The organism is Clostridium sp. CMCC3677, from assembly GCF_023845585.1.
In the GTDB taxonomy this organism is placed as follows: domain Bacteria; phylum Bacillota; class Clostridia; order Clostridiales; family Clostridiaceae; genus Clostridium; species Clostridium aquiflavi.
On the sequence record NZ_JAMQHS010000005.1, the window covers coordinates 1 to 57671 of the forward strand.

Genomic DNA, 57671 nt, shown 5'->3' on the forward strand with positions numbered 1-57671 from the left:
GAGTGCCTTGTGTTTAATAATAGAAATTATTTTTTATAAATAATGTTTTTATAAGTGGACTTATATTTTAGGGAGCAAAACAGCACTTTAGATAGTGAGTTTATAGAAGTTAAAAACTATCTTATATAAGTTTTTTTGGAAATATTATATATGAAAATCCTCATGTACAAGCCTTGAATTTATACATAGGAATTCTTTATGAGGGAACGTAAAATTGTTTTAATAATGGTAAAATTAACATATATGATATAATAAGATCTAAAATATAAAATAAAAGTTATGTTATAAATAATGTCTATAATGGGAAGTTAAGAAGTAAACTAGAAAATTAGTTTGTTTGAAGAAGTATATAAGAGATATTTATTCTAGGATAACATTATGATAGTACTTAAAGTAATAACTATATTATGAATAAACCTAAAGATATAATGAATCACACCGTAAATGATAAAATATTTATTTGATTAGATGTTTAAGGAGATAAAATTAATGTATAACAATAATAGTAATTGGAAGTATACTTCTTATGAGTATAAAACGATAATATTGGAAATGAACACTATTGATAGAATTGCAATAAATAAAAATTATATCGCAATTTATTTTTCTAGTGGATTTGATGTAAGAAAAGAAAATAAAAATAATTCGTATAATGTAAGTATGCATACAGGTGAGGCAGTATTATATTTGTATTATGCAAAAGTGAATTTTGATTCAAATAATGTATTTAAAAATATATGTATAAAGACTGTTACACCAGATATTAAACTTAATGAGCATAATACATATAAAGTGTATGATATTGTATATAATCTTGATATTAATATCATTACAATCTTAGGGATCTATGGAGAAGAATTAATAGATAGTCAATTAAGTTTTAAATGCTCTGGAATAGAGTTTTGTTGGAATGAATTTAAATGTAAATCTTGGTTTGAAAATAAAAATAATATGCTAATTAATGAAAGAGTACTTCTGAATGGTAATATACATGAAAAGGTACAAATAATGCTTAGTATGGCGGGATTATATGAAGGAAGAAACGTTGATATATCAAAGATAGAAAAATTTTATAAAAAAATGGCACTGAATTATTTCTGGCAGCAAGAGAATTCTATGAAAAATACTATGGATTAGCTACTAAATGGTATTTAGATGTTGAAGATGGAATAAAGTATCCATATTATTCAGCAGATTTTGAGTTTAAAATATATCCACATTTTTTTAGAAAAGATGAATTAAAAGTAAAAAAAGTTGCTAATGAAAATATATTATTAGTGGGCACTGTTGGATACTATTATCCTTTAGAAATTTATATAGGCAGAAGTGGTAAACTTTATACTGGAAATGGATATAAGACATTAATATATTCATCATTAGAAGAAATGATTGAGGATAATTTATCACGAAAAAAGTTAGAATCAGTTATGATAATGCTGTAATATAATTTAATTTCAAATATAGTTCTTTAAAGGTCGCACTTGATAAAATACGTTAAATTTATAGCACTAAATTTAACGTATTTTAACCAGTGCTATCATGTATTAATATACTACCCCAACGGTCACCTCTAAATTATCTTTTCTTTTATCATTTTCTCTGTCTACTTGACAGGGTGCAGTTCAGAATTGAAAGTGTGATATTTTTTCTTATGTAATTCTAAAAAATAGGAATAAAATCATTGTTCTTAAAGACCTAAATCTTTTTTTGCCTTTGATAAGTTTACGCAACTTACAACATTCTAAGTTGTTCATTGAAAACTAAATAATGTGGCATTTAAGGAATATGTTATAATTAAAGTAATGTAGTTTATAATAAGAGGATAGAAAAATAAAAACCAATAATTTGATTTAAGACATTTTTAAGTAAAATTACATCATGTTTTATTTGGTATGAGAATCTAGTTTATAGAACATATCAATAAATATAAGGAGTATCTATTATGAAAAATAAATATAATAATGTTTTAAGTATTATAAGTAGAATTTTTTTTATGATATTAGGTTCAATTTTAGTATCGATAGGTCTTGAGATATTTTTAATACCTAACAATATAATTGATGGTGGTATGACAGGAATATCCATTATGGCAAGTCATTTAACAAAAGCTGAACTAGGAATATTTATATTTGTATTTAATTTGCCATTTGTTATTGTAGGTTATAAGCAAATTGGAAAGACATTTGCTCTTTCAACTATATTTTCAGTAATATGTTTATCAACTGGAGTAACACTACTTCATCCTGTTCCTGGCATAACACAGGATATACTTTTGGCAACCATATTTGGCGGAATTATAATGGGAGTAGGAGTAGGGCTAATAATAAGAAATGGTGGATCATTAGATGGGACTGAAATTGTTGCGATAATAATAGAAAAAAGAAGTATATTTTCTATTGGTGAAATAGTTATGTTCTTTAATTTTTTTATATTGGGAAGCTCTGGTTTTATATTTGGATGGGATAGAGCAATGTATTCTTTAATAGCTTATTTTATTGCTTTTAAAACAATAGATATTACTGTTGAAGGACTTAATGAGTCAAAGGCAGTAATTATTGTATCTGAAAAAAATAAGGAAATTTCTGATGCGATAATAGCAAGACTTGGAAGGGGAATTACATTTTTAGATGGAAAAGGTGCTTATAGTGGTAATAAGACAGATGTTATATATGTAGTTTTATCAAGGCTTGAGGTAGCAAAATTAAAAAAAATTGTACATGGATTTGATGAAGAAGCATTAATTACAATTTCAAGTGTTGAAGGAACTGGAAAAAGCTATAAAAAGAAAGCTATACACTAGCCTTAGAATTTTATATTCTAAAAGGGACAATAAAAATAACCATGTTTATTTTTATTGTCCCTTTTATACAACATTATTAGAATTACTACTTATCTTTTACTCTTGTAAGCATCAACGCAATAGCGCCATCCCCAGTTACATTACAAGCTGTTCCAAAACTATCTTGAAGCGCAAATATAGTTAATATAAGAGCTGTTCCAGCTTCAGTAAATCCAAGTACACCTGTAATAAGGCCTAATGAAGCCATAACAGTTCCTCCAGGAACACCAGGCGCTCCAATTGCAAATATTCCAAGTAACACTATAAATAAAATCATAGTTGAAAGATTAGGTAATTTTCCATATAAAAGTTGTGAAACTGTCATTATAAAGAATACTTCTGTTAAAACTGATCCACATAAATGTATGTTTGCACATAAAGGTATAGCAAAATCTGCGATATCTTTTCTTAAAACTTTAGATTTTTTAGCACATTTTAATGCAACAGGTAATGTTGCAGCACTTGACATCGTACCAACTGCAGTAAGATAAGCTGGACCATAATTTTTAACAACTTCCCAAGGGTTCTCTTTTGACACTATTCCAGCAATTGAATATAGAACAGTAAGCCAAATAAAGTGTCCGATAATTACTATAATTATAACTTTAAAGAAAATAGGTAATTGCTTGCTTATACCACCTTCATAAGCTAAACATGCAAAATTTGTGGCAATGAATAAAGGAAGTATAGGAATTATAATTCTTTCAACAATACTTAATATTATATTTTGAAATTGTTCCAATAATTTCTCAACTAAATCAGATTTAGTCCATGCTGTTGCAAGTCCTAAGAATAATGCTAGGACTAATGCACTCATAACACTCATGATTGGTGGTATATCAAGTTTGAAAAGCAAGTCTGGCAATTCTTTTGTTACAGTATTATTAGAAATTATTGATAATTTAGGTATTATATTATATCCTGCAAACATAGAAAAAAGTGCTGCAAATACAGATGATGAATATGCTATTAGTACTGCATAACTTAGTAATTTACTAGCATTTCCTTTAAGTTTTGCAATGGATGGTGCAATAAAACCTATTATAATTAATGGTATTGAAAAGAATATTATTTGCCCAAGCACGTACTTAATAGTAGATATAATTTGAATAAAATTATTACTAGAATAAGTTCCTATTAAAATACCTATTATTACAGCTATAATTAATTTGAAAATAAAGTTGTTAAAAAGTTTTTTCATTGTAAAATCCCCCTTTTAATAATTATGTATATAAAAAAATCGCCAAAGCGACTTTGGAGCTGTCGATTTTTTTTAGCCATACACCCTTTCAAAACGTAGTGTAGGAATAATGGTGCAGCATAGTATTATTTTTTATCTTTAGGATTAATTTCTTAACCTTTAATTACATTAATATTTCAGTTATCTGAAAGTTTTTTTAAAAAAATATAATTTTCTAAAGAATAAAAAAACTCCTACCTCTTAATTACAGAGGCAGAAGTTATATACTCCGCGGTCCCACTCTGTTTATATGTATATTAAAATACATACAACTCGTTTTAAATAGATACAAACATATCTTAACACTATAACGGGTGTTTAACCGATTTTCTCTACTTAGCTCTAGCTTTTGGAGAAAATAGCTCATAGATGCACTCATTGATAAGTTACTTTAAAGTCTCTTCCAGCAAATAAGACTCTCTCTGTATAAAGTATAAATATCTACTTTTCTAATCATTGCTTTTAATTCGTATCATTATACTATGATATATAGTATAAACAATTTTATTTTATTCGTCAATACTATTATCCATATTTGTAATTAATAAGTATGTGTACTTTAAATTAATAGAATATTATTCAAAAATGAAAATGATTTATAAATTGTAATAGTTTAGACATATTTAATTAAAATGTACATAAAATTAACAGGATAAACTAAAAATAACCATAAAGTAAAGGATTGTTAACTTTACTTTATGGTCAAATTAAAATATTTATTTGTTAGTATCACTAGGTGTCCAAGTTTTTAAATATGATTTTCTTACTTTATCTTTTTCAGCAGGACTTAGCTTAAAATAATCCTTATCTAGTGCACTTTCCCAATGTCCATATACTGGATTTGGTAAAATTATAAAGTGAGCTCCGAAGTTGTTTTTATTTACATCAACTAATTGATTTCTATCTTTTACATCCTTACCATATGAATTAATAGGGAAATCTCCAGCATCATCTCCCATGTAGATTATTACATTATAATCTTTAACTATTTCATCCATTCTAGGTTGTTTGTTACTACTATCAGTTTTTAAACGCATATGCTTTTGATCTACACAGGGATATCCTAATTTTTGAAGATTTTTCATTGTTCCATCAAGTTCAGTTTTTTCCTTTCTACCTGTTACATAGAATATTTCGACACCTTTATTATTTGCATAATTTAAAAATTCTTTTGCACCAGGCATAGCCTTAGCGTCAGCATGATTTACCCATTGCCCCCAAGTTTCATCACTAAAAGCCCTATTTTCTCCTATTAATCCAGCTTCATATTCATTGTTATCAATAACAGCTTCATCGCAATCTGTAATTATAGCTAGAGGTTTATCTCCTTGTTTAAATTTTGAAGATTCTTGATCTACAATGATTTGACCAGTATTATAAGCCTGATAACATAATGCTCTATATTCAGCTGATGATTGCATCCAAGCTACCCCCATAACTAATTGTTCATTTAAATCTTTTAAATTATCACAGTACTCTGTAGTAATTTGTTGATTAGCATTTTTATCTTGTTCGGTGGTTGTAGCAGCTAAAGCTGGTACAGATGAAGACATAAGTACAAAACTTAGCACCATAGACATTAAGAATTTCTTTTTGTTTTTTAACATATAAAAGCCTCCTTATTTCCAATAAATTCCATATATAATATATCTATTCTATTTTTTTGTTTTTTTTCCTCTATTTAATATTTAATTATTTTATATAAAGACTATTTTGGGGTAGAGTGTTTATATATACATAAGTAAAGTTGACTGAGTATTTGAACTTAGGAATACTAAAATGAGTATAGTTAAGTTCAAATACCGTTTTGCTCATTGCATATATGAACACCTATTTAAAACATAACATCCAAATTAAATAGTCGCTTAATGAATACTATGCTTTTAATAGGCAATGTGAAAAAATTTCCCATTAATGTTATAATTATATATAAAGTGTGTAGAATTAAACTATTAAGTATTATTAAACTTACTATTTTGATTTATACATATACAAAAAAATTACACATTAGGGGTAAGAAAAGACAAGGGGAGATATTATAATGAAAAGAAATATGCATGCAAAGACTATGGCAATAGTTCTTGCAGCTATAACTGGAATGCAAGCAGGAGGAATTGTACCAAATTTTTCAGGTATTAATGTTAAAGCTTATGCTAGTGAGATTAATAATGAAGAGAAGGAAGCTAATCAATCTATAGAAACAACTAAAAATAAAGATGCTTATAAGGCTATGGGAATAGATGTAGATACGACAACATCAGGTGCTGTGACAATTACTTTACCTAATAAGTTTACTAAGACTTTAGATGAATTAAAGGGAAGCAGTGATTTGACTGCTAATACCGCTTATATTGGATTGAAATTTACTACTCCAGCAGGTATTCAAGTTAAACCTTCAAAAATAAGAGATTTATCTTTGAATAAAGAATATGTATTATCATCTGATTCAAATGAGATAAAGGATGGAAGATATATTAAATATATACCAATAGCAACTAAGAGTGGTGATGTTTGGACACCTAAAGAGAAGAATATTAACACATATAAATATGATTGGCTTGATGAAAAAGGGCAAACTGTTGCTAAGACTTCATTAAATGTAGTAGTTCAAAGACAAATAGAAATACCGAAAGTGGTGAAAGAAGCAAAAGTATCAATTTCAGGTACTGAAAAGGTAGGTAAGACTTTAGAAGCTAATGTAACAGCTTATGAGAATGGTAAAATTGTTCCAGTAACTAGTGTAGAGTATCAATGGTATAGATCTAAACACAGAGATAAAGATTTTAATAGTATATCTGGTGAGCATAGTAAGGATTACAAATTGGCTAATAGAGATGAAGATAAGTATATAAAAGTAATAGCAAGGGTTAATATAAAGGGTGAAATAATAGAAGTTGATGATAGAACAAGTAGTATTGATGAAAAAAAATCTTCAAGATCTCATCACAGTTCATCAAGTAAAGGATCTGGAAGCACTGCTGATACTGATAGAATAAGTGATAAAATTGAGGATTCACGAGCTGATAGTGTATCTTATGATGTTTCGGATTATCCTAAGGTAGAAAAAGATGTTTTTAAATGTTTAAAAGATAATGATGACAAGACTTTAGTTCTTGAAGGCGACGATTATACTTGGACTTTTGATGGAGAGGATATTAAGAATGTTTCAGATATGGATAGTAAATTAGATACAACTATTGAAACAACATCTCCTAATGAATCAGAAATCAAAAAAATTTTAAATGGCGCAAATGTAGTTAATTTATATTTTAATTATGATGGTAAGTTACCTGGTAAAGCAAAAATTGAAGCTAAAATAGGTTCAAAATATGATGGAAAAAATATGTATGTCTATTATTATAATAAGGATACCAAATCATTAGAATTAGTATCATCAAATGTTAAAGTAAAAGATGATAGAGTAACATTTACGATAACTCATTGTTCAGATTATGTTTTAAGTGAAACACAACTTTTAACTACAACATCTTTTAATGAAGGATGGAGCATGATTAACAATGGAAATTGGCAATATGTTTTAGGTGGAAACAAAGTTACTGGATGGAACATCATTAATGGAAGATGGTACTTTATGGACTATACTGGAATGATGCAAAGAGGATGGATTAATCCAAATGGTTCATGGTATTACTTAAACTATAATGGTGATATGGCAACAGGATGGCAAAATATAAAGGGTTCATGGTATTACTTAAGAGATGACGGAAAAATGTTAACTGGATGGGTAGATGATAGAGGTACATGGTATTATCTAGATTATTCAGGCGCAATGGTTAGTAATACAACTGTTAATGGATATAGACTAGGTTCTAATGGAGCTTGGATAAGATAAATTAAATAATAAGAACAAACTAACAAGAAAATTAATACTATATTTTATAAATACAAATAAAAAGCCCAAAGGATAAAATGAATTTTAAATAAATTTTATCTTTTGAGCTTTTTTAAATTAAAAATAATATAAACCAAATTCTAAAGTGTAGATTACAATTTGCTTAAAGAGTTGAAAAACCATATTAAAAGAAAATGTATAATCCTAAAAATTATGAAAGAAGGGTTTTAATGATAAAAGATATGACTAAGGGGAACCCTGGAAAGATAGTGTTTTTATTTGCCATTCCTATGGTTATTGGAAATGTATTTCAGCAATTTTATAATATTATAGATTCAGTAGTTGTAGGAAACTTTATAGGAGCTAATGCATTAGCAGCTGTAGGAGCTTCTTATCCTATTATATTTTTGTTTATAGCAGTTGCAACTGGAGCTAGCATTGGATGTTCTGTTGTAATATCACAGATGTTTGGAGCAAAGCAAATAGGGAATATGAAGACAGCAATATATACATCAATTATTTCGATAATAATATTTAGTACAATACTAATGATAATAGGAGTAATTACAAGTAATTCTGTATTAAGAATTTTAAAAACACCATTGAACATATTAACAGATGCTGATAGCTATATGAAAGTATATATGATGGGAGTAGTTTTTTTATTTGTTTATAATATTAATACTGGAGCATTTAATGCTTTAGGTAATTCTAAAATACCATTATATTTTTTAATCTTTTCATCTATTTTAAATGTAGGGTTAGACTTATTATTTGTAGTAAAGTTTAATATGGGAGTAGTAGGTGCAGCATATGCAACTTTAATTTCTCAAGGGGTTTCTGCAATATTATCATTAATATATCTTTTGATAAAGGTTAAAAGAATAGAAGTACATGAAGAATATAAAATATTTGATATTAAGATATTGAAAAAAACATGTAAAATAGCTATCCCATCAATAATACAACAGACAATAGTATCAATAGGAAATTTGTTTGTTCAAGCCTTAGTTAATACTTATGGAGTTGTAACTATTGCTGCATATACGTCAGCTACCAGAATAGATTCTATAATTATTATGCCAATGGTTAATATAAGTAGTGCAGTATCGACATTTACAGCTCAAAATATTGGTGCTGATTTAATAGATCGTGTAAAAGATGGATACAAAGCTGCAATAAAGATGATAGGGATATTTTGTTTTATAATTGCAATCTTGTTGCATGTATATGCAGAAAATATAATAGGAATGTTTGTTGATTCAAGTCTTAATAAAGAAGCTATTAGTATAGGGGTGGAGTACATTACAGTAGTTTCAATTTTTTATGTACTTATGGGACTTATGGTAACAACAAATGGAGTACTTAGAGGAGCAGGAGATATTAAAGTATTTATGATAAGTACATTATGCAATTTATCATTAAGGGTAATAGCAGCATATACTTTATCATATTTTATTGGCCAAAAAGCAATATGGTGGGCAATACCTTTAGGATGGATATTAGCATCAACAATATCGGTATTTAGATATAAGAGTGAAAAGTGGAAAAATGCTAAAATAGTGTAATTTTTATTACATTAAATTTATGTTAAATATAGAAATGAAGATTGAAAGCTTGAAGCTGGATGCTATATAATCATATGTAATAAAATAATAATTAAATTACAGAAATAAGGAGTACAATATGGAAAACGTAAGTCAAATAGTAGATGTATTTATACATATGAATAAATATATTGGAATGATAATTAATAATTATGGAATGCAAACTTATTTAATTTTGTTTATTGTAATATTTTGTGAAACAGGGTTGGTTGTAACCCCATTTTTACCTGGGGACTCATTAATATTTGCAGCAGCAACTTTTGCAGCAATGGGAGCTTTAAATATTTATGTTTTAGTAATATTATTAATATTTGCAGCGATATTAGGTGATACAGTGAATTATGAGATTGGAAGGCTATTTGGAAATAAGTTAATAAAAAGCAACATAGTTAAAAGAGCTCACATAGAAAAGACTAATAAATTTTATGAAAAGCATGGCGTGAAAACTATAATGTTTGCAAGATTTATTCCTATAGTACGTACCATTGCTCCTTTTGTAGCTGGAATTGGAAAAATGAATTATAAAGATTTTATTTTATTCAATGTTGTTGGTGGAAATTTATGGGTATTGATATTGTCTATATGTGGATATTTCTTTGGAAATATTAGATTTGTCAGAAATAACTTATCACTTATTTTAATAGGAATGATAATTATATCTGTTTTACCAGCATTAATTGTATTTATAAATGAAAAACGAAAAAACTCATTAGTTAAAAAAGTATAAAATAGTGGCTATCTTAAAATATTAAGATAGCCACTATTTTATACTTTAGATTTAATTTTATTTTTAATATTTAAATACCAATATGTAATTAAGCATAAAATTACAATTAAAAGTAATTCTGATACGATAATTTGTAATGGTGTATCAATTTTAAATAACCTAAACTTCACCATTAATTGTATTATAGCGGCATGCGATAGATATAGATATAATGAATTTTTACCAATCCAAGATATTGAAGTCTTCTTTGATGTACATATACTAAAAATAACTCCTAAAATTGAAAAAGCTCCTATATAATGAAGGACTCTTATAAACAGGGGATATGTAGAAGTATCATAATAAAAAGTGTAGTTTGTATATTCAAATAACAGTTCCACAGAAGTTTCATCTTTAAGTACATATAAAATTCCTAATGATAATAAACTTATCAAAATAAATTCCCACAAATATTTTTTTACAATTCCTAGATGTTTTTTTTCAAAACCTAATCCTGCTATAAAAAATGGTAAGAAAAATATAATTCTGGAAGCACTAGCTTGTGCAGTAAAACTTACGTCAAGCCCAAGAATTAAAGAAATTACTATGCTAATAGGCAAAGCAGTTCTACAATTTTTTATATAATCTGAGATTACATAAAAAGCTGTTAATGCAAATAAGTACCATAAAGTCCAATTAGGACGCAAATATTCAATTCTTAAACCATAATTTTGAAATACAATGATACTAAGTAAATAATAAAAAGTCTGCGCATAAAAATATATTTTGAATGTATCAAGTACTTTTTGTTGTGTTGTTCTTTTGCTTTTTTTACAAAAATATCCTGATATAAAAGTTAACGCTGGCATATGAAACATATAAAGAAAAAGGATAAAGTAATGAGGATCTATACATGTAGGACTTACATATTCAAGTGAGTTACCAATTATAACACAAATTAAAAAGAAGCCTCTTAAATTATCAAAATAACTGTCCCTATTTTTAACTTCCAATAATTCTCTCCCTTCAGTAACTAATCATAGGATATTATAAGATATAAAGAAATATAATGCAATATTTTGTAATACTATAAGTACTACAATAAATACATATATTCATTTTATAATTTAGTTTTTAAATAAAAATTCAGCATATTTGTTCTTGATTTAAAATAAAAGTAGAGTTAAATTAGTATAATCAATATATATAATTAAATTTAGGAGAGTTGTAATGAATATACAAATATTTGGAACTAAAAAATGTTTTGATACAAAGAAGGCAGAAAGATATTTTAAAGAAAGAAGAATTAATTTTCAATTTATTGACTTAAATGAGAAGGGAATAAGTAAGGGTGAACTTAATAGTGTTTTAAATTCAGTATCTGTTAATGATTTAATAAATTCAAAATCTAAAGATTATAATAAATTGAATTTGAATAATATAAGAAGTGCTGAAATAAAAAAAGAAATTGTTTTAAAAAATCCTAAAGTGATGAATACTCCAATTGTAAGAAATGGTAAATGTGCTACAGTAGGATATACACCTGATATATGGAATGCATGGGAATAAATAATAGTAGTTGTTTATTTAAGTGAGATGCTGTGATATATGCATAAGAAAAGCTAGATAGCACATAAACAATAAAGCTTATATGATTTTATTCTTATCATATAAGCTTTATTTATAAGTATTATTTAGATTTTTTTCTTGCCTTTTTTTTAGTATTTTTCTTCATAACAGAATATCCAAATGAGCCTAAAGGATTTGAATTGACTTCAAAATATTCTCCATGATTATAACAAATTAAGTTCGCTTTATTAAAGCCAATTTTACCATTTTCGTCTAATAAGTTCTCATCTACTTTAACATTAAGTACTTCTAGTAAGAATAAATCATGAGTACCTAATGGTGTGATAGATTTTAACTTACATTCTAATGCAAATGGAGCATCTTCTAATGAAGGTGTATTTACTTTTACTCCTTCATTTAATTTTAAATTAAGATTTTTAATCTTATCTTCTTTTTTACCCGATCTAACACCACAATAATCTACTATTTTTACCATTTGCTTATTAGGTAAATTAATAACACATTCCTCAGATTCTTTTATATAATCATAAGATAATCGTTCAGGTCTTACCCCCATTGCAAGTATAGGTTCTTTTGTACATACTGTACTTATCCAACCAACAGTAAATACATTTACTTTACCTTCTTTATTTTTAGAGGTAACAAGAACTACAGGCGTGGGATTTAACATCACACTACCTTTAAAATTTAATTTATTCATTTTTTTCACCTTTTATATAAATAAAATTTTTAAAACAATGTTTGTAATAAAGAATTATTATTAATATCTTCTTTTGTAACGTCTTTTTCTATTATTTTTAGCCATATTTTTTATAAGAACTATTAATGTGATTATTATTATAGCAATTACCAAAACTGTTGAATACAATAATATATTATCTTTTAATATTTTTCCTAAAGATATATTTATAATACCTTGAACTTCTTCAGTATGATTTCTAGTTGAATAAGTTAAGTTTGTATTTTTATTAAATGCTAACTTCCAAGCGCTAGTATTTGAAGCATTATAAGTTATTAAAGATTCAGCATCATTAATATCATTCTTATAATACATAACATCCTGACTTAAAACTATTGGTACAGTAATTGTTTTTGTAGGTCCAAAGAAACCAAAAGATTTATATTGTAAATCAGTAGTTCCAACTTCTTCATCTGATTTTTTATAAACTTCTTTATTAGCAGAATAACTATAATCAATAATAGAATCCATATCATTGAATTTAGTCATATCAACATTATCGAGTTGTCTACTTTTTAAAACAACACCTATTATTTTTCTGCCATCTTTTTCATATACAGCAGCTAAACAACCACCAGCAGCATTAGTTAATCCAGTTTTACCAGCAATGTTTCCATTTTTACCTAATCCTAAATTTCTATTTTCTAATATAATTCTAGAACCATTTATATCTATAGGAGCTTCTTTTAAAGTCATAGTTTCTCTTTCCCATGGATTTTCAAAAGCTGCTTTAGTTATTAAAGATAAATCATAAGAGGTTGTATAATGATTTGGATCATGAAGTCCGTTAGCAGTAATAAAATTACTATTATTAGCTCCAAGTTCCTTTGCTTTTTTATTCATTAATTCTGAAAATGCTTCTGAACTACCAGCAACATTATCTGCAATCATATATGCAGTATCATTTCCAGAGAAAAGCAATAATCCTTTCATGACATCATCAGCAAGCATTTTATCTCCAACTTGCATTCTGTTACCCATATAATTTATGTTTAATGAATATTCAGGTTGTTCTTTAGCTGATTTAGTAAATGAAAGTTCAGAATTTTTTTCGAACTTTTCAGCTAATAATAAACCTGTTAATAATTTAGTAGTACTTGCAGGATACCTTTTACTATCAGCATCTTTAGTATAAATTATTTCACCTGTTTCATAATCCATAGTTAAAGCTGATTCAGCTTGAATACTAGGTGAAGTTTGTTTAGTATTTTCAGTTGCATAACTTTTTACTGAAAAAGGAGCAAATAGTGAAATAGTAATAGTTAATGCAAGTGTTTTTAAGATTAAATTTCTTTTCAAGTAAAATCTCCCCATCTCTATTTAGTAATATTTAAACCAACATAAGTATATCATTTATGATATTTAATAACAATAAAATACAAGACATAATATAAGAATTTTTATAAATAAATCCATGAAAAATGCTTATTTCAACATAGTATTTTAATATTTACCTATAACTTACACCTATAAATTTTGTTTTTTAGAACAAACTATATATATGTTAAGAAAGGGGTGGAAGATATGAAAAAATATTTTAAATTTCTAATATTATCTATTATTATAATTTTTTCGGTTTTTAATACGTATAGGGTTAATGCATTAGATCAAACTTCAAGAAAAATAGTCTATTTAACATTTGATGATGGTCCATCTCCTAATAATACTGAAAATATATTACAAATATTAAATGAAAACAATGTAAGAGCTACTTTTTGTGTAGTTGGTTCTAATGCTTTAAGATATAAGGAGATTTTAAAACAATTAAACGAATATAATATGGGAATTATACCTCATTGTAATAATCATCAGTATAAAGAGTTATATTCATCAACTGAGTATTATATAAATGATCTTAATGAATGTACCAGAATTATAAATGACGTTACTGGTGGAAATAGAAGTTTCAGGTTTGTAAGAATGCCAGGTGGTTCAGATAATACTGTGAGCAATTATCAAACTTTGCAAAATATAAAAAGTGAATTAAGAAAAAGAGGAATGGATTATATAGATTGGAGTATAGATTCAGGGGATACTTGTGCAGCTATGGTACCTGAAGAACAAATAACAAGTAATATTGAAAATCAAGCTGGTATTAATAATATAGAAGTTATTTTAATGCATGATTTAGAAAATAAGGTAACAACCACTAGTGCACTTCAAGATATTATAATTAAATATAAAAGTTTAGGATATGAATTTAAAACCTTTGATGAAATGGAAGAATGGGAAGTTCAATATTTAATAGGCAAACATGTAATAGATAAGTGATTTAAATGTATAATTAAAAACGAGCTAATATCAGTATACATTTTGATATTAGCTCATCTTTAATAAAGTAATTAAGAATTTGTATTTAGTTTTTTCTGAATTGATTTTTTGGCGTTTATTTCAAAATCGTCGTCTAAAATATCTAAGGCAATTTCATTTCCATACTTATTTCTTAATGCTAGAGTTAAAAGTTTATCAGCAAATTCTGGATTTTTAGATAAGAATGATCCATGAAAGTATGAACAAAAAGTGTTTTTATATATACAACCTTCATATCCATCTTCACCATTATTGCCATATCCATGAACGCATTTGCCAAGTGGAGTATGATCATTTATATAAGTTCTACCAGAATGATTTTCAAAACCAACATAAGTTTGATTAAATACTTCATTATATATTTCAGTATTGCCTATAAATCTTGTATCTCCACCTTCAGTATGAATATTTAGTATTCCCAATCCATTGATCTTTTCACCATTTGGAGCAGTGTAATATTTACCTAATAATTGATAACCGCCACATATTGCTAATAGGACTTTTTCTTCTTCAATATAAGAAGTTAAAGAATCTTTTTTTATAGTATTTAAATCTTCAGATACTATTGATTGTTCATAATCTTGACCGCCACCAAAGAATATAATATCTATTTCATCTTTGTTTAGAGTATCATTTATAGAAGAATTAATAATGTTTACTTTTATTCCTCTTTCTTCTGCTCTGTGTTTTAAAATTAGCACATTACCTACATCCCCATATACATTTAATAAATCAGGATATAAGTGACAAATATTTAATTCCAAAGTATTACCTCCTTTAAATTACCATAGTTTTTTAATGTAACCTTTTGAATGAAGGTATTTTCGATAATTTATCATAGCAGTATAAGTTGCTAGAATATATACCTTGTTAGAAGATGAATCATTTTGTATAGATTCAGTTAGTTTTTCATAATCTTCTTCTAATATAAAGTTATCTTTATTAAGACCAGCAATTTTTAATCTTACCGCCATATCATACATTCTTGTTCCTGAAATAAAAATATTTTTTATTGGAAGAGTAGATATTTTTTCAAAATTAACATCCCATATCCAAGAAATATCTCTTCCATCAGCATAATTATCATTTAATAAAAATGTAGCTGAAAAGTCATTTTTATTAAGACATAAAGTATCGAGTGCTTGATTGTAACCAGCTGGATTCTTAACTAATATTATTTCAACCTGTTTACTACCAATAGCAATTTGCTCTTGTCTACCAAAACTTGAATTTTGATTTTGTAGAGAGTTCACTATTACATCATCGTTAATTCCTAGCTCTTTTGATATTGCGTAGGCACATAATGCATTGTAAATATTATAAGCTCCTGATTGACTTATTAAGATATCAGTATCATTAATAAGAACAGACGAATTTTCTGGGTTTAAATCAAATATTTTATTAACAGCATAACTTAGCGTTGGTCTTTTATATCCGCATTCGGTACAATAAAAGTCTCCTAGATGATTATAAGTTACAAAATTATAAGAGTATCTTGTCTTACAAACTTTACAGAATTTTGAGTCTGCATTTATATCAATAGAATGATTTTCATTTATAGGAGTATTAAAACCATAATAAATCATTGGATTCTTTAGGTTTAATTTGCCAAGTAAAGATTCATCACCATTTAAAATTAATTTTGAGTCAGGAACTTTAACTATACCTTCTAAAATTTTGTTAAGTGTTGTGTAAACTTCACCATATCTATCTAATTGATCTCTAAATAAGTTTGTTACTGTTATTATTTCAGGAGAAATATGCTCAGTTATAAATTTAACATTAGCTTCATCAACTTCAATTACAGCATATCTATTTTTAGGTTTATTAAAAAACTTATAATTCGATATAAAACAAGCTGTAATACCAGGATATAAATTAGCACCTGTATTATTAGTTATGACATCAAATCCATTTTCTTTTAGTATATTTGTTATCATACTTGTAGTCGTAGTTTTTCCATTAGTACCAGTTACAAGTATTATCTTATAGCCATCACTAACTTTTTTTAAAATATTTTTATCGATTTTCAGTGCTATTTTACCAGGGAAAGTACTCCCACCTTTTATTAGATGTTTTGAAAGAAATGCTATGCATTTAGCTGAAATTATACTTAAAATAGACTTAATATTTATTGTAGTCACCACCTAATTATTTTATTTAATAATATAAGATTTTATCATAAATTACTAAAAACAAATATAAGTATAGCACAAAAATTTTATATGCCAAATAATTTTACATTTTTGAATATATCAATAAATGTAGATTTTTGTACAAAGGTTTGTTAAAATATAAAGAAAGTGTAAACGTACTAGAAATATGTAAGGAGTGTACATATGGAAAACACAAATAAAAATTCTTTTCTACAAAAGATATTTTGTACATATAAAAAGATTTCTGAGTCTAATAAATACTTTACTTCTATAATTACAATGATTTTAACATTAGTAACTGCATTTAGTATTGTAGTTGCAGTAAAAAGTTTAATGCCAAGTGAAGAAAAGGTGTCAATAGCAACTAATCCAGCAGAAGAAGCTTTCTTTAATGGAAATTATAATTTAGCTATTGAAGAATATTCAAAGTTGCAAGCTGATATGCCTTGGCCAGAGTATAATATGAAAATTGCGGAAATTTACTCTATAAAGGGTGATTATGTAAAATCAAATGAATTAATTAGTAAAGTGTATGAATCAAGAAACAAAACTATAGATACAAATAATAGAGAAGAATTAAAAGAAAAAGATAAGAAAATTACTAATGAAATAGTGTTAACAAGTTTTATGAATGGTGAAAATAAAAAAGCTTTAGAATATGGGGAATTATTCTTAAAAGATAATCCTACATATAAAGAGTTGGCAAATACGATGTTTACAGTTTATATTAGTAATAACAATACGGAAAAAGCAAAAGGAATTTTACAAAATTATGATAATTCAGATAGTGTAAAAGATCTTATAGTTACTTCAAGAATGAATGTTTTAATTGGAAATTGGGAAAATGGGTTAAAACTATTAAAAGATGCATGTGATAAAAATGAAGATGCATTGACGATTTTTAATGGAATAAAACAATTATCACTATATGATAAGGGCAAATTAATAAGTGAAGTTTCTAAATTACAAAGCAAATACAAAAATGATAATATCTATAAAATATGGCTTGCAGAAATATATTCATTAGATATGAATACTGCTTCAAAGAGTATAGACATAATTAATAAGATTAAAAATGAAAAGCTTAGTGAAACAGAAATGTTTAATATTAACTTTATAGAATATACAGCATATAAAAATATGGATGATAGTAAAATGGCTGTTAATTGTTTAAAAGAAATGACAAATGGTAATGAAGAGTCATATATTGATTGGTACATATTATCTTTATATAATTATGAAGCAGGAAGATATACAGAAGCATTTGAAAATGCTAAAAAATCTATATTATTAAATAGAGACTATCCTAATATATATGGAGTATTGATTCCTAATATTATAGTAAAAGAATATAAAGTAGAAGATGGAAAATTTGAAAGTATCATGTCTTACTTTAGAACTGCTTTAGAAATAGATTTATTTAATCCAGAAGTTTTGATAAACACAGCAAAATATTATCAAGATATAGTTAAGGATTCAAATAAAGCTTTAGAATACTATGAAATTGCGTCTAAAATAGATCCGAAAAATGCAGAAATATATTATAATTCAGCTTTAATTAAAATAAGCAATCAGAGAGAAGATGAAGGTATAAAGCTTTTAAATAAGAGTATTGAATTAGATACTAGTAATGCAAAGTATTATAGAACTTTAGGTAGTGTTTATTTAAATAAAGGTAAAAATGAAAAAGCTATAAATGCTATAAGGTCTGCTTATGCTATTGATGAAAATGACATAATAAATTTAAATAATGCAGGATATTATTACATATGTATTGAAGGTGACATAGATAGAGCATTAGTTAACTTTAAAGCAGCTTATAATGAAATAAATGAAAATACTGACGGTAAAATAAAAGAAATAATAACTGAAAACTATAATAGAGTTAAAACATATAAAAAAGATAATAGTAGTGGACTAACTATTTCTCAATTTAAATTAATAGAATATTAATATGATAATGTTATAAATCAGGGAGTTAATTCCCTGATTTATAACATTAATCATGTTTAAGATACGATTTTAATATGACGAGATTAAAAGGGGATGAATTTGTGAGCAAAAAAATTAAAAATAGATTTATAGGAATTTTAGTATTTTTAATTTGTATAATTTTATTTTTTGTACATTTTTCTAAAATAAATCAAGTTAAAGAATTTGAAGTTTTAACTTGGGATAATTATTATAATGAAAATAATATTACTTTTTTTTATGATGATGAAAATAATGAAAAGATTAAATCTTTAGATAGTACATATAAAGTTAAAGAATTATTAAATGAATCTAATGAAGAAATAGATAAAGTGTTAAAAAGTATTGATATTTTAAATTCAATTTGTCAATATGATGACATAGATGATTTAAATCAGAAATCAGCATATGATATTTTAAAAAATTTAGGTGGAAGAAGAAAAGTATCTGCTAAAGATATGGCAATAATAGAACGTGACTTATTAGCTTCATATGGTTTTAAAAGTAGAGTAGGAGTTTATAGAATGAAAGATGCTGCTTTTGAATCTAAATATAATTATTATGTTATAGAATATTGGAGCAATGAGAATAATAAATGGATAATGATAGATCCATTAGATAGGGGTTACTTTAGAGAAAGAGACACCCTATTATCTGCAACAGAAGTGATGAATAAGGAATTAAATCCATTATTTTATGTGGGAAAAACTAAAGAAAAAGAATATAAAAAGAATTTTAAAAAGTATTTGGATTCATATAGCATACAAATAGATAATACTGTAAAAAACAACAAAAGTAATACCTTAATAACATATATAAAAAATGAAAAAGCTTTAGAAATTAAATTTAAAGATAAGTTTGCTCCACCAACAATTTTTACACAAGATACAAAGCTTTTTGAAAAGAGTCCTGAAGACAATAGAGTAGGACAAGATGAAAAAGCATATCTAATCTTAATGGAAAAGCAAGATTTAGTTAAAATTACTGATAATAATCAAGGCAAAGAACAAAACAAAGATAGTATATTTATGATTTTAGGTGCATTTAAAGATGGAAAAATTATGGATGAATATTATTTAAGTACTAATAATTCTGATTATGAGAAAATTAAAAAATATAAAGAAGTTGAGATACCTAAAGGTGAAACAGAATTAAATTTATCTATAGATGGGATAAATTCAATAAGTAAAATAATTTTAAGGAAAAATTAATAATATATAACATAATAAGTATTATAATTTAAAATGGAAACTTATTAGAAAGAGAGTGATAAAAGAATGGGATTAGACTTTTTATTCATATTCAAAGCAATTATTGTAGCAATAGTTGAAGGTCTTACTGAATTTGTTCCAGTATCATCAACAGGACATATGATACTTGCATCAGATTTAATCAATTTCCAAGGGGAATTTGTTAAGATGTTTGAAGTTGTAATACAATTAGGCGCAATACTTGCAGTAGTAGTATTATACTGGAAAAAGATAAAAGATAGTGTTATTGAATTCTTCACATACATTTTTACAGGTGGAAAAAAAGGTGAAGTCGGATTCAAATTTGGAATAAATGTTTTAATAGGATCAATACCAGCAGGTGTAGTTGGAATATTATATTATAGTAAAATAAAAAGCTTATTCAAACCTCAAGCAGTAGTTGTAGGATTTATAGTTGGTGGTATTTTATTAATAGTAATAGAAAATATATTTAGAAAAAAAAGACACTCTGTTAAAAACATAGATAGAATAACTCCAATGCAATCTATAAAGGTTGGATTATTTCAAGTTTTATCAATGTGGCCTGGAATGTCAAGAAGTGCTTCTACAATCATGGGTGGTTGGGTAGCTGGTCTTTCAACACCGATAGCAGCAGAATTCTCATTCTTTTTAGCAATTCCAGCAATGGTTGGATCATCAGCTAAAGATCTTTTTGAATTTGATTTTGCACTTATGAATGCGACTAATTGGGTTGCTTTAATAGTGGGATTCATAGTAGCATTTATAGTTTCATTAGTAGTAATGGAAGGTTTTGTTGCTTACCTAAAGAAAAAACCTATGAGAGTATTTGCAATATACAGAATAATTGCAGGTATAGTATTTGCAATACTTATGTATAAAGGAATAGTAACACCACATCTATAAAAGAATATAAATAGTAAATATAAAAATAAATATATTAAAGAGAAATTGTACTCATTGAATAATTTAAATATTTAATGGTGCAATTTTTTTTGTTTTTGTACAATAATCTAAGAGCAAATATTAGTTTTAGCTATTTTGTTCTTTGAAATAATGCATAAATATGAAACAAATAAGAACAATAAAAAGGAAAGTAAGAAACAAGGATTCTTTGAAATAATGTATAGATAATAAACTTATTAAGGTTTATATTTTTACTATAAAATAGAAACTCGTTAAGGCAAATTTTCTTCTTGACATGATATAAAATAAATGTTATTCTTACACAAAGAATAACCTTTAATTTGATCCAGAGAGATCAGCAAGGAAGTTATATAATACCATATTTACAGGATTATTATGCCTTCCTTCACGCGTGAAGAAGGCTTTTTTTATACAATTAATTATATGCAAATGTAATTGGTTATTTAAAATAATTAAGGGTATAAAATTAAATTTAGTAAATTAATTAAATCTATGAAATATGGCACTATCTAAAAGACTTTTAGATCGCTTTGGTATAACTTTTTATAAGTTTTTCTGCATACTTAAAAAGGAGTGATATCAATATGATAAAAGACAAACATTTAATAGACCCAATGGATTTTACAGTAGAAGAATTAAAAGAAATTTTTAAATTAGCACATGAAATAATTTTAGATCCAGAAAAGTTTTCTCATGTCTGTGATGGGAAAATATTAGCAACCTTATTTTACGAGCCAAGTACAAGAACTAGATTTAGTTTTGAAGCAGCTATGATGAGACTTGGTGGGAAAATACTTGGCTTTTCTGAGCCAAATTCATCATCAACATCAAAGGGTGAAACTTTATCTGACACAATCAAAATGGTGTCAATTTATACTGATATAATAGCAATGAGGCATCCTAAAGAAGGATCAGCTAAAGTAGCAAGTCTTTATTCAAGTGTTCCAATCATTAATGCAGGAGATGGTGGTCATCAACATCCAACTCAAACTCTTACTGATTTATTAACAATAGAAATGCTTAAGAAAGGTTTAAATAGACATACTATTGGTATATGTGGTGATTTAAAATATGGAAGAACAGTTCATTCGTTAATAAAAGCAATGTCTAGATATGAAGGCAATAAATTTTTACTTATCTCCCCAAAAGAATTACGAATACCAGATTATATAAGAGAAGAAATACTTAGAAAAAATAATATTGAGTTTTTAGAAGTAGAAACATTAGAGGAGATCATAGATAAAGTTGATATATTATATATGACTAGAATACAAAAAGAGAGGTTCTTCAATGAAGAAGAATACTTAAGACTTAGAGATAGTTATATATTAAATAAAGAAAAAATGAATCTAGCAAAAGACGATATGATAGTTATGCATCCTCTGCCAAGAGTAAATGAAATTGCATGTGAAGTTGATTATGATAAAAGAGCAGCATACTTTAAACAGGCTGAATACGGAATGTATGCAAGAATGGCATTAATGGCTAAACTTTTGGGGGTGTTATAAGATGTTAGAAATTACAAGCTTAAAAAACGGATTAGTTATAGATCATATTGAAGCAGGAATGGGAATAAAAATATTTAACTATTTAGGACTAGATAATAGTAATTGCAGTGTTGCTTTAATAATAAATGCAAAAAGTGAATTGTTAGGAAAGAAGGACATAATAAAGATAGAAAACTGTAGAGAGTTAGATTATACAATATTAGGATTACTTTCTCCAAGTATAACTATAAATGAAGTTGAAAATGAGGAGATAGTAGGTAAGATAAAACCTACATTACCAAAGAAAGTAACCAATATATTAAAGTGCAAAAATTCAAGGTGTATAACTCAATATGAAAAGTATGTGGCACACTCTTTTGTACTATTAGATAAGGAAAAAGGCACTTATAGATGTGAATATTGTGATGAAATAACAAAATTATCTGAAGTGTAATAAGTGTAAGGGAGTGAGCTTAGTGGAACTTTTAATTAAAAATGCAAGAATTATAGATGCGATTCAAGATTTTTATGGTGATATTTATATAAAAGATGGATTGATAAGTGAAATTGCGAAGGAAATAAATAAAGACAATGTTGAGACTCTTAGTTGCGAAGGAAAGATATTAATGCCTGCCTTTATTGATACACATGCTCATTTTAGAGATCCAGGTCTTACATGGAAAGAGGATTTAGAGAGTGGATCAAAAGCAGCATTAAAAGGTGGTTACACAGGTGTATGTTTGATGGCAAATACAAAGCCTATATGTTCATCTAAAGAGGTAGTGCAGTATGTTAGAGATAAATCAAAAGACTTAGATTTAATTGATATACATCAATGCATTTCAGTAACTCAGAATTTTGATGGAAAAACTTTAGATCATTTAAACGAATTTAGAGATGATAATGAAGTTAAAGCAATTTCAGATGATGGAGTTGGAGTATCAAATTCTAATACTATGCTTGAGGCAATGAAAATTGCAAAAGAAAATAACTGGGTGCTTATGTCACATGCTGAAAGCCCAGAGTTTTCTAAAAGTGATATGAGAATAGCTGAAAATATGATGACTATTAGAGATGTGGAACTTGCTAAGATAACAGGAGCACATTTACATATGTGTCATGTTAGTACTAAAGAAGCATTAAAATATATTATTGATGCTAAGAATGAAGGTGCAAATATTACATTAGAAGTAACACCACATCATATATCCTTAACTAAGGAAATAAATGATTATAGAGTTAATCCACCGATAAGAGAAAAAGAAGATGTAGATGCAATTATAAAAGCAATTAAGATGGGAAATATTGATACAATAGGAACGGACCATGCACCACATACATTAGAAGAAAAATCTAAGGGATCTCCAGGAATGGTTGGATTAGAGACAGCTTTTCCAATATGTTATACAAAGCTGGTTAGAGAAAATGAGATTTCATTAAATGAATTAAGCAAACTTATGTCACTTAATCCAGCTCAGTTATTAGGAATGAATAAGGGGAAAATTAGTATAGAGGTAGAGGCGGATCTAGTTTTAATAGATATAGATAAAAAAATAAAGGTAGATTCCAAAGAATTTGCATCAAAAGGTAGAAATACACCATTTGAAGGTATGGAGTATTATGGAGAAGTGTTTACTACAATAAAGGGTGGAAAAATTAAATATAAGAAGTAAAAAATATATATGTTTTAGTAGCATGTTTATATATGCATAAGCAAAGTGGACTGAGTAATTGAACTTAGGAATGCTAAAATGATTATAGTCCCATTTTAGCTTGTTCCCAATATAAAATTGTGACACGCAGTAAATGTGACAATACTCATTAAGTATTCTCAAAGTCCAATTACAATGCCACTTTACACTATTGCATATATAAACATATATTAACAATACAATAATTTTTAATATATAAATTTGGAGGAGAGTTGCTATGATGATTAATATAATGGATAAGCTATATGAGAGAGTTGAAAAAAGAGGTGTTGTATGTGTTGGATTAGATACATCTTTAGAGTATATTCCAGAGCATATAAGAAATGGAAAAACACCAAGTGAAGCTATATTTGAATTTAATAAACAAATTATAGATGCTACATATGATGTTGCAGCATGCTTTAAGGTACAAATAGCTTATTATGAAGCTTTAGGCTTAGAAGGATTATTAGCTTATAAGAAAACATTAGAATATCTAAGAAAAAAAGATGAAATCATAATAGCTGATATAAAAAGAGGCGATATAGCAGCTACTGCCCAAATGTATGCAAAGGCTCATTTTGAAGGAGACTTTGAAGCAGATTTTATTACACTAAATCCTTATATGGGAATGGACAGTATAAAACCGTATGTTCAATATTTAGTAAACGGAAAAAAAGGTGCATTTACATTAGTTAGAACATCAAATGAGGGAGCAGAAGATATTGAGTATTTAGATACAACTACAGGAAATAAAGTATATCATGTAGTTGGCGATAAGCTTATGAAAATGGGCGAAAATATGATTTCAAAATGTGGCTATCATCCATTAGGAGGCGTAATTGGATGTACTCATGTTGAAGAAGGAAAAGAATTAAGAAAAAGATTTAACTCAATGTTCTTCTTAATACCTGGATATGGAGCTCAAGGTGGAAAAGCAGAAGATGTAGCAATGTATTTAAATAATGGAAATGGTGGAGTTGTGAATTCATCAAGAGGAATATTACTTGCTTATAAAAAACAAAACAGGGAAATGGAATTTGCATTATGTGCAAGAGAAGAAGCTATAAAAATGAGAGATGAAATAAAAAGAGCTGTAGAGGATTTATAAGGGGTGGTAAAATGAGTATAAATTATAAGAAATCAAAGATACTTTCAAATAAAAAAGTAGTTGATAATATATATAAGATGGTGTGTGAAGATGATAATGCCATAAGAGCAGGACAATTTTATATGCTTAAGCTTGAAGGTCAAACCTTACTTCCAAGACCCATAAGCATATGCGAAAAAGATGATAATAAAATAACTTTTATGTATGCAGTAGTAGGAAAAGGAACAGAAGAATTTACAAAACTTCAAGAGGGGGATTACATAAATCTTACAGGTCCATTAGGAAATGGATTTGACTTAGATGAATACTTGGGAAAAGTTGCAATTGTTTCTGGGGGAATTGGAACAGCACCTATGGTTGAAGTTTGTAAAGTGCTTAGAAGAAATAATAAATATGGGCTTATAGATGTTTATGCAGGATTTAGAGATGACATATATTTAATAGATGAATTATCTAAATATGCTAACAAAGTAGAAGTAACAACTAATACAGGAAAGCATGGTCATAAAGGCTTTGTTACGGATATATTAAAGCCAGAGGAATATGATATTGTGCTATGTTGTGGTCCTGAAATTATGATGAAAAAGGTTGTTGAGATGTGTAAAGAAAAGAAGGTTAAAGTTTACGTTTCAATGGAAAAACACATGGCATGTGGTGTAGGAGCTTGTTTAGTATGTACTTGCAAAACTAAAGGTGGAAATAAGAGAACGTGTAAAGACGGTCCAGTATTTGATGGATATTATGTGGAATTATAAATCAGAGGGGAGAATGAAGTTATGTTAAAGGTGAATATAAATGGTGTAGAATTTAAAAATCCAGTTATAGCGGCTTCAGGAACTTTTGGTTTTGGTGCAGAATATAACAATTTTTATGATGTAGGGATGTTAGGCGGAATATCATCCAAAGGATTAACACTTAATGTTAAAGAAGGTAATGAAGGAATTAGGGTATTTGAAACTCCATCTGGAATGATGAATTCTGTAGGATTACAAAATCCAGGAATAGAAGGATTTATAAAAAATGAATTGCCTAAAATGCAAGAACTAAATACTAACATTTTAGCTAATGTTGGTGGAGGGTGTTTTGAAGATTATGCAGAAGCTATTGAAAAATTAAATAATACTGAAGTAAATATCATTGAATTAAATATATCATGTCCAAATGTAAAATGTGGTGGAATGGCATATGGAATTAAGTCTCAGGTAGCTTATGAATTTGTAAAAGAAATAAAGAAAATTTGCAAAAAACCTCTTATGGTTAAATTATCACCCAATGCCGAAAATATAGTTGAAATGGCAGCAAAATGTGAAGAAGCAGGAGCAGATTCATTAAGCTTAATAAATACATTAAAAGGTTTAGCAATAGATCCATATAAAAGAAAGCCAATATTTAATAATGTATATGCAGGACTTTCAGGCCCCGCAGTGAAACCAGTAGCATTAAGAATGGTTCATGAAGTAAGCAAAGCAGTTAGTATACCAGTAATAGGACTTGGTGGAATATCTAATGGAATAGATGCAATAGAGTTTATGATGGCAGGAGCAAGAGCTGTACAAATAGGAACAATAAATTTTGTAAATCCTATGGCAGGAAAAGAAATCATAGAAGAGATGGAAGCTTTCTGTAAAGAACAAGGCGTAAAAGATATAAATGAAATTGTTGGTGTAATTTAAATGGCTGTTAATATTAAAATATATAGTTTGATGAACAAAGAAATTTAATTATTTAAGATATATTGTTTTTAGATGTGTTTATATATGCAATAGGTAAAGTGGCATTGTAATTGGACTTTGAGAATCCTTAATGAGTATTGTCACATTTACTGCTTGTCTCAATTTTATATTGGGAGCAAGCTAAAATGGGACTATAGTCATTTTAGTATTCCTAAGTTCAATTACTCAGTCCACTTTGCTTATGCATATATAAACACTAGCATATATTAAAATACAGTATGAAATTTGGGAGGAATATAGAAAATGGAAGCATATAAAAAAGAGTTTATTGAGTTTATGATAGAGTGTGGAGTTTTAACTTTTGGAGATTTTGTAACTAAGAGTGGCAGAAAGACACCTTTCTTTGTTAATACAGGAAATTATAAGACAGGAAGTCAATTAAAAAGATTAGGAGAATATTATGCTGAAGCTATAAAGGCAAATTATGATGACGATTATAATATAGTGTTTGGACCAGCGTATAAGGGAATTCCTTTAAGTGTTACAGTTACAATGGCCTTAAGTGATAAGTATGGAATAGATGTAAGTTATTGCTCAAATAGAAAAGAAGTTAAGGATCATGGAGATACTGGAATACTTCTTGGAAGTAAATTAAATGATGGAGATAAGGTTTTAATAGTAGAGGATGTAACAACATCAGGAAAATCTATTTATGAAACAATGCCTATATTAAAAGAACAAGGAAATGTAGATGTAGTAGGACTTGTTATATCTGTTAATAGAATGGAGAAAGGTCAAGGTGAAAAATCTGCATTAGTAGAATTAGAAGAAAAATATGGATTTAAAGCTTGTGCCATAGTTACAATGACTGAGGTTGTAGAGTATTTATATAATAAAGAAATTAATGGAAAAGTAATAATTGATGATGAAATCAAAATTAGAATAGATGAATACTACAAACAGTATGGTGCCAAATAGAAATGAAGAGTAAAAAAACTAGAAGTTACTTGATGTGATTTTAAAGTAACTTCTAGTTAAATTATAATTTTGTTTAAAGGTTAAGATTAGCGATTTTTTTATTTCTTTAATTCTGAAATGTGAATGGTATTATAATTATAATCTTTAATTGCTTTTACAATTTGCTGTAATGGAGAGTTAGTATTATAGTCAATATTCAGTTTATCATTATCTATTTTTAAATTTATAAAATCTAATTCAATTGATGGATGATAAAAGAAACTATTTAAAATCTTTGAATCATTCTTTTTAAGTCCGTTTATTATAGAAGATAAATCATTAGGGTCTGGAACGTATCCTAATGGTGTTGGTACATATAAATTGTTTTTATTGTTGTTGTATAAATTAGAGGTTGAGTTGTCATAAGGTTCGTATATATATTGAAAATATTCTTCAATTACACTTTGTTGAAGTTTTGTATCTCTATAATGTGGACTTTCATAAAAACTTATAGGGATATTTAAGCCACTAGCAACATCAATACCATTTTCAATTATCTTTTTAGTATCTTCTATTGTATTATTTACATCTTTAGATAATTCTTCTCCAACAGCACTTCTATCATTGCCACTTTGGTGAGTATAACCATGCAAACCAATTTCAGCACCTTTATTTATTAAATAGTCTAATAAATTAATAAAACCTACATTATTTATAGTGTTATTTTTTAATAAATCATTATCTATGTTTTCTGTAGGAGCTTTAAATCTAGGAATCCATCCAACATGGAATTTTATTCCTTTAGAATATAAAAGATTAGCCATACATTTTACTTTAGCTTGATTCACATCTACAAAGTTAGTATCACCACATGTAAAATCTTCGAATCTAACCATGGCTACTTTTTGGCTAAATACAATGTTGGATAAATTAGGTTGCTCTAGCTCATTATTTAGCAAACTGATACTTTTTTTATTAAAATCAAATATAGCTATAAGATCAAATATGTCTTCTATATCTGATAGAGATATATAAGTTTCATTATCATGAACTAAAGAATTTCCTCTAAGGCTAAATTCTTTGAGATTTTTTTCAAAGGTATTATTTTTTATGATAATATTTTTATTATCCTTTGTTAGTTGTATTTCATTATTTGAATAATCAGTAGAATAACCCAATATTTTACTTATAGATTTGATTGAAAAATAATATCTTTGAGCTTTTAATAAGGTGGGTATGTTTTTTATAGTTGTTTTATTTAAAATATTTAAAGTAATATCAGGTACATTTTCTATTGGCATATTATCAAATTTAATATTTGATACATATTTAGTTTCAAAATTATTTGTTGGTAATGATTTAGAATAAATTTTATTGTTTATAATTGTTAAGTTGTTCTTAAAAGTATTATTATGGGCAATAAAAAAATAAACTCCTAAACATATAATGATGAATGAAATAAAATAAATTAATGTTTTTTTAAAATTTTTAATCATAAGTATTCCCCTTTTAAATATGTAAATAAAATTAATATATATATATATTAATTATAACATTTGAATGTGTCAAATTTCGAATAAATAAATTAAAATTTTCTTTTCAATTGATAATCATTATAACTTAAAAAACGTTTAAATAGCAATATTGTTAATTTTAGTGGATTCAATTGAGAAAAAAATAACAATCTTTACAATGATTTATTTTATAAAAATGCAAAAAAACAGAGTATAAGTAAATAAATAAGATAATATACAAAATAAGTAAGTGTAGTTGTTTATGAGCATAAAAAAATATAAATTTTAAGAAAAAACAGAAAAAAGCTTTGAATTTACACTAATTTATATTATAATAACATTGAGAAAGATTTAACAAAGTTTTTTCTTGATATATATTAAAAGGAGGCAAAATCATGTTTAAACAATGGGAAGGATTTAAAAACGGTACTTGGCAAGAAGGTATTGACGTAAGAAACTTTATACAAAAGAATTATAAAGTATACGAAGGAGATTCAAGCTTCTTAGAAGATATAAGTGAAAAGACAGCAAAGGTATGGGATAAAGCATACGAATTAATTGTTGAAGAAGTTAAAAAAGGAATAATAGATATTGCAACCGACAGAGTTTCAGGAATAAATAACTATGAAGCAGGATATATAGATAAAGATAATGAAGTAGTAGTAGGACTTCAAACTGATGCTCCACTAAAAAGAATTGTAAATCCATTTGGTGGAATGAGAATGGTTCAAACTTCATTAAAAGAATACGGATATGAATTAGATAAAGATATAGAAAAACATTTTTCAAAATATAGAAAAACTCATAATGAAGGAGTTTTTGATGGCTATACAAAAGAAATAAGACTTGCAAGAAGTGCAGGACTTTTAACAGGACTTCCAGATGCTTATGGCAGAGGAAGAATAATAGGTGACTATAGAAGAGTAGCTCTTTATGGTATAGATTATTTAATAGAAGAAAAGAAAAAAGATCTTGATAATCTTCAAGGGGACATGCTTGATGAATTGGTAAGAAAAAGAGAAGAAGTTTCTATGCAAATTAGAGCTTTGGGAGAAATAAAAGAAATGGCAGCTAAATATGGCTGTGATATATCTAAACCAGCATCAAATGCCAAAGAAGCGGTACAATCTTTATACTTTGGATATTTAGCTGGAATTAAAGAAAATAATGGAGCAGCTACTTCATTTGGTAGAACTTCAACATTTTTAGATATATATATTGAAAGAGATTTAGAAGCAGGATTAATAACTGAAAAAGAAGCTCAAGAATTAGTAGACCAACTTATAATAAAATTAAGATTAGTAAGACATTTAAGAACTCCAGAATACAATGATTTATTTGGTGGAGATCCAACATGGGTAACTGAATCAATTGGCGGTATGGGTATAAATGGAAAGTCATTAGTAACAAAGAACTCATTTAGATACTTACATACATTGATAAATCTAGGTGCTTCAGCAGAACCAAATTTAACAGTTTTATGGTCAGATAAGTTACCAGAAAACTTTAAAAAATACTGTGCAGAAATATCAATTAAGACAGATGCAGTTCAATATGAAAGTGATGAAGTAATGAGACCAATTTATGGTGATGATTATGCAATAGCTTGTTGTGTATCAGCTATGAAGGTTGGTAAACAAATGCAATTCTTTGGAGCAAGATGTAATATTGCAAAATCACTTTTATATGCAATAAATGGTGGTTGTGATGAATTAAAAGGAATTAAGGTAATACCAGGAATTGAAGTAATGAATGATGAAGTTTTAGATTTCAATAAAGTAAAAGAAAATTACTTCAAAGTTTTAGAATATGTTGCTAAAATTTATGTAGATACAATGAATATAATACATCATATGCACGATAAATATGCTTATGAAGCAGGACAAATGGCTTTACATGATACTATGGTAGATAGACTTATGGCATTTGGTATTGCAGGTCTTTCAGTTGCAATAGATTCATTATCAGCTATTAAATATGCAAAAGTTAAACCAATAAGAAATGAAGAAGGACTAGCTATCGACTTTGAAGTTGAAGGTGATTTCCCTAAATACGGAAATGATGATGATAGAGCAGATGATTTAGGAGTAGAATTAGTAACTAAGTTCTCAAATGAACTTAAGAAACATCCTTTATATAGAGATGCTAAACATACATTATCAGCACTTACAATTACATCTAATGTTATGTATGGTAAGAAAACTGGTACAACACCAGATGGAAGAAAGAAAGGTGAACCTTTAGCACCAGGAGCTAATCCAATGCATGGAAGAGATGCAAATGGAGCATTAGCATCATTAAATTCAGTTGCTAAAATACCTTACAATGAAGTTTGCCAAGATGGTGTTTCAAATACATTCTCAATTGTACCAGATGCACTTGGAAAGAGTGAAGAACAAAGAATATCTAATTTAGTTTCAATTTTAGATGGATATTTTGTTCAAGGAGCACATCACTTAAATGTTAATGTTCTTAACAGAGAAACATTAATAGATGCAATGGAAAATCCAGATAAGTATCCAACATTAACAATCAGAGTTTCTGGATATGCTGTTAACTTTAGCAGACTATCAAAAGAACAACAATTAGAAGTTATAAGCAGAACTTTCCACGAAAGTATCTAAGATTAAATAATTAAGGCTATATTTTAAATACTTGTTGATATATTAATAAGTAAAGTGGAAGAATAATTAGTTGAGAATTGAGAATTGAGAGTTGATAGTGGAGAGTGAAGGAAAAAATTCCTCGATGGAATTTTTGAAATTATATTTTTAGAAAGTCTGTAAGACTTTCATCCTAAACTTTCAATTTTTCACTCTCGACTCTCAATATAAAAAGGGCATACCCCCTTTTTATATATACTATAAATTCATAAACATAACTTAATTATACCCCTGTCTTAAATGGCAGGGGTGTAGTTCTAGGAGGATAGAAAAATGGTTAAGGGAAGAATTCACTCAATTGAAACTATGGGATTAGTAGATGGACCTGGAATTAGGGTAGTTGTATTTTTTCAAGGGTGTTCATTAAGATGTAAATATTGTCATAATCCAGATACTTGGACTTATGATGGTGGAGAAGAATATACTGCAGAAGATTTAGTTAAGAAGATAGAGAGATATAAAACATATTTTAAAAGTTCTAATGGTGGAGTTACATTTTCCGGTGGAGAACCCTTAAGGCAACCAGAATTTCTTCTAGAAGTATTAAAATTATGTAAAGAAAAAGGAATAAACACGTGTTTAGATACCTCAGGATTTGGACTTGGAGAATATGATGAAATATTAAAATATGTAGATTTAGTTTTATTTGATATAAAACACTATGATAAAAATGGTTATAAGAATGTAACTTATATGGAAATTGATGAGTCATTAAAATTTTTACAAGGGGTTCAAAATTCTAAAATTCCAATTTGGATTAGACATGTTGTTGTTCCGGGATTAACTGATGGGGAAGAACATATAATAAATCTAAAAAAATATATATCTAATATAAGTGGGGTTGAAAAAGTAGAATTATTACCATATCATCTGCTAGGAAAAAATAAGTATGACGTTTTAAATTTTAAATATCCATTAGAAGGTGTTCCAGCTATGGATAAAGAAATAACTAAAAAATATCAAAGTATTATTGAAGAATAAATAGAAATAAGGAGCTTTAAATTTTAAAAGCTCCTTATTTTTTTATTATATAAAAATAAAATTATAATAATAAAGAAAAGTTTTCTTTTTCGAAATGACATATAGGACAAATCCAATTACAAGGTAGATCTTCAAATTTTACTCCAGGTTTTATATTACTATCTACATCTCCTATTTCAGGATCATATATATACCCACAGATATCACAAATATATTTTTTCATGTGAATTCACCTCATTCAATATAATATTTGTTGATAATAATATAATATTTAGAGGATTATATTAATGTTAATAAATATTAATGTAATCCTCTAAATATTCAATTTAATTTGTTAATAAATATGAATTAAATCTATAAATTAATCAACTGAATGGGTAAATTAACACTTTGAAAGAAATAATTTTAATAATTATTTCTTTTTAAGTAAATTTGTAAAATATCCTCTTGGGAAATATCCTTTTTTTAATCCTTCAGTTACGGTTAAATAAGTTGCAGTTGTATCAAATCTTGCATCATGATAATTACCACTACCTTTAAATAATTTATCAGAAGTTTTAGTGATTTGATCTTTTGTTATTCCAAGAAAATTTATTACTTCTTCTAATTTAGGATTCTTTATTTCACCATTTGCTTTAGGAAGTTTGCAAATATCTCTATAGTGAGCCATTGTACAAAAAGAATGTTTTGGGGTGAAATCTTCACCTAATAAAGATAATTCGTGTTTTAAAAATCTAATATCAAAATTTACATTATGTCCTATTAAGAAATCAGCTTCTATAAAATCTTTAAAGAATTCAGGAACTAAATCTTCAAAATATTGACCTTCTGATAATTCATATAGTTTTTCCAAAGAAAAACCATGGATTTCTTGAGCTGATGGATCCATTTCATCAACTGTAAAGAAGAAATTTTTACCTATTGTTATTTGTGGTTTAGAACTTGCATCTACAGTTATATAACTTAATTGACAGATACTACCTGGCTTAATACTAGTAGTTTCTGTATCAAAAAATAATAATTTCATTATAAAATAATACCTCCTTAGTTTATAAGAAACTTAATATAGTATTTAATACTATAAATAAAGGCATTATTTTAATTAATGCCTAAATCTAATTATATAGTATTTCTAAAGTTTTTCAATTAATTTAACTAAACGATAATTATTATTAAATACTATTGAATTTGATTATTATTTAATGTATACTGACTTAGAAAGAAATAAGAAACCTAATTTCTAAATAATATATTTATAATATTATTTAGAATCAATTTAATAGGAAACAATAATAAAGTATTTTAATATGTTTATAAATTTGTAAAATAATAATTTATAAACGTTTTGATAATAATATATTAAAGAATAGAATATTTAGGAGGACTAGACATGGCAAGAGAAAGAAAACGTAAGGTATCAATTATAGGTGCAGGATTTGTAGGATCAACAACAGCATTTGCTTTAATGAATAGTGGAGTAGCTACAGAAATTTGTATATGTGACATAAATATGGATAAAGCCATGGGAGAAGTTATGGATTTAGTTCATGGAACTTCATTTGTAAAACCAGTTAATATATATGCTGGTAGCATAGCAGAAACTAAAGATTCTGATATAGTTATAATTACAGCAGGAGCAGCACAAAAAGAAGGCGAAACTAGATTAGACTTAATTGAAAAAAATTATAATATATTTAAAGGATTTATTCCAGAAATGGCAAAAGTAAGCCCAGAAGCTGTATTATTAGTTGCATCTAATCCAGTAGATATTTTAGCATATATTACATATAAATTATCAGGATTCCCTAAGGAAAGAGTAATAGGAACAGGGACTGTATTAGATACATCACGATTAAAATACGTTATAGGTAAGTACCTAAATGTAAACAATAATAATATACATGCATATGTTTTAGGAGAACATGGCGATAGTGAAGTTGTAAGCTGGAGTACTGGAAGTATTGCTGGAGAAGGATTTGATGACTACACAAAGAAGTTCTCATTAGAATGGGATGAAGAAATAAGAAGTGTTATTGAAAGTGATGTTAAAAATGCAGCATATGAAATAATAAGTAGAAAAAAAGCTACCTATTATGCAATTGGATTAGCTATAACTAAAATAGCAGAATCAATTCTTAGAGATGAAAATGCTATTCTAACTGTTTCATCATTAATGCAAGGAGAGTACGGTATTAGTGATATGTACTTAGCTATACCTACTATAATTAATAGCAATGGTGCAGTAAGAATAGTAGAGCCAAATATAACTCAGGAAGAAATAATTAAATTACAAAATTCAGCGAATATATTAAAAGAACATGTATCAAAATGTCAAATTTAAATTTTATTTGACAAATTATTATTAATTTATTATACTGAATGAGTGAAATACGGATGTTTAGGAGATCGAGTATGCAAATGCATTTCAAGATCTCCTTTTTACTAAATATTTATTTAAAAAATATAAGTAATATAGAATAATTTAAGGGGGATTTATTTATGAATATTGAAAATGTTATTATTCCAGAAGGATATAAAAGCAAAAATTCATTGATAGAAACAGAAGTTCATATTAAAAAGATTAAAGACTTTTTTGAAAGAGCCCTTGCAGAAAGCTTAAATTTAACTAGAGTTTCAGCGCCTTTATTTGTTGAACCTCAAACAGGAATGAACGATAATTTAAATGGTTCTGAAAGACCTGTAAGTTTTGACGTTTTAGCAACAGGAAAAGATGTGCAAATAGTACATTCATTAGCTAAATGGAAAAGATATAGTTTATATAGATATGGCTTTAATGTAGGTGAAGGCTTATATACAGATATGAATGCTATAAGAAGAGATGAGGACTTAGATAATCTTCACTCTATATATGTAGATCAATGGGATTGGGAAAAAATAATAAACAAAGAAGATAGAAATCTAAATACTTTAAAAGATGTAGTAAAGAAAATCTATACTGTATTTAAAAAAGCTGAAGACTATGCTTGCAAAGAATCAATGGATGAAGAAAAATTTTTACCAGAAGAGATATTTTTTATAACTACTCAAGAGTTAGAAGATATGTATCCTGGAAAAACTGCGAAAGAAAGAGAAGATCTTATAGCTAAAGAAAAAGGCGCAGTATTTATAATGCAAATTGGGGATATATTAAAATCAGGAGAAAAGCATGATGGGAGATCTCCAGACTATGATGATTGGACTATGAATGGAGATATAATCTTCTACTATCCAATTTTAGATAGGGCATTTGAAGTATCATCAATGGGAATTAGAGTTGATGAAAAAGCTTTATTAAGACAACTTAAAGAAGCTAATTGTGAAGATAGAAAAAATCTTGAATTCCACAAGATGTTATTAGAAGGTAAATTACCATATACAATTGGCGGAGGTATAGGACAATCAAGAATATGTATGTTTTTCTTGAAAAAAGCTCATATAGGTGAAGTGCAAGCTTCAATCTGGGATGAAAAAAATCTAGTAGCATGTGAAAATCATGGTATAAGATTATTATAAAAGTACATATTTCAAGGCTCTGTTTTAATACAGAGCCTTAAAATATGTATAGGAAATTATATCTTATATCCTAAAACTAATTTCTCCACTTGTTACAGCTTTCTCATTTCCAGCTGTATCTTTTACAATAAGTTCACCATTATCATTTATACCAATGCAGGTGACTATTTCTTCATTATGATAAGTTATAAGTTTTGCTTTTTTATTTAAAAGATTAGAATTTTTTCTACATATATTTAATACTTCAGAAATATCATTTTTAAAAATAAATTTTTCATAAAGTGGTTCGAAATTGTTAAGAATTTCTGAAAGTATTAAGCTTTTGCTAAAGGTTTTATTGAATTCTAATTTTAATGACGTAGCTATGTCTTTAAGTTCATCTGGAATTTCTTGACTTTCTAAATTTACATTTAATCCTATTCCTAAAACCAAATAATGTATTCTATCTATATCACATTTCATTTCTGTTAAGATACCACATAATTTTTTACCATTAACAAAAATATCATTAGGCCATTTTATATGTACATTAATGTCTAAGTTTAAAAGTGCTTTATAGACTGAAGCAGCTGCAATTTGAGTTATTTTCGAAGCTTCTGAAGGTGGAATATTTGGCTTTAATATTAAACTCATCCAAATGCCATTGGTTGGTGAAATCCATTTTCTATCAAAACGTCCTTTACCTAAAGTTTGTTTTTCAGCAAGTATTAATGTTCCATCACTTATAGTATCATTATCAGCTAGTTGTTTTGCAGTTTTATTAGTTGATGGGAGTTCAGAAAAATATTTTATATCTTTAGCTATTTTTTTTGTTTTTAATAATGGATTTATTTCATTTGGAAATAATGTATTAGGTGAGGATATTAATTTATATCCTTTGTTTGAAATTCCATCTATAACATAGCCTTTATTTTTTAATGTCCTAATATGTTTCCAAATAGCACTTCTTGAAATCTTTAATTCTAAACTTAAGGTTTCTCCAGAAATATATTTAGAAGAATTTTTTAATTTATTTAAAATTTTATTTTCCATAATTAAATATCTCCTTTTAATTCTTTAAGATTATTTTTGTAAGAATAATTATTAACTTGTAAAAACATATAATTATTGAATAAATTATATCATAATAAGAAAAAAAAATTAAAATTATATATAATAAAGATGAATATTGAAAATAATTACTAACATAATTATTGAATTTTAAATTTTCGTATTATATAATTATAAAGATAGTCTGATTTTAATTTACATATGGTTATAAGTACTTTTAGAAATGAAAAAAGAAAGGAAAAATTTCATGGATAAAAACATAAAAAAGCAGAAAAAAGCTGTAAAGGCTAGACCAAACGGTTCTAAAAAAAGGAAAAAAAGAAAGAAGGTTTCTTTTAAAGGGGTTTTAGGATTTTTAATATTTATGGTTATTTTCACAGCTTGTACAGGCCCTTTTGTACTTTTATATGGCCCTTTTGAAAATGCAAAAAGAACATTTGTTGGAGCTGCAATGACATCTATGAATCATCAATTTTTAGCAACATGGTTTTTATCAGATGAAAAAATAGCTGAGATTTTAGGTACTTCATCAGTTGATGAAACTTCTGAAAATACAAATGTTAATGAAGTAGAAATACCTAAAGTAAAAGATTCTAATATTGAATTGCATACAATAGAAAATCCTAAATATAATGGATATCTTTTAACAATAAAAGATCCAACTAGAATAAAAGTAGGATATACTTCTAAATTAAATGTAGAAGGAGAAACTACCTCTCAAATTGCAAAGAATAATAATGCAATAGCAGCAATAAATGGAGGTGGATTTACAGATAGTTCTTCAACAGCTCAATGGACTGGGAATGGAGGACTTCCAACAGGAGTTATAATGAATCAAGGAAAGGTAATTTTTAATGATAAAAATGAGAATGAAAAGACTGATTTATTAGGAATTACAAAAGAAGGTAAATTAATAGTAGGAAATTATTCTGTAAATGAACTTAAGAAGTTAAATATAGAAGAAGCTTTAAGCTTTACTCCAACTTTAGTTGTAAATGGTAAAATGACTCCAATGGCAGGAGATGGCGGTTGGGGAGTAGCTCCAAGAACTGTAATAGGTCAAAGAGCAGATGGCGCAATCCTCCTTTTGGTTATAGACGGTAGAAGTGCAACAAGTTTAGGTGCTACATTAAAGGAAGCTCAAGAAGTAATCTATAAATGTGGAGCTGTAAATGCTATAAACTTAGATGGTGGAAAATCAACAACAATGTATTACAATGATAAGATAATAAATAATCCATCAGATAGCTTAGGAGAAAGAGCGATACCAACAGCAATTATTGTTGAGTAAAAAGGAGAGACAAAGATAATGAAAGTTATTAAAAGAATAATTTCTTGGGCAATACTATCTCTAATATTACAATTTGCTGGTTTGTTCATTTTAGATAGTTTTGTTTTTAAACATTCTTCAGATTTTAAAATAAAGAAAGTAGAAACTGATGTAGCAGATACTAAGAATGTAAATGCAACTATTCCAGATGGATCAGAAGATGTAAAAATATCTTATGATGGAAGATATTTAACTTATAATTATAATAATAAAGTATACATAGAAGATACATCAACAAATGAAAAAAATGAAATTAAGACTCAAGATGGTGGAGATATAATGTATTATAAGTGGCTATCTGATAGAGATAGAATAGTTATAGCAGAAAAGACTAATATAGATGATGAAGAGAAGATAAAGCTTGTAACATATGATCCAACTAATAAAGTTCAAAGTGATGTAAGTGAAGTATGTAGCTATAAAAGTAATATGGAAGTAAAAAAGATAAGTGTTTCAGTTCTTACAGGAGTGTATTATGTTGATGTAGACAGAGGTGGAATGAAGAATACTGTTTATAGAATAGACATAAACCATGATTTAACAAGAGTATCTCTTAAATCTGATGTATTAGGTAATATGGATGTTATTCCACGTTACGATAGATTGATTTATGAAGATGAGGTTAACAACACTTTTTATGCAACAAGTCCTAGTAAGAGACTAGTAATCAAATCAGATAAAGAATTGGCATTACTTGGAATTGATGCCGAAGGTGTTATATATATTGGCGAAATAACAGCGGATAAAGTTTCGAAAATAATATATGGTACAGTAGATGAGGATACATCATCATGGAAAAATTTAGACTTAACTGAAGTGGTAAATCCAAAAGATATGTATTTTAATAGTAAAAGTGAAATACTAATTAATGATAATCTTCAAGGAATAGTAAAAAATCTTACTACAGGAAAAGAAATGTCATATGACGGAAAACTAGTTGAAATAGAAGAAAAGTTTGTAGCAACAGTTGTAGATGGAAAATTATCATATACTAGTTTAGTAGAGGAATAAGAAGTTTTATAAATGAAATTATCTCTAAGACATTGATTTTATGCTTTATTAGTCAGAAATTCAATTTAGAGATAGTTTCATTATTTTTTATAAAAAAAATTGTTTATGACAATAATGTCAAATATAAATAAAATTTAAAATAAGGAGAAAACGTATGTATAGTATTGAGTTTAAAATGCTTTTGGATAAATTGTTTGATTTAATGGTATTAATACCAGCAATTTTAATTGCATTTACATTTCATGAATATGCTCATGGAAAGGTAGCAGATGTATTGGGGGACAAGACTCCTAGATATGAAGGTAGATTAACATTGAATCCTGTTGCGCATATTGATCCCATGGGATTTCTGATGATATTATTATTTGGATTTGGATGGGCAAAACCAATTAGAACTAATCCATCTGCATATAAAAATTATTATAAAGATGATTTAAGAGTTAGTGCTGCTGGAGTATGTGCAAATTTATTAGTAGTATTAGTAACATCAATATTATTTGGAATCTATGCTAGATTTGCAATTAATGTGTTACCTGAATCTTATTATAGTGTCATTTATCTTATGATTAATAAGATTATTCTTATTAATATTAGTGTTGCAGTATTTAATTTATTACCTATACCGGGATTAGATGGATTTAAAATATTAGAAGATCTGATGCCAAAGAAATTTTCTATTATAGGAGAGAAATTATATAAATATCAGATGTTAATATTACTAGGCATAATATTTTTTGGAGGCTTTATAATTAATATTCCAGTTAAATTTTTATATATGAAAGCTCTTAATTTAGCAGTAATTATAATGTCGTTATTTTAATTTAATGTAATGGGTATTATGAAATATTAAGTTATTCCGCCCACTTTTCTTATGCATATATCAACACTCTACCAAAATAAAAATGAGTTCGAAAATTTCATTACATTTTCGAACTCATTTTTATTATATTTGTTTTACTTCTAAATTTTTTCCATAAATATCTTTAAATCTATCTTTAAATTTAAGTACTTGTTTTATTTCTAAATCGATATTTAAATGAGAGGATAAATTAATTAAAACGCTATCTTCTTTTATATCAATGCTTAAATAGTCTACAGCTCTTTCAAGACTTAGATCCAAATGTTCAGCAATCATAAGAAGTATATTAATAGAATTAATAGCTTTTATATCTAATTTATTTATTATTGAAAAGAAAGGTGGCAGTGCTACTTTATCTCTTTCATTATGAGTAGCAGCAATAGCAGCACTCATGAATAGTTCTCTATGACTAAGTCCATTAATGTTGGAATTTAGTATTACATAAAAAGAATGTTTATGATGATGATAATAATCTATACTAACTCCAGAATCATGCAATAATGTAGCAGTTTTTAATACATTATTATATTTATCTCCTAATTTATGAATAGGCTTTAATTCATTAAATAGAGTTGATGTTATGTTAAATACATGTTCAGCGTGTGCTCTATTTATATTTAAATATTCAATTATACCATTCAAATTATAATCTAATATATAATCAATAGGCTCATAATGATTATTTATATATTCAAACATTATACCTTCTCTTAATCCACGACCAGATATTATAATATCATCACATCTTACTTTTTCAATTATAGTATTTAGTATACTTAATCCCCCAACTATTAAATCAGATTTTTCTACTGATAAACCATCTATTTTAGTTCTCTGCTTAAAGTCTTTACATTTTATTAAGTTATATATTTTATAAACATCATTTTCATTTAACTTGTAGTTGTGTAAAATATCAAAAGGATATCTTTTTTTAGCTTTATCAATTTTACAAAGAGTTCTAGCTGTACTACCAACAACTATTATAGATTCGAAATTTTCTTTTTTTAACCACTCAATGTCATCTAATATACTTGTTAAAGACAATATGGCTTTTTCTAGATTTTCATAACACACTCTATCTTGTAAATTGTATTTGAAAGTATAAGTTAAGGCCCCTAATGGAATTGTAGTATTTTTCTCTATTTTTCCATCTTTAACCCAAGTTAAATGAGTACAAGATCCACAAATATCTACAATAAGAGAATTATTTACATACATACTTCTTGTTACCCCTAAGTAACTATAATATATTTCCTGCTCATCTGATAATAAGTTAACAGTTATGTTAAACTGATTTTTTATTTTTTCAAGAAATTCATTACAATTAGATGCTTTTTTTAAGGTATAAGTAGCAACTGCTATGATTTCTTTTACTTCTGAAAAAGTACATAATGATTTAAATGAACGAACATTTGCTAGTGTTTCGTTTATTTTACTATCAGATATTTTATTATCATCTAATAAATCTAAAGCAAGTTTAATATCATTACTAGATTCTCCGATAACCTTATAATATCCATTTTTCATTACATTCATTAATGTAAATTTAACTGAATTAGAACCAATGTAAATAACACCTATTTTTTTCATTTTATAACTCCTTAAAGTACTAATATTCATTTTAATTCTTAAGATTAATATTATCATTATACATCATTTGAAAAGTAATTCATATGATGAGTTATTTATTTTCTATTTTTAAGATTGACAAATTTAAAGCTGATTTGTATAATAAATGAAGATTAATATGGAAAAGTTCTGTGAAAAGAAGAGTACTATAATTGATTCTTAAAGCGAGTAAGGGATAGTGTAAGCCTTACAAGATAGATTAATAGGAAGAGAGTCTTGGAGAAATCACCTGAAAAGTTTTAAGTAGGGATGATCGTAATAACTTGCGTTAAAAGTTAAGTGGTATCTTTATGATTTAAGTTAAACTATAAAGATGCAATTAGAGTGGTACCGCGGATAATTCGTCTCTTATTTTTTAGAGAGGAATTTTTTTTATTCTTTAGGAATTTATATTATTAAAAAATTTGTGGATAACTTTTAAAATAATGTGTTTTAAAGGTATTATGAGTACCCCTAAAGAATAAAAAATAATCATATGCCGCACCATTATTCCTGCACTGCGTTTGGAAAGGGCGCATGGCTAAAAAAATCGACAGCTCCAAAGTCGCCTTAGCGATTTTGTTCTTTATAAAAATATAAAATAAAAGTACATAGTTATAAACTTGGCTCTGTTTTAAAAAAGAGCGAAAGATTAAATAATAAACTTCTAGGAGGATACTTATGGATTACAAAAATAAAATTGCACAGCTAATTAAAGAACATGTAGATTTGGATGTTAATGCTATAGAAAAACTTATTGAAATACCACCTAAGTCTGAAATGGGGGATTATGCTTTTCCATGTTTTCAACTTTCTAAAGTAATGAGAAAAGCACCTAATATGATAGCTGAAACTTTAAAAGATGCTATTAACAAAGAAGGATTTGAAAGAATTGAAAATCTTGGACCATATTTAAATTTCTTTGTTGATAAAGGAGTATTTGCTGAAAATACAATCAATAAGATATTAAAAGATGGAGATAACTATGGTGAATCTAACATAGGAGACGGTAAAACAGTTTGTGTTGAATATTCTTCACCTAATATTGCAAAACCATTCCATGTAGGACATTTATTTACTACAGCCATTGGTAATTCTTTATACAAAATGTTTAAAAAAGAAGGATATGATGTTGTAGGTTTAAATCATTTAGGAGATTGGGGAACTCAATTTGGTAAGCTTATATCAGCTTATAATAGATGGGTTGATGAAGAAGCTTTAGAAAAAGCTCCAATTGATGAACTTCTTAGAATTTATGTTAAATTCCATGAAGAAGCAGAAAAAGATCCTAGCTTAGAAGACGAAGGAAGAATGTATTTTAAAAAGCTAGAGACAGGAGATCCAGAAGCACAAGCTTTATGGAAGAGATTTAGAGATTTAAGTTTAAAGGAATTTGAAAGAGTATATGATATATTAGGAGTTAAATTTGATTCATTAGCAGGAGAAGCATTCTATAATGATAAAATGGATGTAGTAGTTAATGAATTAAAGGATAAGGGATTACTTGTAGAAAGTAATGGAGCACAGGTTGTAATGTTAGATGATTATAATATGCCACCTTGTATAGTATTAAAAGGTGATGGAGCATCTATATATGCAACAAGAGATTTAGCTGCTGCTATGTATAGAAAGAAAACTTATGATTTCTACAAGAGTATCTATGTAGTTGGAAGCCCACAAGCATTACATTTTAAACAAGTATTTAAAGTGTTAGAACTTGCAGGACATGAATGGGCAAATGATTGTGTTCATGTTGGATTTGGATTAGTTAAATTTGCAGATAGAAAGCTTTCTACAAGAAAGGGAGAAGTTGTTTTACTTGATGATTTGATAAGAGAATCAGTTGAAAAAACTTTAGAAGTTATAAATGAAAAGAATCCAAATCTTGAAAATAAAGAAGAAGTAGCTAAGAAAATAGGTGTTGGAGCTATTATTTTCACTTACTTAAAGAATTCAAGAGAAAAAGATATCGTATTTGATTGGAAAGAAATCTTATCATTTGAAGGAGAAACAGGTCCTTATGTTCAATATTCTTATGCTAGAGCTAACAGCATATTAAGTAGAGCAGAGAATATTTCTTCAGAGGTTGATTTTAGTAAATTATCTTCAAAAGAAGAATTTGAATTAGTTAAAGTTTTAGCTAATTTCAATAATCAAATTAAACTTGCTACTGATAAGTTAGAACCATCAATTTTAACAAGATATGTTATAGAAGTTGCAAAATCATTTAACAAATTCTATAATGCTCATTCAGTTTTAAATTTAGATGATGAAGTTTTAAAAGCAACTAGATTAAGCTTAGTAAGAAGTAGTTTACAAGTAATAAAGAATGGATTAGAACTATTAGGAATAGATGTAGTAGAAAAAATGTAATTAAAAAAATAGCTAGAAACTTTAATTTTAAGTTTCTAGCTATTTTTATTTAATGCTATGGCTATGTTTTAGTAGAGTGTTGATATATACATAAGTTCAATTACAATGCCACTTTACCCATTGTATATATTAACACATATTTAAAACAGAGCCTGAGAATATTAAAAACAAGGATTAAGTCACTGTTAAATTAAATATGGTAATACATAATTAATTTAACAAAGAATTAATCTTTATTAAATTAATATATGATATAATATTTGGTAATACGTAAGAATATTTTAAGAGAGGAGAAAGGGAATGATTATAAATAGGAATGTAAAATACAAGGATATATTAGTAATTGCTATTATTGGTATTATTGTATATAAAATAATAGATAATTATGAGTTTTTCTTTAATATAGCAAAACATTTTCTATCTATTATATCGCCATTTATATATGCTTTAATTTTTACATATATATTAAATCCTATAATGATGCTTTTTGAAAAAAGATGTAAATTTTCAAGAGGAAAGTCTATATTAGCAACATATGCAGTTATAACAGGAATAATAATAATGTTTTTCTTATTTACTATACCTAGTTTGATAGATAGTATTGGTAGCATAATTAAAGAAGTACCTATATATATGGAAACAATTCAAGAATGGATTAACACAGCTATTAAAAACCCTAGATTAAGTGAGTTAATAGTTGACGCTGGTTTAGTAGATAAAATTGAACTTTTATCAATTAAAATGGGTAATTTTACAATAACTTTATTACAAGGCATGTTAGGATATTTATTATCTTTTACAGGAAACTTAGTAAAAATAGTATTCGGATTTTTAATAGCTGTTTATGTATTATGTGACAAAGATGGATTATTATATGGTTTAAAAACTATAACTTATATAATTTTAAAAGAAAAGAAGGCTAATGAATTAATTAATGTTTGTAAAACTTATAACAAGATGATAGGAGTGTATATAGGAGCAAAGGCTATAGATTCTGCTATAATAGGGCTTATAGCTTTAGTTGGTTTAGTAATAGTTAAAGCTCCATATGCACTATTATTATCAATCATAGTAGCTATTACTAATATGATACCTTACTTTGGACCTTTTATAGGAGAAGTTGTTGGTGCTACAGTGTGCATATTTGTTTCACCTATGAAGGCTCTTATAGTATTTGTGCTTCTACTTTTAATTCAACAATTTGATGCTTGGTATCTTGATCCTAAGCTTATAGGATCAAAAGTAGGAGTGAAACCATTTTGGATCATTATGGGGGTAATAATAGGTGGCGCATTCTGGGGACCTATAGGAATGCTATTGGCATCACCTACAATTGCAACTATTAATATTTATTATATTAGAGTAGTAAAATTTTATAAGTCTAAAAATCCAAGCTTATTTAAGAATTTATAATGAATAATTCTATGTTTTTTTATTCTTTAGGAATTTATATTATTAAAAAATTTGTGGATAACTTTTAAAATAATGTGTTTTAAAGGTATTATGAGTACCCCTAAAGAATAAAAAATAATCATATGCCGCACCATTATTCCTGCACTGCGTTTGGAAAGGGCGCATGGCTAAAAAAATCGACGGCTTCAAAGTCGCCTTAGCGATTTTGTTCTATGTAATTGGTAAAGTGTCATTTCTAAGTTTAATTACTCAATCTAGAGCTCTTTGCTTCTTTGCATATATCAATAATACACTTCTAAAACATAGAACAACATAAAAATAGACTATATTTAAAAGAGCGTTGATAGAATACCAACGCTCTAAAATATAGTCTATTTTTTATCTAAAATATTACTGCATGTTTTAGAACAATTTTTACAACTACTACTGCAATTACATTTGCCTTTAGATGAATTTTTTATTGATTTCATAATTATAAAAACTGAAGATAAAACAATTAGTATAGTACAAGTTATTTCTACCATAAATCACATCACCTTTATGTAATAATTAGTTGAAATTTTAATTTTATATTTTTATATGATTAAGTTACCTATATTAAATACTAGGAATGAAACTATCCAAGCAAGTACTAATTGATAAAATACTGAAAATAAAGTAAATTTAGCACCAAATTCTTTTTTCATAGTTCCAATTACAGAAATACAAGGTGTATATAGTAATATGAATACTAAGAAAGAATAGGCAGATAATGCAGTAAAATGTGCACCTAAAACAATATCTAAATTACCAGCAAAAATTACTTGCATAGAAGCTATAACTGATTCTTTAGCAAGTAGTCCTGAAAGTAATGAAACAGCAGATTGCCAATTTCCAAATCCTAAAGGTGAAAACACAGGAGCTATAACATTACCAATAGAAGCTAAAATGCTTTCATTTACTTCACTTACCATACCAGTAAAGTTAAAGTTTGATAAAAACCATATTACAACACTCATAGCAAAGATTATTGTTCCAGCTTTTTTCAAAAAGTCTTTTCCTTTATCTCCTGTTTGCTTTAAAATCGATGATAGTTTTGGCATTTTATATTCAGGAATTTCAATTATAAATGGTTCTTCATCTTTTTTGAAATATGTATTTTTAAATAATATACCGAGTAAGAATGCTAGAAGTACACCTAAAAAATATAATGATGCAACAACTAACCCTCTATAATCTGTGAAAAATACAGATGCAAATACTACATAAACTGGTAAACGTGCATTACATGACATTAAAGGAACAAGTAAAGAAGTAAGTTTTCTATCTTTTTCACTTTCTAAAGTTCTTGCAGTCATTATTGCAGGGACAGTGCAGCCAAAACCAATCAACATAGGTATAAATGCTTTTCCTGATAATCCCATTTTTCTCATTAATTTATCCATTAAAAATGCTACTCTAGACATATAACCACTATCTTCTAATATGGTAATACATATAAATAATACTAAAATTATAGGTAATAATACTAGTATTCCACCAACACCTGCTATTATTCCATCAATTATTAAAGATTGAAACCAAGGAGCAGTGCTTGATAATGAATTACTTACAAAAGGAACAAAAGCATCATTTAAAAATGTGTCTAATAAATCTGATAAAGGCTGTCCAACCCAAGAAAATGTAATTTGAAACATTAAAGCTATTATCATTAAAAAGATTGGATAAGCAAAATACGGATTAAGTAGAATCTTATCTATTTTTTCAGAAGTAGTTATTTCATTATTTTGTTCCGATTTTATACATTGTTTTAATGTATCTTCAATAAATGAATAAGCATCTTCTTCAGAAGAAAATTCAAACCTCTCATTATTTTCTGAGTTTTTAAAATTAGCTTCTTGTAATTTTGCTGAAATTTTATCAATTCCAATGTTTTTTCCAGCAGATATAGGAATTATCTCAACGTCAAATAATTTTGATAGCTTTTTATAATCTATAAAAATACCTTTAGATTCTGCTACATCAATCATATTTACTGCTAATATGATTGGTTTATTAAATTCTTTTAATTGAGTTGTTAAGTAAAGATTTCTATTTAAATTAGAAGCATCTACTATGTTTAGTATTAAATCAACTTGTCCATTTTGCAAAAAGTCTTTTGCTACTTTTTCTTCATTTGAAAAAGTATCCATTGCATAAATTCCTGGCAAGTCTACAATTTTTATGTCATTTATGTATCCTTCTTTTTTTTCAACAGTTACTCCAGGCCAATTACCAACATATTGATTGGATCCAGTTAAAGCATTAAATAAAGTAGTTTTTCCTACATTAGGATTTCCAAGCAAAGCTATGGTCGTCATAAGTTAAAATCCTCCCTATATTGATAAGAATATATTCTTAGCATCATTTTTCCTAATAGCTAAATCAAATCCTCTAAAATTTATAACTATTGGATCTCCTAAAGGAGCTCTTCTTTTAAATTCAATTTCAGTACCTTTAATACATCCTAAGGCTGATAATCTTTTCTTTAATTTTAAATCACCTTCAATGAAATCTATTATTCCTTTTTCACCAGGTTTTAAATCGCAAATACACATGAATATCACCTCTAATTGAAAATTATTATCGTTCAAAGTATAATAATAGCATCTTTTTTACACTTTAGTCAATAGTTGAAGTCCAAAAACATAATATATAATATAATGGAAAAAATATAAATAATTAAAGATAAATAAGAAAATATAATACAAACTTTAACTAATTAAAAAAATACAGTATAATAAAATATAAAAAATATACTATACTATGAAAGACGGGGTGAGATAATGTCAAAAATAGGGGCATTTTTTGATTTAGATGGAACATTATACAGAGAAGGTTTAATTACAGAAGTATTTAAAAAGATGGTTAAATATGAGATTATAGCGCCTGAGAGATGGTATAATGAAGTAAAGCCTCATTTTTTAAAATGGGATAAGAGACAAGGTGATTATGACAATTATCTTTTAAAGATGGTAGATGTTTATTTAGAAGCTATCAAAGGATTAGAAAAGCATCAAGTAGAGCATATAGCGCAAAAAGTAGTTGAACAAAAAGGTGATAGGGTTTACACTTTTACAAGAGATAGAATAAAGTGGCATAAAGAGCAAGGTCATATTATAATAATAATATCAGGTTCGCCTTCAGAACTTGTTAGAGAAATGGCCAATAAATATGGCTTTAATGATTATAAAGGTACAATTTATATGGTAGATAAGAAAGATATGTATACAAGTGAAGTTATACCTATGTGGGATAGCGAGAGTAAATCTAAAGCTATAAATGAACTTGTAGAGAAATATGATATAGACCTTAACAAAAGTTATGCTTATGGAGATACATCTGGAGATTATACTATGTTTAAGCATGTAGGACATCCATTTTGCATTAATCCAACAAAAGAACTTTTACAAAAAGTTATGAGTGACAATGAAGTGACAAATAAAGTTAATGTTATAGTAGAAAGAAAGGATGTAATATATAACTTAAATATTGAAGATATACAATTTGTATAGGAAAGAGTGGTACTGTGATTATTCGTGAGAACAACGTAAAGGTAGAAGAATTTAGTGATGAATTTATGATAAAACCTGAAAATAGAGAGTATTTACCTAGTGAGCTTATATTTTTTGATCTTGAACACTATGTATATAAAAAACCAAAGTGTATTGGAGTATTTGGAGCTTGTGAATTTAATAAAAGACTAAATGAAATTTTGGTAACACAATATATGATAGAAGATAGAGACGAAGTAGCTGATATATTATATTTGGCGCGAAACTATTTTATTAAGATGAAAAAATTAGGTAAAAAAGCAATTGTGACATTTTCAGGGAATAATGATTTTACTGTTATAAATTATCTTTTTAAACAATATGGGATAGAATATGATTTTAACAAGGAATTTGATTCAATAGATATACAAAAAGAATATGAAAAAAATAAAACCACATCTATAGGACTTAAAAATTTAGAAAAGCTATTTGACATTATAAGGGAAGGAGAAGTAATTAGTGGATCGAATTTAGCTAAAACTTTTCATAAAGTATTAAAAGACAAAAGTTACTTCAAAAGAATGCCAGAGGAAAAAATAGAAAAAATACTTCTTTATAATGAACAAGATGTGGTTAATTTATATCATATTTATGTTAAGTGGAAGAAATATATATATGATGATAATGAAATTGAAGAGTTAGATGAGAGTATAGAAGAATTGGATGATGAAATAGATAATTTTAATTATGAAAATAAATCAATAATAAATCACTAAGTTCAACTTAAAATAAATTTTTCTTAGCTTTAGATTAAGTGCATGAAATTTAAAGCTAAGAAAGTCTAAATAATACGGTACCTTAAAACCCCTCTGCATAGTAAATGATTATGCAGAGGGGTTTCTATTATTTAAGTAATTCTATACCTTTTTTTAATCTTGAAATTGATTCTTCTTTTCCAAGTAATATAGCAAGCTCAAAAGCACCACCTGGAGTAAATGATTTACCAGAAAGAGCAGTTCTTATAGGCCATAACATTTGACCATTTTTAATTTCTAATGATTTTATTAATTCGAACACTTTTTCGTGGATATAATCTTTATTCCAATTTGCTTCATCGATTGCTTCAATAATTGGTAAAACTTTTTCTAAGTTTTCTAATGAACTTTCAACTGTACTTTTCATTTTTTTATGAACATAAAGATCAGTCGAATATTCTGGTAACTCTTCTAAGAAATCAATTTGTTCTGCTAGATCGCTTAATAATTCACATCTTGTATGTAATAAGTCTGAAATGAATTTTAAATCAAAATCTTTCTTTAAAACTTTCTTATATTCAGGAACAGCAAGTTCATGGAACTCATCTAAAGAAAGTTTTCTTATATACTCACCATTCATCCATTTTAATTTAGCGTCATCAAATATAGCAGGTGATTTACTTATATCCTTGAAATCAAATTTTTGAGTTAATTCTTCAAGACTGAATATTTCTTCATTTGTTCCAGGGTTCCATCCAAGTAATGCAATGTAGTTAAGTACAGCTTCCTTTAGATAACCTTTTTGAATAAGATCTTCAAATGATGCATCACCATTTCTTTTTGATAATTTATGATGAGTATCTTTCATAATTGGTGGACAATGAACATAAACTGGAACATCCCAACCAAATGCTTCATATAATCTATTATATTTAGGTGAAGATGAAAGGTATTCATTACCTCTAACAACATGAGTTATACCCATTAAATGATCATCTACAACATTTGCAAAATTATAAGTTGGAAGACCATCAGATTTAATTAAAATCATATCTTCAAGTTCAGAGTTATCTACAGTTATTTTACCGTATATAACATCATCAAAAGTTGTTGATCCAGTTGTAGGATTATTTTGTCTTATTACATAAGGTAATCCTTTAGCTAGATTTGTTTCTATTTCTTCTTTTGTAAGATGTAAACAATGCTTATCATACTTAAATGGTCTCTTTAAAGCTTCAGCATTTTCTTTAAGTATATCTAATCTATCTTTAGAACAGAAACAATAGTAAGCTTCTCCTTTTTCAACTAATTTTTTTGCATATTCAAGATATATAGCTTTTCTTTCACTTTGAACATAAGGTCCAACTTCACCGCCAACATCTGGACCTTCATCGTGGTTAAGACCTGTTAATTTTAGCGTGTTATATATAATATCAACCGCACCTTCTACTAATCTTTCCTGATCAGTGTCCTCAATTCTTAGTATGAAATCTCCATCTTCATGTTTAGCTATAAGATAAGCATAAAGTGCAGTTCTTAAATTTCCAACATGCATATAACCAGTTGGACTAGGTGCAAATCTTGTTCTAATTTTTTTTGATGCCATTTTTATTTCACTCCTATACAAATCTTCATAAATAAAGCCCTTTCATTATGAATATTAAATGAAAGGGACATAATATATATAATATTAATTCTATGATATATCAACAGTCATTCTATGTCAATATTTTGGAGGACTTAGATTCATCTCATACATAATTATTTTTTTATTATTTTATGTCCATCAGAAGATAAGATAATTGTATGCTCTTTATTTGTTTGATAAATTTTTATGTTACTTTTAGTTAAACATTCTATTGTGGATTTATTAGGATGATTAAATTTATTATCATTACCAACAGAAATTATAGCTAGTGAAGGATTTACTTTTTCAATAAAAGCTTTGCTTGAGGAGGTGGATGAACCATGATGACCTATTTTTATTACATCACTTTTTATATTATTGTTTGAATCTAATAATATTTCACTCTCTACTTCTTTTTCAGCATCTCCTGTAAATAAGAAGGAAGTATCTCCATATTGAATTTTTATAACAGGTGAATAATTATTTATATTGTCATATAGATTTTTAATTGGAGAAAACACAGTTACATGAGTATTCTTTCCTAGATCAATGGTATTAGTATCTTTTTTTAATACATTAATTTTTAGATCTTTATCTTTTAATGCATCTATCATTTTTTCAAATGTAGATGTAGTATTTTCTATTTTAGGTGCATAAAATTTGTTAATTCCATAAGTTTTTATAATTTTAGCCATGTTACCTATATGATCTTCATGAGGATGGGTTGCAATAATATAATCTATTTTTTTTATATTCAATGAGCGCAGGTAACTTAAAATTTTATTTCTAGATTCTTTTGGACCAGAATCTATTAGCATATTTATATTGTTTACTTGTATAAGACTTGCATCACCTTGTCCCACATCAATGTAGTGAATAATCATATTATTATAATCATAGTAATTAGTGTTTAAATTCAAGTATCTTAGCATAAATAATGTAGATAATATTATAAATAATAATAGTAGTTTAAATTTCAAATTTCTTTTAACTCTCATAAGAACACTCCTTTAAATTATTTTACCATTAAATAGAAAATAATTCTTAAAAAAGATAAGGATTTCAATTAATGTAATATGTATATAAATTAAAAAAATGAAAAATTGAAAGGTTGAATATTGCAAAAATTATGTTATAATTAAATAAAAATACAGCTTTTATAGAAAAAATGCAATATTGACTTATTTAAAAATTCATAATAGGGGGCAAATAAATGAAAAAAGAATTTTCCATGAGTAATGATAAAGTAATGATTAATTTTACTACAAAGTATTGTAATAATATTGATTCAGTGTTAGAAAGTGAAGGCTTTAGAAGGGTATTAAATAGTTATTTAGAAAAATCAAAAAGAAAAAATACATTAACATATAGATTTTTAACAGATTCATTAGAATCAAATGATACATCTAAGATTTGCAAGGCATTAATAAAAGCTATAAAATTTTTAACAATAATGGGTGTAGAAGAAATTATAGAATTAAGTCCAGGTTTTGAAGCGTTATTGACTAATAAAGATAGCTTTATTAGATTTGTAGAAGAGTTTTATTCTTATTGGAGAAGATTAGAAAGATATACAATAATTCATAGATATAAATTAAGACAAGGATTAGCTGCAATGAGCTTTACAGAAGCAAATGCAGAGTTCTCAGTAATCATACTTAAATTATATAGGAAGGTTGAAAAAAATGTATTAGGTTATCAACCTAAGGTTTATAGACAAATTCCTGCTGGTGGAAACGCATGTATCATGATTCATCAAATGGAGTGGCCCATTCCTAAAGGGTATGAAATATTAGAAGATATACCTTTTATAGATAACATTCTTTTAGAAACACCATTTATAACTTATCCAAAGAGAAATACAAGAGATGGAGTGTTTTCAGAAATTGATGAAAATCCATTAAAATATGCAAGTATAAACAAAGAACATTGGTTTTGTTATCCTGCTAAAATAGGAGAGTCATTAGCATATATATACTTCCATAGAGATTATATGGAACATGGAATAACTTTATGTAACTTATTCGAGATGGCTAGAACAGAAGAGATAAGAGGCAGAAGACCTGATATAGTATTTGTATTTGGCGCAAATGATGAAAATGGAAAAGATTTAAAGACTGTATTCTATAATGATTATAAAAATGATATTATGCTTGGTTATATAAATCATTCAGATAAAATTGACTATTTTGGATATATGAAAAAAATGTCATTAACTCTTCATAATTTAATAATGATTAAAAAAGGATATTTACCAATACATGGGGCTATGGTAAATATTGTATTGAAAAATGGAAAAACAGCTAATGTAGTTATTATGGGGGATAGTGGGGCAGGAAAATCAGAAAGCTTAGAAGCATTTAGAAGCTTAAGTGAAGATTATATATCTGATATGACTATAATATTTGATGATATGGGAACTTTTAAATTAGAAGATGGTGAAATAAAAGGGTATGGTACAGAAATAGGAGCATTTGTTAGATTAGATGATTTGGACCAAGGATATGCTTTTAAAGAAATGGATAGAAGTATATTTATGAATCCTGATAAAGTGAATGCTAGACTAGTTATGCCAGTTTCATCTTACAAAGAAATAATGGCAGGATATAAAATTGATTTCTTCTTTTATGCAAATAATTATGAGGATGTAAAAGAAAATGAAAAACATCTAGAATATTTCACTTGCGCTGAAGACGCAGTAAATGTATTTAGATCAGGTGCAAGAATGGCTAAGGGAACTACAACAGAAAAAGGATTAGTTGAATCATTCTTTGCAAATCCATTTGGTCCAGTTCAAAAACAAGATGAGACTAATGTACTCATAGAAAAGTATTTTGATTTTATGTTTAAATCAAAGCAAACTAAAGTTGGTCAAATTAAAACTTGTTTAGGAGTATGTGGAGAAGAGAAGAATGGTCCTAAAAATGCAGCTTTAGAATTATTTGAAGAGATTAAAAAACTATAATTAGTATGTTTTAAAAAATATTGATATATTTATAAGTAAAGTGGACTGAGTAATTGAACTTAGGAATACTAAAATGAGTATAGTCCCATTTTAGCTTGCTCCCAATTTAAAATTGAGACAAGCAGTAAATGTGACAATATTCATTGAGGATTCTCAAAGTTAAATTACAATGCCACTTTACCTATTAAATATATCAATTCATGTTTAAAACATGACCTAAATTAAAAAGATACTAAAAAAAGATTTTTTAATCTTTTTTTAGTATCTTTTCTTTTAATGGTTTAAGTATTGAATCAAATGATTTTGAAGAAACATTAGGGAATGATTTTATTAATCTTATATGATTTAATTTTAATATAAATTTTGTAAATTTAGCTTCTAAAGTTTTTGACTTATTACTAGCCTTCTTTTTGGTAAAAGCTATAAATTCAACACATTTTTCGAATAAACCACTTTTATCTGTTTGAAGTTTAATCAAAAGATTTTTAAAATCAACCAAAGAATTAACAGTTAGAACAAAATCAATTAAAAAATAAATTACTATAATGTAAAAAACATATGTTTCAATAGTTGTAGGCAATTTATCAATCAAATATTTAATCACAGGGTGAAGCAATTTTATAACTATTACAGAAGCCGCCCCCCATAATAATGAAAATTCAAGACATATCCTTCCATGAAGATTAAAGGCATCATCAGTATAATCCCACCACTTGGATTTAAAAACCTTTTCTAAAATGAAACCTGTTAAATATTCTATAAGCGATGTTAGCAATGTGGCAAAAATAAATAATAACAATAAGTTATTTGTAAAATTATGTAATGAAACTAACATAAAAACAATTCCAAAACCATAGATAGGGCAAAAAGGACCATATAAAAAGCCTCGGTTTATAAAGTAATTATTATTTTTATATGCATAGATTACTTCAACACACCATCCTAAAAAAGAATATATCATAAAAAAGTAAATTAAGTCATATAAGCTAAAACTATTTAATATATACATAGTACCTCCTAACATAATATTTAAATTATAGTATATAATCTAGAATTTATATACTATAAAAAGATTAATTTTACATTAATTTTTTTATAGTATAAAAATTAAGCATCAATTTCAAGAAAGAAATGATGCTTAAAATTAATTTATGCTATGGTTCTTTCTTTTGTGAAAAAAGAAAGCGAGTATATCTCAGCCATTCTAATTAAAGAATAAATTATTTTACCAAAAATTATATAACATCCCAATAGTATTGCTACTATATTTATTTGAAAAAATCCAATCAAACCCCAATTAATAGCACTTATAACAACTGAAATAAGTGCAATGTAATCAAATGCTTTCATAAAATCATACTTCTAGCAGTTCTTTCAATAACAGTATTTACTTAAAAGTGTGTTTTTATTACTTTAAAATAAAAATAATTATAAAGATATATTTCTGTCTATTGGTTGTGATAATGATATAAATGTATCAGTTCTTGAAATTCCATCTATATTATTAATCTTATTAAGTAAAAGATCCTGTAAATCAGAAATATTAGTACAAACTACTTTAGCAAACATTGAATAGTTTCCAGTAGTTAAGTGAAGCTCAACGACTTCTTTTATTTTAGCCATTTCTTCAAATACAGAAGTAAAGCAAGATGCTTTATCTACATATATTCCAACAAAACAACAAACATCATAACCTAGTTTAGGTAGATTTAGAAGAATTCTAGTACCTCTAATTATACCTAAATCCTCCATTTTTTTCATTCTTACGTGGATTGTTCCTCCACTAACATGACAAATTCTTGCTATTTCTAAATAAGGGGTTCGACAATCTTTTATTAATAAATCTAAAATCTGTAAGTCTAATTCATCTAAATGTGCATTTGCAACTAGTTTCATATTATCACCTCTTAATAATCATAAAATCTAAATTTAATTTTATCAAATATTGGAGGATTATAAAAGTAAAAATCAATAAATTTATTAATTATTTTCAAAATTTTTATTAAAGTAATAATTTGTATTATAATAAAATTTTCATAAAAATAAAAAAATATGAGTAAAGCTTGATTATATATATAATATCTAATAAACTATTTAATATACACATTTAAGGAGGAATGACATATATGGGTAGTGTTATTATGACGATTCTTACTTTTATAGGAGTTTTAGCATTTACACTTTTACTTTATTGGATTTGCAGAAAGTATATATTTAAAAAAGTGAGAGTAAACAAATGGGTGCCTCTTTCTATAGCAATTGTATTATTTTTAGTTCAAATGTTTTTGACAACTACAAAAAAAGTAGTTCCAGTACAAATGTTATTATCAGTTTTATCTGTATTATTTTTCTTATGGTTTATGGATATACTTCAAACTGGCGGACCTAAAAAGTTAGAAAAGAAAATAGTT

The 57671-nt window shown here is 26.8% G+C and carries 51 protein-coding genes and 1 other annotated feature (1 of these 52 running past the window's edge); of the genes, 31 read left to right on the top strand and 20 right to left on the bottom strand.

Going from position 1 to position 57671, the window contains the following annotated elements; genetic code table 11:
* The first annotated feature begins 489 nt into the window (after positions 1-489).
* From NG901_RS06945 to NG901_RS06955, 3 genes are all read left to right on the top strand, one after another.
* Positions 490-1137 (top strand): hypothetical protein, encoded by a 648-nt coding sequence (locus NG901_RS06945; protein WP_252213077.1) that lies wholly within the window; start codon positions 490-492, stop codon positions 1135-1137.
* 140 nt (positions 1138-1277) lie between these two features.
* Positions 1278-1442 carry a hypothetical protein gene (locus NG901_RS06950; RefSeq protein WP_252213079.1) on the top strand — a complete coding sequence of 55 codons (165 nt, stop codon included), beginning with the start codon at positions 1278-1280 and terminating at the stop codon, positions 1440-1442.
* A 500-nt stretch (positions 1443-1942) separates the two neighbouring features.
* Positions 1943-2800 (top strand): YitT family protein, encoded by an 858-nt coding sequence (locus tag NG901_RS06955; RefSeq protein WP_252213080.1) that lies wholly within the window; start codon positions 1943-1945, stop codon positions 2798-2800.
* Between the two features lie 85 nt (positions 2801-2885).
* On the opposite strand, the gene NG901_RS06960 is transcribed toward NG901_RS06955, so the two are convergent.
* Positions 2886-4040 carry a dicarboxylate/amino acid:cation symporter gene (locus tag NG901_RS06960; protein ID WP_252213081.1) on the bottom strand — a complete coding sequence of 385 codons (1155 nt, stop codon included), beginning with the start codon at positions 4038-4040 and terminating at the stop codon, positions 2886-2888.
* Between the two features lie 755 nt (positions 4041-4795).
* Positions 4796-5686, bottom strand: coding sequence for a 5'-nucleotidase, lipoprotein e(P4) family (locus NG901_RS06965; protein WP_252213082.1), 891 nt, complete (start codon positions 5684-5686; stop codon positions 4796-4798).
* Positions 5687-6120: 434 nt separating this feature from the next.
* Here NG901_RS06965 and NG901_RS06970 point away from each other — a divergent pair, with 434 nt between their 5' ends.
* The 3 genes from NG901_RS06970 (at position 6121) to NG901_RS06980 (ending at position 10266) form a co-directional block, all read left to right on the top strand.
* Positions 6121-7932 carry an N-acetylmuramoyl-L-alanine amidase family protein gene (locus NG901_RS06970; protein ID WP_252213083.1) on the top strand — a complete coding sequence of 604 codons (1812 nt, stop codon included), beginning with the start codon at positions 6121-6123 and terminating at the stop codon, positions 7930-7932.
* Between the two features lie 230 nt (positions 7933-8162).
* Positions 8163-9500: an MATE family efflux transporter gene (locus NG901_RS06975; RefSeq protein ID WP_252213085.1), complete on the top strand. Its 1338-nt coding sequence runs from the start codon at positions 8163-8165 to the stop codon at positions 9498-9500.
* Between the two features lie 118 nt (positions 9501-9618).
* Positions 9619-10266, top strand: coding sequence for a DedA family protein (locus NG901_RS06980; protein WP_252213087.1), 648 nt, complete (start codon positions 9619-9621; stop codon positions 10264-10266).
* Positions 10267-10304: 38 nt separating this feature from the next.
* Here the strand turns inward: NG901_RS06980 and NG901_RS06985 are convergent, their stop codons facing one another.
* On the bottom strand, positions 10305-11258 hold the full coding sequence (locus NG901_RS06985) for an acyltransferase family protein (RefSeq protein WP_252213088.1): 954 nt from the start codon (positions 11256-11258) through the stop codon (positions 10305-10307).
* 217 nt (positions 11259-11475) lie between these two features.
* On the opposite strand from NG901_RS06985, the gene NG901_RS06990 reads away from it, so the two are divergent.
* Positions 11476-11814: an arsenate reductase family protein gene (locus NG901_RS06990; protein WP_252213089.1), complete on the top strand. Its 339-nt coding sequence runs from the start codon at positions 11476-11478 to the stop codon at positions 11812-11814.
* A gap of 121 nt (positions 11815-11935) precedes the next feature.
* Here the strand turns inward: NG901_RS06990 and NG901_RS06995 are convergent, their stop codons facing one another.
* Complete coding sequence (locus NG901_RS06995) at positions 11936-12535, bottom strand: flavin reductase family protein (protein WP_252213090.1); 600 nt, start codon at positions 12533-12535, stop codon at positions 11936-11938.
* 60 nt (positions 12536-12595) lie between these two features.
* Positions 12596-13873, bottom strand: a complete 1278-nt coding sequence (locus tag NG901_RS07000) for a D-alanyl-D-alanine carboxypeptidase family protein (RefSeq protein WP_252213092.1) — start codon at positions 13871-13873, stop codon at positions 12596-12598.
* 225 nt (positions 13874-14098) lie between these two features.
* Between NG901_RS07000 and NG901_RS07005 the strand changes: the two genes are divergently transcribed.
* Complete coding sequence (locus NG901_RS07005) at positions 14099-14845, top strand: polysaccharide deacetylase family protein (protein WP_252213094.1); 747 nt, start codon at positions 14099-14101, stop codon at positions 14843-14845.
* A 71-nt stretch (positions 14846-14916) separates the two neighbouring features.
* On the opposite strand, the gene NG901_RS07010 is transcribed toward NG901_RS07005, so the two are convergent.
* Together NG901_RS07010 and NG901_RS07015 are read right to left on the bottom strand one after the other, a co-directional pair.
* Positions 14917-15648: a type 1 glutamine amidotransferase gene (locus NG901_RS07010; RefSeq protein WP_252213096.1), complete on the bottom strand. Its 732-nt coding sequence runs from the start codon at positions 15646-15648 to the stop codon at positions 14917-14919.
* A gap of 18 nt (positions 15649-15666) precedes the next feature.
* Positions 15667-17028, bottom strand: a complete 1362-nt coding sequence (locus NG901_RS07015) for a MurT ligase domain-containing protein (protein WP_252213535.1) — start codon at positions 17026-17028, stop codon at positions 15667-15669.
* Positions 17029-17223: 195 nt separating this feature from the next.
* Between NG901_RS07015 and NG901_RS07020 the strand changes: the two genes are divergently transcribed.
* The 10 genes from NG901_RS07020 to pyrE all read left to right on the top strand — a co-directional run bounded on the left by NG901_RS07020 (position 17224) and on the right by pyrE (position 28107).
* On the top strand, positions 17224-18993 hold the full coding sequence (locus tag NG901_RS07020; protein ID WP_252213098.1) for a tetratricopeptide repeat protein: 1770 nt from the start codon (positions 17224-17226) through the stop codon (positions 18991-18993).
* Between the two features lie 101 nt (positions 18994-19094).
* Positions 19095-20222, top strand: a complete 1128-nt coding sequence (locus tag NG901_RS07025) for a hypothetical protein (RefSeq protein WP_252213099.1) — start codon at positions 19095-19097, stop codon at positions 20220-20222.
* 66 nt (positions 20223-20288) lie between these two features.
* Positions 20289-21146: an undecaprenyl-diphosphate phosphatase gene (locus NG901_RS07030; protein ID WP_252213100.1), complete on the top strand. Its 858-nt coding sequence runs from the start codon at positions 20289-20291 to the stop codon at positions 21144-21146.
* A 605-nt stretch (positions 21147-21751) separates the two neighbouring features.
* Positions 21752-22675, top strand: a complete 924-nt coding sequence (gene pyrB, locus NG901_RS07035) for an aspartate carbamoyltransferase (RefSeq protein ID WP_252213101.1) — start codon at positions 21752-21754, stop codon at positions 22673-22675.
* Position 22676: 1 nt separating this feature from the next.
* A complete protein-coding gene (locus NG901_RS07040; protein WP_252213102.1) occupies positions 22677-23108 on the top strand; it encodes an aspartate carbamoyltransferase regulatory subunit in 432 nt (143 codons plus the stop codon).
* 22 nt (positions 23109-23130) lie between these two features.
* A complete protein-coding gene (locus NG901_RS07045; RefSeq protein WP_252213103.1) occupies positions 23131-24327 on the top strand; it encodes a dihydroorotase in 1197 nt (398 codons plus the stop codon).
* Between the two features lie 256 nt (positions 24328-24583).
* Positions 24584-25456: an orotidine-5'-phosphate decarboxylase gene (gene pyrF, locus NG901_RS07050; protein WP_252213104.1), complete on the top strand. Its 873-nt coding sequence runs from the start codon at positions 24584-24586 to the stop codon at positions 25454-25456.
* An 11-nt stretch (positions 25457-25467) separates the two neighbouring features.
* Positions 25468-26211, top strand: a complete 744-nt coding sequence (locus tag NG901_RS07055) for a dihydroorotate dehydrogenase electron transfer subunit (protein ID WP_252213105.1) — start codon at positions 25468-25470, stop codon at positions 26209-26211.
* A 21-nt stretch (positions 26212-26232) separates the two neighbouring features.
* Positions 26233-27129, top strand: coding sequence for a dihydroorotate dehydrogenase (locus NG901_RS07060; protein ID WP_252213107.1), 897 nt, complete (start codon positions 26233-26235; stop codon positions 27127-27129).
* 303 nt (positions 27130-27432) lie between these two features.
* Entirely contained in the window at positions 27433-28107 is a 675-nt protein-coding gene (gene pyrE / locus NG901_RS07065; RefSeq protein WP_252213108.1) for an orotate phosphoribosyltransferase, read from the top strand.
* A gap of 98 nt (positions 28108-28205) precedes the next feature.
* Here pyrE and NG901_RS07070 read toward each other — a convergent pair whose 3' ends face one another.
* Entirely contained in the window at positions 28206-29582 is a 1377-nt protein-coding gene (locus NG901_RS07070; RefSeq protein ID WP_252213110.1) for a DUF2334 domain-containing protein, read from the bottom strand.
* Between the two features lie 413 nt (positions 29583-29995).
* On the opposite strand from NG901_RS07070, the gene pflB reads away from it, so the two are divergent.
* Complete coding sequence (gene pflB / locus NG901_RS07075; protein WP_252213111.1) at positions 29996-32224, top strand: formate C-acetyltransferase; 2229 nt, start codon at positions 29996-29998, stop codon at positions 32222-32224.
* A gap of 312 nt (positions 32225-32536) precedes the next feature.
* On the top strand, positions 32537-33244 hold the full coding sequence (pflA, locus tag NG901_RS07080) for a pyruvate formate-lyase-activating protein (RefSeq protein ID WP_252213113.1): 708 nt from the start codon (positions 32537-32539) through the stop codon (positions 33242-33244).
* A gap of 61 nt (positions 33245-33305) precedes the next feature.
* On the opposite strand, the gene NG901_RS07085 is transcribed toward pflA, so the two are convergent.
* Together NG901_RS07085 and NG901_RS07090 are read right to left on the bottom strand one after the other, a co-directional pair.
* Complete coding sequence (locus NG901_RS07085) at positions 33306-33467, bottom strand: rubredoxin (RefSeq protein WP_252213114.1); 162 nt, start codon at positions 33465-33467, stop codon at positions 33306-33308.
* 189 nt (positions 33468-33656) lie between these two features.
* The gene (locus NG901_RS07090) at positions 33657-34271 is read right to left on the bottom strand and encodes a 3'-5' exonuclease (RefSeq protein ID WP_252213116.1); all 615 of its coding nucleotides are present in this window, start codon (positions 34269-34271) and stop codon (positions 33657-33659) included.
* 363 nt (positions 34272-34634) lie between these two features.
* Between NG901_RS07090 and NG901_RS07095 the strand changes: the two genes are divergently transcribed.
* Together NG901_RS07095 and asnA are read left to right on the top strand one after the other, a co-directional pair.
* Positions 34635-35585 carry an L-lactate dehydrogenase gene (locus NG901_RS07095; RefSeq protein ID WP_252213117.1) on the top strand — a complete coding sequence of 317 codons (951 nt, stop codon included), beginning with the start codon at positions 34635-34637 and terminating at the stop codon, positions 35583-35585.
* Between the two features lie 158 nt (positions 35586-35743).
* Positions 35744-36757: an aspartate--ammonia ligase gene (gene asnA / locus NG901_RS07100; protein WP_252213119.1), complete on the top strand. Its 1014-nt coding sequence runs from the start codon at positions 35744-35746 to the stop codon at positions 36755-36757.
* A gap of 63 nt (positions 36758-36820) precedes the next feature.
* Here the strand turns inward: asnA and NG901_RS07105 are convergent, their stop codons facing one another.
* Positions 36821-37789, bottom strand: coding sequence for a biotin--[acetyl-CoA-carboxylase] ligase (locus tag NG901_RS07105; RefSeq protein ID WP_252213120.1), 969 nt, complete (start codon positions 37787-37789; stop codon positions 36821-36823).
* A gap of 265 nt (positions 37790-38054) precedes the next feature.
* On the opposite strand from NG901_RS07105, the gene NG901_RS07110 reads away from it, so the two are divergent.
* From NG901_RS07110 to NG901_RS07120, 3 genes are all read left to right on the top strand, one after another.
* A complete protein-coding gene (locus NG901_RS07110) occupies positions 38055-39098 on the top strand; it encodes a phosphodiester glycosidase family protein (protein WP_252213536.1) in 1044 nt (347 codons plus the stop codon).
* A gap of 18 nt (positions 39099-39116) precedes the next feature.
* Entirely contained in the window at positions 39117-40148 is a 1032-nt protein-coding gene (locus NG901_RS07115) for a dipeptidyl-peptidase IV (RefSeq protein WP_252213122.1), read from the top strand.
* 154 nt (positions 40149-40302) lie between these two features.
* On the top strand, positions 40303-40968 hold the full coding sequence (locus tag NG901_RS07120; RefSeq protein ID WP_252213124.1) for a site-2 protease family protein: 666 nt from the start codon (positions 40303-40305) through the stop codon (positions 40966-40968).
* Between the two features lie 123 nt (positions 40969-41091).
* Here NG901_RS07120 and NG901_RS07125 read toward each other — a convergent pair whose 3' ends face one another.
* A complete protein-coding gene (locus NG901_RS07125; RefSeq protein ID WP_252213126.1) occupies positions 41092-42597 on the bottom strand; it encodes a Ppx/GppA phosphatase family protein in 1506 nt (501 codons plus the stop codon).
* Positions 42598-42758: 161 nt separating this feature from the next.
* Positions 42759-42988: a binding site (T-box leader), on the top strand.
* Positions 42989-43296: 308 nt separating this feature from the next.
* On the opposite strand from NG901_RS07125, the gene argS reads away from it, so the two are divergent.
* Positions 43297-44988, top strand: a complete 1692-nt coding sequence (argS, locus tag NG901_RS07130) for an arginine--tRNA ligase (RefSeq protein ID WP_252213128.1) — start codon at positions 43297-43299, stop codon at positions 44986-44988.
* Between the two features lie 300 nt (positions 44989-45288).
* Positions 45289-46401 (top strand): AI-2E family transporter, encoded by a 1113-nt coding sequence (locus NG901_RS07135; protein WP_252213129.1) that lies wholly within the window; start codon positions 45289-45291, stop codon positions 46399-46401.
* Positions 46402-46772: 371 nt separating this feature from the next.
* On the opposite strand, the gene NG901_RS07140 is transcribed toward NG901_RS07135, so the two are convergent.
* The 3 genes from NG901_RS07140 to NG901_RS07150 are packed head-to-tail and all read right to left on the bottom strand — an operon-like array spanning position 46773 to position 48977.
* Complete coding sequence (locus NG901_RS07140) at positions 46773-46925, bottom strand: FeoB-associated Cys-rich membrane protein (RefSeq protein WP_252213130.1); 153 nt, start codon at positions 46923-46925, stop codon at positions 46773-46775.
* 51 nt (positions 46926-46976) lie between these two features.
* Positions 46977-48740 carry a ferrous iron transport protein B gene (gene feoB / locus NG901_RS07145; RefSeq protein ID WP_252213131.1) on the bottom strand — a complete coding sequence of 588 codons (1764 nt, stop codon included), beginning with the start codon at positions 48738-48740 and terminating at the stop codon, positions 46977-46979.
* Positions 48741-48755: 15 nt separating this feature from the next.
* The gene (locus NG901_RS07150; protein ID WP_252213132.1) at positions 48756-48977 is read right to left on the bottom strand and encodes a FeoA family protein; all 222 of its coding nucleotides are present in this window, start codon (positions 48975-48977) and stop codon (positions 48756-48758) included.
* A gap of 228 nt (positions 48978-49205) precedes the next feature.
* Between NG901_RS07150 and NG901_RS07155 the strand changes: the two genes are divergently transcribed.
* A complete protein-coding gene (locus tag NG901_RS07155; RefSeq protein WP_252213133.1) occupies positions 49206-49934 on the top strand; it encodes an HAD-IB family hydrolase in 729 nt (242 codons plus the stop codon).
* Positions 49935-49948: 14 nt separating this feature from the next.
* Positions 49949-50689 (top strand): ribonuclease H-like domain-containing protein, encoded by a 741-nt coding sequence (locus NG901_RS07160; RefSeq protein WP_252213134.1) that lies wholly within the window; start codon positions 49949-49951, stop codon positions 50687-50689.
* A gap of 127 nt (positions 50690-50816) precedes the next feature.
* Here the strand turns inward: NG901_RS07160 and gltX are convergent, their stop codons facing one another.
* Together gltX and NG901_RS07170 are read right to left on the bottom strand one after the other, a co-directional pair.
* The gene (gene gltX / locus NG901_RS07165; RefSeq protein ID WP_252213135.1) at positions 50817-52274 is read right to left on the bottom strand and encodes a glutamate--tRNA ligase; all 1458 of its coding nucleotides are present in this window, start codon (positions 52272-52274) and stop codon (positions 50817-50819) included.
* Positions 52275-52429: 155 nt separating this feature from the next.
* Positions 52430-53293 (bottom strand): ComEC/Rec2 family competence protein, encoded by an 864-nt coding sequence (locus NG901_RS07170; protein ID WP_252213136.1) that lies wholly within the window; start codon positions 53291-53293, stop codon positions 52430-52432.
* A 215-nt stretch (positions 53294-53508) separates the two neighbouring features.
* On the opposite strand from NG901_RS07170, the gene NG901_RS07175 reads away from it, so the two are divergent.
* A complete protein-coding gene (locus NG901_RS07175) occupies positions 53509-55260 on the top strand; it encodes a phosphoenolpyruvate carboxykinase (protein ID WP_252213137.1) in 1752 nt (583 codons plus the stop codon).
* A 247-nt stretch (positions 55261-55507) separates the two neighbouring features.
* On the opposite strand, the gene NG901_RS07180 is transcribed toward NG901_RS07175, so the two are convergent.
* The 3 genes from NG901_RS07180 to NG901_RS07190 form a co-directional block, all read right to left on the bottom strand.
* The gene (locus tag NG901_RS07180; protein WP_252213138.1) at positions 55508-56269 is read right to left on the bottom strand and encodes a putative ABC transporter permease; all 762 of its coding nucleotides are present in this window, start codon (positions 56267-56269) and stop codon (positions 55508-55510) included.
* A gap of 140 nt (positions 56270-56409) precedes the next feature.
* Complete coding sequence (locus NG901_RS07185) at positions 56410-56610, bottom strand: DUF378 domain-containing protein (protein WP_252213139.1); 201 nt, start codon at positions 56608-56610, stop codon at positions 56410-56412.
* A 78-nt stretch (positions 56611-56688) separates the two neighbouring features.
* Positions 56689-57156 (bottom strand): Lrp/AsnC ligand binding domain-containing protein, encoded by a 468-nt coding sequence (locus NG901_RS07190; protein ID WP_003370983.1) that lies wholly within the window; start codon positions 57154-57156, stop codon positions 56689-56691.
* A 230-nt stretch (positions 57157-57386) separates the two neighbouring features.
* Here NG901_RS07190 and NG901_RS07195 point away from each other — a divergent pair, with 230 nt between their 5' ends.
* Positions 57387-57671: the 5' portion of a hypothetical protein gene (locus NG901_RS07195; RefSeq protein WP_252213140.1), read on the top strand. It continues 54 nt past the right edge of the window; 285 of the gene's 339 nt are visible here — the first part of the coding sequence; its start codon is at positions 57387-57389; its stop codon lies off the right edge, out of view.

Excerpts from the sequence above, each read along its gene's own strand:
- NG901_RS06980 (WP_252213087.1), top strand. The coding sequence starts at position 9,619 with ATGGAAAACGTAAGTCAAATAGTAGATGTATTTATACATATGAATAAA.
- NG901_RS06955 (WP_252213080.1), top strand. The coding sequence starts at position 1,943 with ATGAAAAATAAATATAATAATGTTTTAAGTATTATAAGTAGAATTTTT.
- NG901_RS07110 (WP_252213536.1), top strand. The coding sequence starts at position 38,055 with ATGGATAAAAACATAAAAAAGCAGAAAAAAGCTGTAAAGGCTAGACCA.
- pyrF (WP_252213104.1), top strand. The coding sequence starts at position 24,584 with ATGATGATTAATATAATGGATAAGCTATATGAGAGAGTTGAAAAAAGA.
- NG901_RS07125 (WP_252213126.1), bottom strand. The coding sequence starts at position 42,597 with ATGAAAAAAATAGGTGTTATTTACATTGGTTCTAATTCAGTTAAATTT.
- pflA (WP_252213113.1), top strand. The coding sequence starts at position 32,537 with ATGGTTAAGGGAAGAATTCACTCAATTGAAACTATGGGATTAGTAGAT.
- NG901_RS06995 (WP_252213090.1), bottom strand. The coding sequence starts at position 12,535 with ATGAATAAATTAAATTTTAAAGGTAGTGTGATGTTAAATCCCACGCCT.
- NG901_RS07185 (WP_252213139.1), bottom strand. The coding sequence starts at position 56,610 with ATGAAAGCATTTGATTACATTGCACTTATTTCAGTTGTTATAAGTGCT.
- NG901_RS07090 (WP_252213116.1), bottom strand. The coding sequence starts at position 34,271 with ATGAAATTATTATTTTTTGATACAGAAACTACTAGTATTAAGCCAGGT.
- NG901_RS06945 (WP_252213077.1), top strand. The coding sequence starts at position 490 with ATGTATAACAATAATAGTAATTGGAAGTATACTTCTTATGAGTATAAA.
- NG901_RS06965 (WP_252213082.1), bottom strand. The coding sequence starts at position 5,686 with ATGTTAAAAAACAAAAAGAAATTCTTAATGTCTATGGTGCTAAGTTTT.
- gltX (WP_252213135.1), bottom strand. The coding sequence starts at position 52,274 with ATGGCATCAAAAAAAATTAGAACAAGATTTGCACCTAGTCCAACTGGT.
- NG901_RS06960 (WP_252213081.1), bottom strand. The coding sequence starts at position 4,040 with ATGAAAAAACTTTTTAACAACTTTATTTTCAAATTAATTATAGCTGTA.
- NG901_RS07120 (WP_252213124.1), top strand. The coding sequence starts at position 40,303 with ATGTATAGTATTGAGTTTAAAATGCTTTTGGATAAATTGTTTGATTTA.
- NG901_RS07105 (WP_252213120.1), bottom strand. The coding sequence starts at position 37,789 with ATGGAAAATAAAATTTTAAATAAATTAAAAAATTCTTCTAAATATATT.
- NG901_RS07155 (WP_252213133.1), top strand. The coding sequence starts at position 49,206 with ATGTCAAAAATAGGGGCATTTTTTGATTTAGATGGAACATTATACAGA.
- pyrE (WP_252213108.1), top strand. The coding sequence starts at position 27,433 with ATGGAAGCATATAAAAAAGAGTTTATTGAGTTTATGATAGAGTGTGGA.
- NG901_RS07055 (WP_252213105.1), top strand. The coding sequence starts at position 25,468 with ATGAGTATAAATTATAAGAAATCAAAGATACTTTCAAATAAAAAAGTA.
- NG901_RS07040 (WP_252213102.1), top strand. The coding sequence starts at position 22,677 with ATGTTAGAAATTACAAGCTTAAAAAACGGATTAGTTATAGATCATATT.
- NG901_RS06970 (WP_252213083.1), top strand. The coding sequence starts at position 6,121 with ATGAAAAGAAATATGCATGCAAAGACTATGGCAATAGTTCTTGCAGCT.
- NG901_RS07030 (WP_252213100.1), top strand. The coding sequence starts at position 20,289 with ATGGGATTAGACTTTTTATTCATATTCAAAGCAATTATTGTAGCAATA.
- pflB (WP_252213111.1), top strand. The coding sequence starts at position 29,996 with ATGTTTAAACAATGGGAAGGATTTAAAAACGGTACTTGGCAAGAAGGT.
- feoB (WP_252213131.1), bottom strand. The coding sequence starts at position 48,740 with ATGACGACCATAGCTTTGCTTGGAAATCCTAATGTAGGAAAAACTACT.
- pyrB (WP_252213101.1), top strand. The coding sequence starts at position 21,752 with ATGATAAAAGACAAACATTTAATAGACCCAATGGATTTTACAGTAGAA.
- NG901_RS07095 (WP_252213117.1), top strand. The coding sequence starts at position 34,635 with ATGGCAAGAGAAAGAAAACGTAAGGTATCAATTATAGGTGCAGGATTT.
- NG901_RS07190 (WP_003370983.1), bottom strand. The coding sequence starts at position 57,156 with ATGAAACTAGTTGCAAATGCACATTTAGATGAATTAGACTTACAGATT.
- NG901_RS07180 (WP_252213138.1), bottom strand. The coding sequence starts at position 56,269 with ATGTATATATTAAATAGTTTTAGCTTATATGACTTAATTTACTTTTTT.
- NG901_RS06975 (WP_252213085.1), top strand. The coding sequence starts at position 8,163 with ATGATAAAAGATATGACTAAGGGGAACCCTGGAAAGATAGTGTTTTTA.
- NG901_RS07070 (WP_252213110.1), bottom strand. The coding sequence starts at position 29,582 with ATGATTAAAAATTTTAAAAAAACATTAATTTATTTTATTTCATTCATC.
- NG901_RS07175 (WP_252213137.1), top strand. The coding sequence starts at position 53,509 with ATGAAAAAAGAATTTTCCATGAGTAATGATAAAGTAATGATTAATTTT.
- NG901_RS06990 (WP_252213089.1), top strand. The coding sequence starts at position 11,476 with ATGAATATACAAATATTTGGAACTAAAAAATGTTTTGATACAAAGAAG.
- asnA (WP_252213119.1), top strand. The coding sequence starts at position 35,744 with ATGAATATTGAAAATGTTATTATTCCAGAAGGATATAAAAGCAAAAAT.
- NG901_RS07060 (WP_252213107.1), top strand. The coding sequence starts at position 26,233 with ATGTTAAAGGTGAATATAAATGGTGTAGAATTTAAAAATCCAGTTATA.
- NG901_RS07085 (WP_252213114.1), bottom strand. The coding sequence starts at position 33,467 with ATGAAAAAATATATTTGTGATATCTGTGGGTATATATATGATCCTGAA.
- NG901_RS07115 (WP_252213122.1), top strand. The coding sequence starts at position 39,117 with ATGAAAGTTATTAAAAGAATAATTTCTTGGGCAATACTATCTCTAATA.
- NG901_RS07150 (WP_252213132.1), bottom strand. The coding sequence starts at position 48,977 with ATGTGTATTTGCGATTTAAAACCTGGTGAAAAAGGAATAATAGATTTC.
- NG901_RS07135 (WP_252213129.1), top strand. The coding sequence starts at position 45,289 with ATGATTATAAATAGGAATGTAAAATACAAGGATATATTAGTAATTGCT.
- NG901_RS07020 (WP_252213098.1), top strand. The coding sequence starts at position 17,224 with ATGGAAAACACAAATAAAAATTCTTTTCTACAAAAGATATTTTGTACA.
- NG901_RS07140 (WP_252213130.1), bottom strand. The coding sequence starts at position 46,925 with ATGGTAGAAATAACTTGTACTATACTAATTGTTTTATCTTCAGTTTTT.
- NG901_RS07170 (WP_252213136.1), bottom strand. The coding sequence starts at position 53,293 with ATGAGAGTTAAAAGAAATTTGAAATTTAAACTACTATTATTATTTATA.
- argS (WP_252213128.1), top strand. The coding sequence starts at position 43,297 with ATGGATTACAAAAATAAAATTGCACAGCTAATTAAAGAACATGTAGAT.
- NG901_RS07005 (WP_252213094.1), top strand. The coding sequence starts at position 14,099 with ATGAAAAAATATTTTAAATTTCTAATATTATCTATTATTATAATTTTT.